Origin of the sequence: Mesorhizobium sp. WSM3626 (assembly GCF_000513935.1) — a bacterium.
Classification (GTDB): Bacteria; Pseudomonadota; Alphaproteobacteria; order Rhizobiales; family Rhizobiaceae; genus Mesorhizobium; species Mesorhizobium salmacidum.
The window spans coordinates 1-45,986 of sequence record NZ_AZUY01000050.1; the positions used below are offsets into that span (position 1 = coordinate 1).

Annotated in this window: 48 protein-coding genes, 1 tRNA gene and 1 pseudogene; 25 read left to right on the forward strand and 25 right to left on the reverse strand. The window is 64.4% G+C overall.

What is annotated here, in order from left to right:
• The first annotated feature begins 49 nt into the window (after nucleotides 1-49).
• Nucleotides 50-1,438, forward strand: a complete 1,389-nt coding sequence (gene lpdA / locus M653_RS0125900) for a dihydrolipoyl dehydrogenase (protein WP_027145937.1) — start codon at nucleotides 50-52, stop codon at nucleotides 1,436-1,438.
• A gap of 210 nt (nucleotides 1,439-1,648) precedes the next feature.
• Here the strand turns inward: lpdA and M653_RS0125905 are convergent, their stop codons facing one another.
• Nucleotides 1,649-2,758: a saccharopine dehydrogenase family protein gene (locus M653_RS0125905; RefSeq protein WP_348626253.1), complete on the reverse strand. Its 1,110-nt coding sequence runs from the start codon at nucleotides 2,756-2,758 to the stop codon at nucleotides 1,649-1,651.
• A gap of 114 nt (nucleotides 2,759-2,872) precedes the next feature.
• On the opposite strand from M653_RS0125905, the gene M653_RS0125910 reads away from it, so the two are divergent.
• Nucleotides 2,873-3,301, forward strand: coding sequence for an Lrp/AsnC family transcriptional regulator (locus M653_RS0125910; RefSeq protein ID WP_027145939.1), 429 nt, complete (start codon nucleotides 2,873-2,875; stop codon nucleotides 3,299-3,301).
• 72 nt (nucleotides 3,302-3,373) lie between these two features.
• On the opposite strand, the gene M653_RS0125915 is transcribed toward M653_RS0125910, so the two are convergent.
• The 3 genes from M653_RS0125915 to M653_RS01000000133535 form a co-directional block, all read right to left on the reverse strand.
• Nucleotides 3,374-4,744 carry an ATP-binding protein gene (locus M653_RS0125915; protein WP_027145940.1) on the reverse strand — a complete coding sequence of 457 codons (1,371 nt, stop codon included), beginning with the start codon at nucleotides 4,742-4,744 and terminating at the stop codon, nucleotides 3,374-3,376.
• A 47-nt stretch (nucleotides 4,745-4,791) separates the two neighbouring features.
• On the reverse strand, nucleotides 4,792-5,475 hold the full coding sequence (locus tag M653_RS0125920; RefSeq protein WP_027145941.1) for a winged helix-turn-helix domain-containing protein: 684 nt from the start codon (nucleotides 5,473-5,475) through the stop codon (nucleotides 4,792-4,794).
• Nucleotides 5,476-5,580: 105 nt separating this feature from the next.
• Nucleotides 5,581-6,375 (reverse strand): membrane protein, encoded by a 795-nt coding sequence (locus M653_RS01000000133535; RefSeq protein ID WP_032936131.1) that lies wholly within the window; start codon nucleotides 6,373-6,375, stop codon nucleotides 5,581-5,583.
• 235 nt (nucleotides 6,376-6,610) lie between these two features.
• Here M653_RS01000000133535 and M653_RS0125930 point away from each other — a divergent pair, with 235 nt between their 5' ends.
• Nucleotides 6,611-7,243: an isoprenylcysteine carboxylmethyltransferase family protein gene (locus tag M653_RS0125930; protein WP_027145942.1), complete on the forward strand. Its 633-nt coding sequence runs from the start codon at nucleotides 6,611-6,613 to the stop codon at nucleotides 7,241-7,243.
• Between the two features lie 38 nt (nucleotides 7,244-7,281).
• Here the strand turns inward: M653_RS0125930 and M653_RS0125935 are convergent, their stop codons facing one another.
• Nucleotides 7,282-7,767 (reverse strand): hypothetical protein, encoded by a 486-nt coding sequence (locus M653_RS0125935; RefSeq protein ID WP_027145943.1) that lies wholly within the window; start codon nucleotides 7,765-7,767, stop codon nucleotides 7,282-7,284.
• Between the two features lie 220 nt (nucleotides 7,768-7,987).
• On the opposite strand from M653_RS0125935, the gene M653_RS0125940 reads away from it, so the two are divergent.
• Together M653_RS0125940 and M653_RS0125945 are read left to right on the forward strand one after the other, a co-directional pair.
• A complete protein-coding gene (locus M653_RS0125940) occupies nucleotides 7,988-8,353 on the forward strand; it encodes a RidA family protein (protein WP_027145944.1) in 366 nt (121 codons plus the stop codon).
• Between the two features lie 30 nt (nucleotides 8,354-8,383).
• Entirely contained in the window at nucleotides 8,384-9,619 is a 1,236-nt protein-coding gene (locus M653_RS0125945) for an amidohydrolase/deacetylase family metallohydrolase (protein ID WP_027145945.1), read from the forward strand.
• Between the two features lie 203 nt (nucleotides 9,620-9,822).
• Here M653_RS0125945 and M653_RS0125950 read toward each other — a convergent pair whose 3' ends face one another.
• Both M653_RS0125950 and M653_RS0125955 read right to left on the reverse strand, forming a co-directional pair.
• Nucleotides 9,823-11,604 carry an NAD(P)/FAD-dependent oxidoreductase gene (locus M653_RS0125950; protein WP_027145946.1) on the reverse strand — a complete coding sequence of 594 codons (1,782 nt, stop codon included), beginning with the start codon at nucleotides 11,602-11,604 and terminating at the stop codon, nucleotides 9,823-9,825.
• 475 nt (nucleotides 11,605-12,079) lie between these two features.
• Nucleotides 12,080-13,333, reverse strand: coding sequence for a Xaa-Pro peptidase family protein (locus M653_RS0125955; RefSeq protein WP_027145947.1), 1,254 nt, complete (start codon nucleotides 13,331-13,333; stop codon nucleotides 12,080-12,082).
• A gap of 441 nt (nucleotides 13,334-13,774) precedes the next feature.
• Here M653_RS0125955 and M653_RS0125965 point away from each other — a divergent pair, with 441 nt between their 5' ends.
• Both M653_RS0125965 and M653_RS01000000133540 read left to right on the forward strand, forming a co-directional pair.
• Nucleotides 13,775-14,038 carry a SapC family protein gene (locus M653_RS0125965; RefSeq protein WP_032936134.1) on the forward strand — a complete coding sequence of 88 codons (264 nt, stop codon included), beginning with the start codon at nucleotides 13,775-13,777 and terminating at the stop codon, nucleotides 14,036-14,038.
• Nucleotides 14,039-14,165: 127 nt separating this feature from the next.
• Complete coding sequence (locus M653_RS01000000133540; protein ID WP_032936135.1) at nucleotides 14,166-14,366, forward strand: DUF2934 domain-containing protein; 201 nt, start codon at nucleotides 14,166-14,168, stop codon at nucleotides 14,364-14,366.
• A gap of 227 nt (nucleotides 14,367-14,593) precedes the next feature.
• Here the strand turns inward: M653_RS01000000133540 and M653_RS01000000133545 are convergent, their stop codons facing one another.
• Together M653_RS01000000133545 and M653_RS0125980 are read right to left on the reverse strand one after the other, a co-directional pair.
• The gene (locus M653_RS01000000133545; RefSeq protein ID WP_198028833.1) at nucleotides 14,594-15,415 is read right to left on the reverse strand and encodes a polysaccharide deacetylase family protein; all 822 of its coding nucleotides are present in this window, start codon (nucleotides 15,413-15,415) and stop codon (nucleotides 14,594-14,596) included.
• A 574-nt stretch (nucleotides 15,416-15,989) separates the two neighbouring features.
• A tRNA-Gly gene (locus M653_RS0125980) sits at nucleotides 15,990-16,064 on the reverse strand.
• Between the two features lie 210 nt (nucleotides 16,065-16,274).
• Between M653_RS0125980 and M653_RS0125985 the strand changes: the two genes are divergently transcribed.
• From M653_RS0125985 to M653_RS0126000, 4 genes are all read left to right on the forward strand, one after another.
• A complete protein-coding gene (locus M653_RS0125985) occupies nucleotides 16,275-16,772 on the forward strand; it encodes a prolyl-tRNA synthetase associated domain-containing protein (RefSeq protein WP_027145949.1) in 498 nt (165 codons plus the stop codon).
• Nucleotides 16,773-16,856: 84 nt separating this feature from the next.
• Nucleotides 16,857-17,864, forward strand: coding sequence for a thioredoxin (gene trxA / locus M653_RS0125990; protein ID WP_027145950.1), 1,008 nt, complete (start codon nucleotides 16,857-16,859; stop codon nucleotides 17,862-17,864).
• A gap of 109 nt (nucleotides 17,865-17,973) precedes the next feature.
• Entirely contained in the window at nucleotides 17,974-18,645 is a 672-nt protein-coding gene (locus M653_RS0125995; protein WP_027145951.1) for an LON peptidase substrate-binding domain-containing protein, read from the forward strand.
• Nucleotides 18,646-18,680: 35 nt separating this feature from the next.
• Complete coding sequence (locus tag M653_RS0126000) at nucleotides 18,681-18,932, forward strand: Trm112 family protein (RefSeq protein WP_027145952.1); 252 nt, start codon at nucleotides 18,681-18,683, stop codon at nucleotides 18,930-18,932.
• 77 nt (nucleotides 18,933-19,009) lie between these two features.
• On the opposite strand, the gene M653_RS0126005 is transcribed toward M653_RS0126000, so the two are convergent.
• The 3 genes from M653_RS0126005 to M653_RS1000000137840 are packed head-to-tail and all read right to left on the reverse strand — an operon-like array spanning nucleotide 19,010 to nucleotide 24,817.
• Nucleotides 19,010-22,357, reverse strand: a complete 3,348-nt coding sequence (locus M653_RS0126005) for an error-prone DNA polymerase (protein ID WP_027145953.1) — start codon at nucleotides 22,355-22,357, stop codon at nucleotides 19,010-19,012.
• The gene (locus M653_RS0126010; RefSeq protein ID WP_027145954.1) at nucleotides 22,354-23,832 is read right to left on the reverse strand and encodes a DUF6504 family protein; all 1,479 of its coding nucleotides are present in this window, start codon (nucleotides 23,830-23,832) and stop codon (nucleotides 22,354-22,356) included. Before M653_RS0126010 ends, M653_RS0126005 begins: the two co-directional genes overlap by 4 nt.
• Nucleotides 23,774-24,817 carry a hypothetical protein gene (locus tag M653_RS1000000137840; RefSeq protein ID WP_027145955.1) on the reverse strand — a complete coding sequence of 348 codons (1,044 nt, stop codon included), beginning with the start codon at nucleotides 24,815-24,817 and terminating at the stop codon, nucleotides 23,774-23,776. The genes M653_RS0126010 and M653_RS1000000137840 overlap by 59 nt, the downstream gene beginning before the upstream one ends.
• A 578-nt stretch (nucleotides 24,818-25,395) precedes the next feature.
• Here M653_RS1000000137840 and M653_RS0126020 point away from each other — a divergent pair.
• The 3 genes from M653_RS0126020 (at nucleotide 25,396) to M653_RS0126030 (ending at nucleotide 26,688) form a co-directional block, all read left to right on the forward strand.
• Nucleotides 25,396-25,818, forward strand: a complete 423-nt coding sequence (locus M653_RS0126020) for a metallopeptidase family protein (RefSeq protein WP_027145956.1) — start codon at nucleotides 25,396-25,398, stop codon at nucleotides 25,816-25,818.
• 254 nt (nucleotides 25,819-26,072) lie between these two features.
• Complete coding sequence (locus M653_RS0126025) at nucleotides 26,073-26,393, forward strand: type II toxin-antitoxin system RelE/ParE family toxin (protein WP_027145957.1); 321 nt, start codon at nucleotides 26,073-26,075, stop codon at nucleotides 26,391-26,393.
• Between the two features lie 13 nt (nucleotides 26,394-26,406).
• A complete protein-coding gene (locus M653_RS0126030) occupies nucleotides 26,407-26,688 on the forward strand; it encodes an XRE family transcriptional regulator (protein ID WP_027145958.1) in 282 nt (93 codons plus the stop codon).
• A 19-nt stretch (nucleotides 26,689-26,707) separates the two neighbouring features.
• On the opposite strand, the gene M653_RS0126035 is transcribed toward M653_RS0126030, so the two are convergent.
• Nucleotides 26,708-26,914, reverse strand: coding sequence for a DUF1737 domain-containing protein (locus M653_RS0126035; protein ID WP_027145959.1), 207 nt, complete (start codon nucleotides 26,912-26,914; stop codon nucleotides 26,708-26,710).
• Between the two features lie 37 nt (nucleotides 26,915-26,951).
• Nucleotides 26,952-27,842: a CoA ester lyase gene (locus M653_RS0126040; protein WP_027145960.1), complete on the reverse strand. Its 891-nt coding sequence runs from the start codon at nucleotides 27,840-27,842 to the stop codon at nucleotides 26,952-26,954.
• Nucleotides 27,843-28,282: 440 nt separating this feature from the next.
• Here M653_RS0126040 and M653_RS0126045 point away from each other — a divergent pair, with 440 nt between their 5' ends.
• Genes M653_RS0126045 through M653_RS0126060 form a run of 4 tightly spaced genes read left to right on the forward strand, consistent with a single transcriptional unit; the run spans nucleotide 28,283 to nucleotide 32,142 of the window.
• Nucleotides 28,283-28,675 carry a DUF4153 domain-containing protein gene (locus M653_RS0126045; protein ID WP_245262352.1) on the forward strand — a complete coding sequence of 131 codons (393 nt, stop codon included), beginning with the start codon at nucleotides 28,283-28,285 and terminating at the stop codon, nucleotides 28,673-28,675.
• A 3-nt stretch (nucleotides 28,676-28,678) separates the two neighbouring features.
• A complete protein-coding gene (locus M653_RS0126050) occupies nucleotides 28,679-29,371 on the forward strand; it encodes a response regulator transcription factor (RefSeq protein ID WP_027145962.1) in 693 nt (230 codons plus the stop codon).
• Nucleotides 29,362-30,951 (forward strand): ATP-binding protein, encoded by a 1,590-nt coding sequence (locus M653_RS0126055; protein ID WP_027145963.1) that lies wholly within the window; start codon nucleotides 29,362-29,364, stop codon nucleotides 30,949-30,951. Before M653_RS0126050 ends, M653_RS0126055 begins: the two co-directional genes overlap by 10 nt.
• A 24-nt stretch (nucleotides 30,952-30,975) precedes the next feature.
• Entirely contained in the window at nucleotides 30,976-32,142 is a 1,167-nt protein-coding gene (locus M653_RS0126060) for an FAD-binding oxidoreductase (protein WP_027145964.1), read from the forward strand.
• 176 nt (nucleotides 32,143-32,318) lie between these two features.
• Here M653_RS0126060 and M653_RS0126065 read toward each other — a convergent pair whose 3' ends face one another.
• From M653_RS0126065 to M653_RS0126085, 6 genes are all read right to left on the reverse strand, one after another.
• Nucleotides 32,319-33,044, reverse strand: coding sequence for a DUF72 domain-containing protein (locus tag M653_RS0126065; RefSeq protein WP_027145965.1), 726 nt, complete (start codon nucleotides 33,042-33,044; stop codon nucleotides 32,319-32,321).
• The gene (locus tag M653_RS1000000137845; protein ID WP_348626254.1) at nucleotides 33,020-33,457 is read right to left on the reverse strand and encodes an SRPBCC domain-containing protein; all 438 of its coding nucleotides are present in this window, start codon (nucleotides 33,455-33,457) and stop codon (nucleotides 33,020-33,022) included. Before M653_RS1000000137845 ends, M653_RS0126065 begins: the two co-directional genes overlap by 25 nt.
• Nucleotides 33,393-33,605, reverse strand: a complete 213-nt coding sequence (locus tag M653_RS1000000137850; RefSeq protein ID WP_245262357.1) for a hypothetical protein — start codon at nucleotides 33,603-33,605, stop codon at nucleotides 33,393-33,395. Before M653_RS1000000137850 ends, M653_RS1000000137845 begins: the two co-directional genes overlap by 65 nt.
• 40 nt (nucleotides 33,606-33,645) lie before the next feature.
• Nucleotides 33,646-34,092: an SRPBCC family protein gene (locus M653_RS0126075; protein ID WP_027145966.1), complete on the reverse strand. Its 447-nt coding sequence runs from the start codon at nucleotides 34,090-34,092 to the stop codon at nucleotides 33,646-33,648.
• The gene (locus M653_RS0126080) at nucleotides 34,092-34,409 is read right to left on the reverse strand and encodes a metalloregulator ArsR/SmtB family transcription factor (protein ID WP_084636878.1); all 318 of its coding nucleotides are present in this window, start codon (nucleotides 34,407-34,409) and stop codon (nucleotides 34,092-34,094) included. The genes M653_RS0126075 and M653_RS0126080 overlap by 1 nt, the downstream gene beginning before the upstream one ends.
• Before the next feature lie 75 nt (nucleotides 34,410-34,484).
• A complete protein-coding gene (locus M653_RS0126085; RefSeq protein WP_027145968.1) occupies nucleotides 34,485-34,940 on the reverse strand; it encodes a GNAT family N-acetyltransferase in 456 nt (151 codons plus the stop codon).
• A 155-nt stretch (nucleotides 34,941-35,095) separates the two neighbouring features.
• Between M653_RS0126085 and leuD the strand changes: the two genes are divergently transcribed.
• From leuD to leuB, 6 genes are all read left to right on the forward strand, one after another.
• Nucleotides 35,096-35,701, forward strand: a complete 606-nt coding sequence (gene leuD / locus M653_RS0126090) for a 3-isopropylmalate dehydratase small subunit (RefSeq protein ID WP_027145969.1) — start codon at nucleotides 35,096-35,098, stop codon at nucleotides 35,699-35,701.
• 54 nt (nucleotides 35,702-35,755) lie between these two features.
• On the forward strand, nucleotides 35,756-36,688 hold the full coding sequence (locus M653_RS0126095) for a hypothetical protein (RefSeq protein WP_027145970.1): 933 nt from the start codon (nucleotides 35,756-35,758) through the stop codon (nucleotides 36,686-36,688).
• Nucleotides 36,689-36,944: 256 nt separating this feature from the next.
• Nucleotides 36,945-37,949: a L,D-transpeptidase gene (locus M653_RS0126100; RefSeq protein ID WP_027145971.1), complete on the forward strand. Its 1,005-nt coding sequence runs from the start codon at nucleotides 36,945-36,947 to the stop codon at nucleotides 37,947-37,949.
• Between the two features lie 171 nt (nucleotides 37,950-38,120).
• The gene (locus tag M653_RS0126105; RefSeq protein WP_027145972.1) at nucleotides 38,121-38,504 is read left to right on the forward strand and encodes a RidA family protein; all 384 of its coding nucleotides are present in this window, start codon (nucleotides 38,121-38,123) and stop codon (nucleotides 38,502-38,504) included.
• Between the two features lie 13 nt (nucleotides 38,505-38,517).
• A complete protein-coding gene (locus M653_RS0126110; RefSeq protein ID WP_027145973.1) occupies nucleotides 38,518-38,868 on the forward strand; it encodes a VOC family protein in 351 nt (116 codons plus the stop codon).
• 310 nt (nucleotides 38,869-39,178) lie between these two features.
• Nucleotides 39,179-40,282 carry a 3-isopropylmalate dehydrogenase gene (leuB, locus tag M653_RS0126115; RefSeq protein WP_027145974.1) on the forward strand — a complete coding sequence of 368 codons (1,104 nt, stop codon included), beginning with the start codon at nucleotides 39,179-39,181 and terminating at the stop codon, nucleotides 40,280-40,282.
• Nucleotides 40,283-40,300: 18 nt separating this feature from the next.
• Here the strand turns inward: leuB and M653_RS0126120 are convergent, their stop codons facing one another.
• The 4 genes from M653_RS0126120 to M653_RS0126135 all read right to left on the reverse strand — a co-directional run bounded on the left by M653_RS0126120 (nucleotide 40,301) and on the right by M653_RS0126135 (nucleotide 44,041).
• Entirely contained in the window at nucleotides 40,301-40,750 is a 450-nt protein-coding gene (locus M653_RS0126120; RefSeq protein ID WP_027145975.1) for a MarR family winged helix-turn-helix transcriptional regulator, read from the reverse strand.
• Nucleotides 40,743-41,171: a polyketide cyclase gene (locus M653_RS0126125; protein WP_027145976.1), complete on the reverse strand. Its 429-nt coding sequence runs from the start codon at nucleotides 41,169-41,171 to the stop codon at nucleotides 40,743-40,745. Before M653_RS0126125 ends, M653_RS0126120 begins: the two co-directional genes overlap by 8 nt.
• Before the next feature lie 151 nt (nucleotides 41,172-41,322).
• Nucleotides 41,323-42,042, reverse strand: coding sequence for a DUF805 domain-containing protein (locus tag M653_RS0126130; RefSeq protein ID WP_027145977.1), 720 nt, complete (start codon nucleotides 42,040-42,042; stop codon nucleotides 41,323-41,325).
• Between the two features lie 130 nt (nucleotides 42,043-42,172).
• Nucleotides 42,173-44,041, reverse strand: coding sequence for a DEAD/DEAH box helicase (locus M653_RS0126135; RefSeq protein ID WP_027145978.1), 1,869 nt, complete (start codon nucleotides 44,039-44,041; stop codon nucleotides 42,173-42,175).
• A gap of 580 nt (nucleotides 44,042-44,621) precedes the next feature.
• On the opposite strand from M653_RS0126135, the gene M653_RS0126140 reads away from it, so the two are divergent.
• Nucleotides 44,622-45,656: an aspartate-semialdehyde dehydrogenase gene (locus tag M653_RS0126140; protein WP_027145979.1), complete on the forward strand. Its 1,035-nt coding sequence runs from the start codon at nucleotides 44,622-44,624 to the stop codon at nucleotides 45,654-45,656.
• Between the two features lie 165 nt (nucleotides 45,657-45,821).
• Here M653_RS0126140 and M653_RS1000000137855 read toward each other — a convergent pair.
• Nucleotides 45,822-45,986 (reverse strand): annotated as a pseudogene (locus M653_RS1000000137855) (IS110 family transposase); the annotation flags it as partial.

The following is a 45,986-nucleotide window of genomic DNA, read 5'->3' on the forward strand; positions in this document are numbered from 1 at the left end:
GGAGAAGGCAAAAGCGCGCGGCGGCCTTCGTCCAAGGGAAGCCGACGCCATGAAAGAAATCTCCTGCAAGCTGCTCGTCATCGGCGCCGGGCCCGCGGGGTATGTCTGCGCCATTCGTGCCGGGCAGCTCGGCGTCGATACGGTTATCGTCGAGGCGGGCAAGCCCGGCGGCACCTGCCTCAATGTCGGCTGCATCCCCTCAAAAGCGCTGATCCATGCGGCGGAGGAATTCGAGAAGGTGTCTGACATGGCCGGCGGCAAGAGCCCGCTCGGCATTTCGGTCACGGCACCGGTGCTCGATCTGGCCAGGACCATCGCCTGGAAGGACGGGATCGTCAGCCGGCTCAACAGCGGTGTCGCCGGCCTGCTCAAGAAGGCCGGGGTGAAGACGGTGCACGGCTGGGCGAGGTTTCGCGACGGCAAGACCGTCGAGGTCGAGACCGAGACCGGCAGCCAGGTGATCCGCGCGGAAACGATCGTGATCGCGACGGGCTCGGCGCCGGTCGAACTCCTGCCCTTCGGCGGACCGGTGATTTCGTCCACTGAAGCCCTGGCGCTGAGCGAAGTGCCGAAGAGGCTTGCGGTCGTCGGCGGCGGCTATATCGGCCTCGAGCTCGGCATGGCCTTCGCCAAGATGGGCGCCAAGGTGACCGTGGTCGAGGCCTTGCCGCGCGTGCTGGCGCAATATGATGCGGAGTTGACCCGGCCGGTGGTCAAGCGGCTCGCAGCACTTGGCGTCGAAGTGATGACAGGCGCCAAGGCCAAGGGACTGTCGACCAAAGGCGATGCGCTGCTGGTCGAGACATCCGACGGCAAGAGCGCCAAGGTCGCGGCGGACAAGATCCTGGTGACGGTCGGCCGCAAGCCGGTGACCGAGGGCTGGGGGCTCGAGCAGATCGATCTCGACAGGGCCGGAAAATTCATCAGGATCGACGACCAGTGCCGCACCTCGATGCGTGGCGTCTTCGCCATCGGCGACGTCACCGGTGAGCCGATGCTGGCGCACCGGGCAATGGCGCAAGGCGAGATGGTCGCCGAGATCGTCGCCGGCCACAAGCGCAGCTGGGACAAGCGCTCGATCCCCGCCGTTTGCTTCACCGATCCCGAGCTGGTGACGGCGGGTCTGTCGCCTGAAGAGGCCAAGGCGCTCGGCGAGATCAAGATCGGCCTGTTCCCCTTCGCCGCCAATGGCCGCGCCATGACCAAGCTCGGCGAGGATGGCTTCGTCCGCGTCGTGGCGCGTGCGGACAATCACCTGGTGCTCGGCATCCAGGCGGTCGGTCAGGGCGTGTCGGAGCTGTCGGCGGCTTTTGGGCTGGCGCTGGAGATGGGGGCAAGGCTGGAGGACATCGCAGGCACGATCCATGCGCATCCGACGCAAGGCGAAGGGTTCCAGGAAGCCGCGCTGAAGGCGCTGGGCCACGCGCTGCATATTTGAGCGCGGTGATCTTTCCTTCTCCCCTTGTGGGAGAAGGTGGCCTCGCGAAGCGAGGTCGGATGAGGGGTGCTCCAGCTTGGCGCGTCCTCATGCCAATCGGCTGCATCAAAACCAGCGTCTCACTCCGCTGGAACACCCCTCATCCGTCTCGGCGCTGCGCGCCGATCCACCTTCTCCCACAAGGGGAGAAGGAAGAAACGCTGGTGCTCCTCACCCCGCTAGCCGACTTACCATCTCATGTTGGGCATAGGCGCGGCCGAAGCGGTTGGCGAGGAAGGCTTCGAGCGCGATTTCCTCCTGCTTGACGAAGCCGGTCGCCGGCAGCGAGCCATCGGCCAGCATGTCGAGCACGGCGCAGATGCCGGAGGCGGTGGTGATCTGGATGGCGCTGCGCACGGTCTGGCCGACGCGCCTGGAATAGATCTTGTTGGCGTAGGTCTCCTGCAGCAGGCGGCCGTTCTTGCGACCGGAGACGGTGACGAAGACGATGACCACGTCCTGCAGCGTTGCCGGCAGGGCGCTTTCGAAAATGTCCTTCAGCACGTCGCGGCGGTGGCGCAGGCCAAGGTCGTTGAGCAGCGCCTTCATGATCGCGGCATGGCCGGGATAGCGGATGGTGCGGTAATTCAACGTGCGCACCTTGCCCTTCAGCGTCTCGGCCAAGGTGCCGAGCCCACCCGAGGTGTTGAAGGCCTCGTAGGTGACGCCGTCGAGCGAGAATTCCTCGCGCTCTTCCAGCGGCGGCACTTCGACCAGCTCGCCCTCGACGATCGCCTCGCAGGGCTCGCAATATTCGTTGATGACGCCGTCGGTGCTCCAGGTCAGATTGTAGTTCAGCGCGTTGGACGGGTATTGCGGCAGCGCGCCGACGCGCATGCGCACGCTTTCCAGCGTGTCGAAGCGGCTGGCGAGATCGTTGGCGACGATCGAGATGAAGCCCGGCGCCAGTCCGCATTGCGGGATGAAGGCGCTCTTGGCGGAACGTGCCAGCTCCTTGACGCGCCTGGTCGAGACGACATCCTCGGTGAGATCGAGATAATGCACGCCGGCGCTGGCCGCCGCTTCGGCGATGCGCGTGGTGAGATGGAAGGGGGCGGCGCTCAGCACCGCGAACTTGCCGGCGAGTGCGGCTTCAAGCGCACCGACCGCCGCGATGTCGAGTTCGAGCGTCTCGACGCCATCGGGCACTTCGGCGGCAGTGAGTTGCACGGCCGAGCGGTCGACGAGGGTGACATGGTAGTCACCCGTTGCGGCGAGCATTTCGGCGATGGTCGAGCCGATCTTGCCGGCCCCGACGATAACGATGTTGTTCATGGTCAAATGCCCCTGCCTCTGCGTTCGCCGGAATCATCGCAGCTTGCCTGTCGAAAGGAAGCGTGAGATCTTGCAAACCGCACCCTATCTTTAGTTAAATTGCCGAAGAGTTTCGTCGAAATGCTCAGTGATGCCGAACAGGCCCTGCTTTCCCTGCTGCGCGCCAACGCGCGCGCCTCGACGGCCGAACTGGCGCGGCAGCTCGGCGTCTCGCGCACCACAGTGCAAAGCCGGATCGAGCGGCTGGAGCAGCGCGGCATTATTAGAGGCTATGGCGTCAGGCTGGCGCCGGACTATGAGCAGGGGCTGGTCAGGGCGCATGTGCTGCTCACCGTCACGCCCAAGCTGGCCGATAGGGTGGTGCGCAGCCTGCAGGCATTACCGTCCGTGCGGACGCTGCATTCGGTCAGCGGCAATTTCGATATGATCGTCATCGTCGACGCGCCGTCGATCCGCGACCTCGACACGCTGCTCGACCAGATCGGCGCCATGGACGGGGTGGAGCGGACCGCGTCGTCGATCATCCTGTCGACACGGATCGACAGGTGAAGATCGATACAGCCGACCTCCCCCGCAAGGGGGGAGATTGGCCGTTACACCGCGTTTCGCCAACTTCCGAAGTTAATCCGTCGCCAAGGGAAAACTCACCACCACGGCCAGCCCAGGCCGGCAGTCCTCGAGCGTGATGGTCGCGCCGTGCAGGTCGGCGATGGCCCGGACGAGGCTGAGGCCGAGACCGCTGCCCGGCGTCGACCGGCTGTGGTCCAGCCGGTAGAGCCGCTGAAACACTTTTTCGCGCTCGCCGGCGGGAATGCCGGGGCCGTTGTCGGCGACGCTGGCAAGGACGCGGTCACCCTGGCGCGTCACCGACAGTTTGATCGAGGTGCCGGGCGGGCAATGGCGCAGCGCGTTCTCCACCAGATTGGCGACCATCTGCGTCAACAGTTCGCGATCGCCGTGGATCCGGCCCGTCGTCTCCTCCAGCCGCGGCGGCAACAGCGACTTGCCGTCGTCCTCGGCCACGTCGGTGTAGACCTCGGCGATGGTCCGCAGGATCTCGCCGGGATCGACATCGGTGAAGCGCGCCTTGCGCGCACCGGCCTCGATCTGCGCGATCCGCAGCAACGCGTCGAAGGTCTCGTTGATCTGATGGCCTTCCGTGCGGGCGTCGGCCAGATCGTCGGAGACGTCCTGGTGCCGCGCGGCCTTGTCGGCCGCACCCTCCAGGATCATCTGCAGGCGGTTGAGCGGCGTCTTGAGGTCGTGCGCGATGTCGGCGCTGACCTGCTTCATGCCTTCGACCAGTGCCGACAGGCGATCGAGCGCCGCGTTGACCTGGCTGGAGACGATGTCGATGTCGTCGCCCTTGCCGGTCAGCGGGATGCGGGTATCGAGCCTGCCATGCGAAACGTCGACCATCGTGGCGGCAATGCCGTCGAGACGGCGCTGGACGCGCGAGGCGAGCAGGGCGCCGCCGGTGACGGCCAGGCCGGTGATGATCAGGGTCGCCCAGCCGAAGCTCATCAGCATGATCGTCTCCAGCTCCTCCGTCTCGGAGAGGCTGAAGGCGATGGTCAAAGTGTTGGCGCCCAACGAACCGGAATAGGCGCGGTATTCGGTGCCCGGCGGCAGGTCAGGCATCTCGGCGCCGAACATCGAGAAACCGTCGGGAAGCCCAGCGGCGGTGAAGTTGCCGGCGATACGGTTGCCGGCCGCGTCGGTCAGCGAAAAGAGCTGTGCCTTCTTCAGGCTGCGCGCGGAGTGGCTTTCGACGGTCTCCACCAGCTCCTTGAGATCCTTGTCGGCATAGGTCGCGGCGATGACGGAATAGGTTTCCTTGATGGTGTCGTCGAGCTGCTCGGCAAGGTCGGCGCTCATCATCTGGTAGACGATGGCGCCCGCCAGCACAAAGGCCAGCACGAACAGGAAGGCGAACGTCAGGGCAAGTCGGAACGGCGTGCTGCGCAGCAGGCGGGTCCAGGTCGCCGTCATGAGAAAGTCGCGGTCATGGGAAAGTCGCGGTCATCGGGATGTCGCGATCACTGGGAGAGCGGCCGGTGCAGGCTGTAGCCGGTGTTGCGGATGGTGTGGATGAGCTGGGTATCGAACGGCTTGTCGACCTTGGCCCGCAGCCGGCTGATATGGGTCTCGACGACGCTGGTCTTGGGATCGAAATGAAAATCCCAGACGCGTTCCAGAAGCATCGTGCGGGTGATGACGCGGCCCTCGCCGCGCATCAGCACCTCCAGCAGGCTGAACTCCCTCGGCTGCAGGTCGATCGGCTGGCCGTGCCTGACAACGCGCCGCATGATCAGGTCCATCTCGAGATCGGCAACCCTGAGCACGGTCTTCTGCTCCTGAGCGGCCGGCCGCCGGCCAAGCGCGTTGATGCGGGCAAGCAGCTCGGAAAAGGCGAAGGGCTTGACCAGATAGTCGTCGCCGCCGGCCTCGAGCCCCTCGACGCGGTCGTCTATGCCGCCGACGGAGGTGAGGAAGATTGCCGGTGTGCGCACGCCCGCGGCGCGGACAGCCTTGACCATCGACAGGCCGTCGAGGCCCGGGATCATCCGGTCGGCGACGATCACGTCGTAGCCGCCGCTGGTCGCGGCGAAAAGTCCATCATGCCCGTTGCGCAGGAGGTCGCAGACATGGCCGGCCTCGGTCAATCCCCTGACGATGTAGTCCGCCGTCCTGTGGTCGTCCTCGACGAGAAGTAGCCGCATCGCTGTTCCGGTTGACTGCCGATATCGGGGACAGGTTATCACCGGCACGGGTCCGTTCCTAGGATGGTCGCAAGGCCGGCTGCGGCCGCAGCGCCCGCCGGCGGCTCAGTCCGATTCCAGCAGGATCTCGTCGGCATCGCCGGCGGTTTGCCTCAGTGTCATGGAGAGGACCAGGGCGATGATGCAGCCGAGGAAGATCAGGCTGGTGAAAATGGTGCCAAAACCCAAACCGCCATATTCGGCCGGCCGCGACAGCCAATCGCCGAAGGAGGCACCCAGCGGACGCGTCAGTATATAGGCGAGCCAAAAGGCCAGGACGGCGTTCAGGTGGACGAGATAATAGGCGAGCGCGATGAGCGCGATGACGCCGCCGAACAGCAGGCCAGTGCCGAGATAGCCCAAGTCGAAACTCTCGGCGACAAGATCGCCGGCGGCGGTGCCGAGCGAGAAGGTGGACAGGATCGCCAGCCAGTAGAAGATTTCGCGTCTGGTAGTGAAGATGGTGTGGATAGAGAGCGTCCGCTCGCTCGCGTACCAGACCGCGAACGTCGCCGCGAGCACCACCGAGAAGGCTATCGTGGTGGTCTGCAGGCGCACGCCGAAATTGTCGACGAGGTTATCGGTGACCAGCGTGCCGACGACGCTGATCAGCACCACCGCCAGCCAGTAGGCCCAGGGCACGTAGCGTTTCTGCGCGAACTGCAGCACGAGAGCGACGATCAGGACGCCGGCCATGATCAGCGAGGTGACGGTCAGCCCGAGACCGAGGTTGACGGCGAGATAGTCGGCCGCCGTTTCGCCCATTGTCACCGCCATCAGCTTGATCAGCCAGAAGTCGAGGGTGACGTCGGGAACCCGGTTGGGGCTTGGTACGGCGGGGGGTGTGTTGGGCGCGAGCATGGCTGGTGTCCCGATGTCGATGGTTGCGGCGGCGATCCGGCATCCGGACAATAGGCAAGCGACTTCACGCCAGCCTGTCTGGCGGCATACAAATTCGTAAGGATGGCTTTGCCTGGCGCAAAAGGCCTTTACGAATACTCGAGGTGCGCTGACAGAAGGCGACCGCCTTGTATCCGCCATCAATGGCGTGCCCCAGTGGCCGGGCTCGTATAGAGAGCACCCCAGGAAAACACCAATGACCTACGCCTCCCTCAAGCCGGTTTCGAAGGCTTTCGTCCAGCGCAAGCGGCTGATTTTCACCCGCGTCGCGGCAGTGCTGGCGGTGCTGCTGCTGTTCCTGACAAAGCCGGCGCTCAGCGAAGGCTCGCACGGCCACGAGACGCTTGAATTCCTCGGCTTCTGCCTGGTGCTCGCCTGCGTCGCCGGCCGGCTGTGGAGCATCCTCTATGTCGGCGGCAAGAAGAATGAGGAGCTGGTTTCGGCGGGTCCATTCTCGATGACCCAGAACCCGCTCTACTTCTTCTCGACGGTCGGAGCGGTCGGTATCGGTCTGCTCTATGGCTCGCTGGTGGCGGCCGCCGTCCTCGGCGTTGCCAGCTTCCTGATCTTCCGCGTCACGGCGCGCAAGGAAGCCGAATATCTCCTGGGCAAGTTCGGCCCGGCCTATTCAGCCTATATCAAGGCGACGCCCCGGTTCTGGCCGAACCCGCTGCTCTACCGCGACAGTGACGAGCTGCAGTTCTCGACGCGCGCGCTGAAGCGCACTTTTTTCGACGGGCTCTATTTCCTCGCCATCTTCCCGATCATCGAACTCGTCGAGTATCTCCGGGAAAGCGGACTGCTGCCGGCTATCATCACGCTGTACTGAGCGCCGAGCGCCAGCACGGCAATCAGCCCGCGCCTCGGCTAGCCGCCCAGTGGATACGGCATGTAGCCGACGAAGCCGGCTATCTTCCAGTTCGCCCCGACCTTCCGGCAGAAATACAGCGTCTGCCATTTCAGCCGGTCGACGCTGCCATCCGCCTTGGCGACGCTGCCGTCGAACTTCTTGTGCAGCACCGCGCGGTCGCCGTCGACATCGATGTCGCGCAGATTGGTGACGCGAAACAGCGCCTCGCGCAGCGGCTCGGCGAATTTGGTCGCCGCCGTCTCCTTGGCCTGGCGCAGCCACTCGTCGCGATAGATCTCCAGCCGCGGGAATTGTAGCCGCCAAGCATCGGCGTTGCTGAGGAAATGCGCGTGCATGCCGAAGAAGCTTTCGGCGACAAAGTCGTTCTCGACCATGGACCAGTCCTGGCCGATGAAGGCGTCGATGTCGCGCCGCACCAGCATCTCCCATAGCGCGTGGCGGTCGGCGTCGCCGGAAGGAAACGGGTTCTTGTCGAAGGTCATCGTCGGGGTCTCCGGTCTCGCAAGGGCGTCTCTCCGTCGTGGCGTCGAGCCCGGCCGGCAACGCGCACGATGCAAGCGCTTCTGTAATAAAGCAACACGGATTTCGAAGGATGTTGCTTTCCAACAAGGGCCCTATCGGGATCGCCCCGATCGCGGTAAATCTCGCCCCAAAGCGGGCGCCGCCTCGGTGCCTTGCCATGTCACCGGAGGAGGCCATCCCTTGCCCAAGCAGACTTTTGGAACATCCCACGTGCCGCTGTCGCCCGCCGTGCGGGCCGGCGACTTCGTCTTTGTCTCGGGCCAGGTTCCGGTCGGCGGCGACGGCATCGTGGTCAAGGGCGGCATTGCGGAACAGACCGAGCAGGTGCTCGTCAATGTGAAGGCCGCGCTGGCGCTGGCCGGCTGTACGATGGACGACGTGGTCAAGACCACCGTCTGGCTGGAGGACGCGCGCGACTTCGGCGGCTTCAACGCGGTCTATGCCAGGCACTCCCCGAAGAACCCGCCGGCGCGCACCACGGTCGAATCGCGGCTGATGATCGACATCAAGATCGAAGTCGAGGCCGTCGCGTACAGGCCGGTCTGAAAGGCAAAGTAACAAGGCGGAGGCATCTCCATGCAATTCGACCTCCTGCTGAAGGGCGGACGGCTGATCGATCCGGCGTCCGGCATCGACGCGCCCCGCGATGTCGCCATCGCCAATGGCCGTGTCGCCGCTGTCGACGCCGATATCCCCGTGACCAGCGCCGCGCAGGTGGTCGATGCGACCGGCTGCATCGTCGCGCCCGGTCTGGTCGACCTGCACAGCCACGTCTATTGGGGCGGCACCTCGCTCGGCGTCGATGCCGACAGGCTCGCCGCCAAGAGCGGAACCACCACCTTCATCGATGCCGGCAGCGCGGGTGCGGGCAATTTCCTCGGCTTCCGCCGTCATGTCATGGAGCGCTCCAAGGTGCGCATCCTGGCCTATGTCAACATTTCCTTTGCCGGCATTTTCGGCTTTTCGCAGACGGTGTCGGTCGGCGAATGCAGCGATCTCCGGCTTTGCGAACCGCGCGAGGTGGTGGCGGCCGCGCGCGAGCACGCCGACGTCGTCGTCGGCGTCAAGGTCCGCTCCGGCAAGCATGCCGGCGGCACCAGCGGCATCGCGCCGGTCGATCTGGCGCTGGAAGCCGCCGAAAAGGCCGGGCTGCCGCTGATGGCGCATATTGACGAGCCGCCGCCCGGCCGCTCCGAAGTGCTGCCGCGCCTGCGCCGGGGCGACATCCTCACCCATTGCTTCCGGCCGTTCCCCAATGCGCCGGTCTTCGCCTCCGGCATGGTGCGGCCCGACATGCGGCTGGCGCGCGAGCGCGGCGTCATCTTCGATCTCGGCCACGGCATGGGCTCGTTCGATTTCGACGTCGCCCGCGCCATGCTCGCCGAAGGTCTGGCGCCCGACGTCATTTCGAGCGATGTGCATCTCTACTGCGTCGACGGGCCGGCCTTCGACATATTGGTGTGCATGTCGAAGCTGATGGCGCTCGGCATGCCGCTGGTCGAGGTTTTGCGCGCCGCGACGCAAGCGCCGGCGCGGGCGATCGCGCGGCCGGACCTCGGCACGCTGGCGGTCGGCACGGCGGGGGATGTCGCCGTGCTGCGGCAGCGTCCGGGCCGCTTCTCCTTCGTCGACGCGGTCGGCGCCTCGCTGGTCGCCGACCAGCGGCTGATGTCGGAAGGCATCGTCATCGGCGGCACCTGGTGGCCGAACGAAGCGGCGAATGACCTTGGCGAGACCGAGCGTTTCGAAGCGCATGCCGCGCATATCCACGTCGAGGTGGCGGCCCGGCATTTCGGACATAGGCAAGAGTGAGGCTGTGCGGTCTTCCCTTCTTCCCCTGTGGGAGAAGGTGGCCTCGCGAAGCGAGCTCGGATGAGGGGTGCTCCAGGGAAAGCAAGCGTCTCACTCCGCTGGAACACCCCTCAACCGTCTCGGCGCTGCGCGCCGATCCACCGCCCTGGGCGAGTCACGGGCCTCGCCCGCCCTTCGGGCCCCACAAGGGGAGAAGGAAGAAGCTAGAGGCCCGGCGCCCCATACACCGGCGTCTCGATCCCTTCCATCCGCGCCTTGATCTGCAGCGCCACGTATTTCGAATAGAACCGCGACAGGGCCAGATTGCCGCCGTGGAACCATAATGCTTCCTGCGCCGTCGGCTTCCACATGTTGCGCAATTCGCCTTGCCAGGGGCCGGGGTCGCCCTTGACGCCGGAGCCGAGGCCCCAGCACGGGCCGACCTTGTCGGCGACCTCGCGCGAGACGAGAGCCGCCACGTTCTCGTTCATGGACTGGTAGCCGGTGCAGGCGATGATGGCATCGGCCTCGATCTCGCTGCCGTCCTCGAACAGGATGCCTTTGCCTGCCAGCGATTTTATCGCGACGCCGCTGCGGATGCCGACCTTGCCGTCGATGATCAGGTCGGACGCGCCGACATCGATGTAATAGCCCGAGCCGGTGCGGTAGGCCTTCATCAAAAGGCCGGTCTCGTCGTCGCCGAAATCCAGCGCGAAGCCGGACGCGGCGAGACGCTCGTAGAAAGCGGCGTCGCGCGCGCGGATGACGTCATAGAGCGCGCGCTGGCCCTTGGGCACCAGCGCGAACGGCGTCGAGGCTACGATCATGTCGGCCTTTTCCGTGGTGATGCCGCGCGCCAGCGCATCCTCGGAGAAGATCTCGAAGCCGACCTGCATCAGCGTGTCCGACTTGACCACGGTGGTCGGCGAACGCTGGACCATGGTGACGTCGGCGCCGCTTTCCCAGAGGTCGACGCAGACATCGTGCCCGGAACTGGCCGCGCCGATGACGGCGACCTTTTTGCTGCGGAATTTCTCGCCGCTGGCATACTGGCTGGAATGCAGCAACTCACCCTCGAACTGGTCCGCGCCGGGCAGCTCGATCTTGCGCGGCGGACCGTAGGCGCCGGTGGCGAAGACAAGGTGCTTCGGCTTCAGCGTGGTGCGCTGGCCGACGCGGTCTACCACCACGGTCCATTCTTTCTCCGCCTCGTCGTAACTGGCGCTGAGGCACCTGGTGGCGCCCCAGTAATTCAGCTCCATGACGCGCGTGTACATTTCCAGCCAGTCGCCCATCTTGTCCTTGGGCGTGAAGACGGGCCAATTATCGGGGAACGGAATGTAGGGCAGATGGTCGTACCAGACCGGATCGTGCAGCACGAGCGTGCGGTAGCGGTTGCGCCAGGAATCGCCGGGCCGTTCGTTCTTCTCGAGGACAATGGTGGGCACGCCGAGCTGACGCAGCCGTGCGCCGAGCATGATGCCGCCCTGGCCGCCGCCGATGACCAGGCAATAAGGTTGCTCGGAGGCGCCGAGCTCGCGCATCTCGCGCGTCCGCGCTTCCGACCAGGTTTCGCGTTCCGGGTCGGCTTTGTGGCGCACGCCGAGCGGCCGCGCCGCGCCCTTGCGCTCCTCGAACCCTTTCAATTCAGTCATCGCCGTGAACAGCGTGCGGCAGCGGCCATCGCGCAGGCGCATGATGCCTTGTCCCGTGGCCACTGCCGTTTCGAAGGTGAACCAAGCCTCGATCGTGCCTTCATCCGAGGTCGCCTCGCCGGACAGCTGCCATGCGGCGGGCCTGGTCGTCGCCAGCGTCGACTTCAGCATATCGGCGATGGCGTCGCGGCCTTCCATGGTGGTGATGTTCCAGGTGAAGGTCAGCAGGTCGCGCCAGTAGCAATCGTCGACGAACAGGTTGCTTGCGCCCGACACGTCGCCGGATTCAAGCGCCTGCGAAAAGGAATCAAGCCAAGCGGCCGCCTGTTTGGATGGTGACATTTCGAGCATCTGTCTTCTTCCCTCTTCCTTTCACAGTGCGCCGCCCGGTCTTCCCTTCTCCCCCTGTGGGAGAAGGTGGCCTCGCGAAGCGAGGTCGGATGAGGGGTGCTCCAGCTTGGCAACATCGCTTTCCGGCCACGATCGCACAGGGAACACCAGCGTCTCACTCCGCTGGAACACCCCTCATCCGTCTCGGCGCTGTCGCGCCGATCCACCTTCCCCCACAAGGGGGGAAGGACGCGCCGCGCCCGCCTCTCTGGCAGCTCCGGTCATGAAGTCGATCTTCCCTAGCCCGCTTTCGACCCGATTTCTTATCATGTCTGTACGCTGTCGTTCCATGCACCCGGCACCGTTGCAGCCGATGCGTGCTCAGGCATCACCGCCGAGTTCCGTGGCGCCCCCCCTCTGTCCTGCAGGGCAGAGGGGGGCGCCGTAGAGTGCTGCCTCGCAATGGGCAACGCAAGCGCGCCAACCCCCTGCCTCCCTATCCAATCACCTCCAGCCGCCTCGGCAGCCGGTTCATCACAACCGGTCCATCCGGCGTGATCAGGAACTGGTCCTCGAGATTGAAGCTGGCGAGGCCGTCGATGTAGAGCGGGATCTCGAAGGCCAGCACCATGCCGGCCTCGATCGCGATATCGCTGTCGGCGGCGATGAACGGCCATTGTTCGGAAAAGACCGACTGGCCGACGCCGTGGCCGAAATGGCCGCGACGGTAGGAGCGTAGCCCTTGCCGCGCCAGGCTTTCGGTGGCGACGCGGTGGACATGGGCGAGCGTGTTTCCGGGGACAAGCTCGGCCAGGCCATCCTCGAAGGCGCGCTCGGCAATGGCGTGCAGCTCCGCTTGATCCGCCTGGGGCGGGCCGAAGGTGAAGTTGCGCGACATGTCGGAGGCGTAGCCGCCGACCGTGCAGACCATGTCGCATTTCAGCGAATCGCCAGCCACGGCCCTGGCGTCGGCGCCTTTGGCCCGGGCACCGAGCGTCATATATTCGGCCGTGATGACCGGACGAGACAAGCCGGCCGCCGCCGTGGCGACGCCTTGCCGGTAGAGCGCGACGAGGTCGCCCTGGCGCATGCCGGCCATGGCATCGACCTGCAGCCGCTCCAGCCCGGCTTCGGACAAGATGATGCCTTGCCGCAGGAGGTCGATCTCGCGCGGCGACTTGACGGCGCGCAGCCGGTCCAGCACGGACGATCCGTCGACAACGGGGCAATCCGGCAGCAGCGCCTGGATGGCGGCAAAATCGGCGGCGGGAATGAAGTCGAGGTCGAGGCCGAGCGTGGCGCGCTCCAGCCCGAAATCGATGAGCATGGCTTGCAGCTGGCGCACCGAGCCGGCGAGGTCGAAGGTGGCGGGACGCGAAAAATCCGGCGCGCGGTCGAGCGAAGCCAGACCGGCCTCGATACGCTCCGCCAGGGCAAGTCCGGCAGGTCCGGCAGGTCCTGTCCCGACCGGCGCGGACTCGATCCAGATCGGGTGCGAACGCACGACCATCTCGGGCGCGGCGGTCCGCAGTTGCACGGCGTTGAAGTCCGCGACCACGACGCCGATCGGCAGGTCCTGTCTGGCCGGAATGACGACGAAGCCGGCGCCGGCGCGCCGGAACAGGCCGGCCGGGCCGATCGACGCGCCGGTCGCATAGTGGAAGGCCTCGGGCGCGCAGAGCACCAGCGCCGCCATGCCGGCGCGTTGCATCAAATGCGTAGCTCGCTGGCGGTCGACAAAACCCGTCATGAAACGTCTCCGTATGCCCCAATCGGCAACGGAGCACTGCGGGTGCGGACAATCAAGCTGGTTGCTTGATGATATTGATCCCTACATGCCTAGAAAACTGGCGGAGACGTCCATCGCTTCGTCATCCTGGGGCGAAGCGAGGAGCGCAGCGACGCGGCGCAGACCCCAGGATCCATGCCGCGACTTAAAAGCGCCGCAGCAGTCCAGAGTTCTGCTCCGCTGCATTCCCCGGGGGATGTCGCGGCATGGATCCCAGGGTCTTCGCGACGGAGCTTCGCTCCTGCTTCGCCCTAGGATGACGAACGTTGGATAGGCCTCGGCTAATCCCGAATGTCTGCGAATGCCCGCCCCTACCAGCTTGGTAAGCGCGGCGGTGAAGCCGGCCAGCGACACCGGGACGGTGACCGGCTTGCGGGTGACAGATTCCATGCCGATGTTCGGATGGTTGACAAGATCGACGGGCACGGCCTGTTTTCGCCGCGTCAGAGCAAAGTGACGCTGGAAGGCGGCGAAGTGTTCAACCTCACCGATTTCCAGGTGATCGACGAGGCAGCCTTCAACACATTGAGCGACGAGGCCTTCCTCGACCTCAGGAAGTCAGGCGCGCTCGGCCTGCTCTATTGCCACCTCGCCTCGACCAACAGCTGGACCTCGCCGGTGCATCAGGTGTCGGTGCGCAAGGCGGAGCGGGCGAAGAGCGCCTGAAGGCAAGAAGCGTATCGAATCGCGGTCCTGGATGCATTGTTCGACTTGGCCGAGGTTGACGACATCCGGTTGGAACATTTCAGGCGCTGTCCGGTTGCTTCCTCAGGAAATCCAGAGGAATGCGGCCATGGTGATCAGCCAAGAAGAACGTGTCGCGCATATCAGGAAGCGGGCCCACGAACTTTGGGAACGGGAAGGCCTGATGCCCGACCGTGAAAAGGCCTGCTGGGACAAGGCGGTCGAGGAGTTCGAGTCCGGTAAACTAACCGCCGGACGACAGCAGGCTGGTGCGGATGCCGCCGGCGACGCGTCGGGTGCCAAACACTGACACGCCGGTAGGCGTTAGAGCGGTTCAGCACCCGATTTAGATAGGCGACCGCTCTAACTCTTTGTTTATACGCAATTCCTGACGGAAAGTTGTTAAACACTTTTCCTGGAATTGCTCACTTTTCCTGGAATTGCTCTAGGCGGCCGCCCGCCTGTCATGCCGGCCTTCCCTGATTTCCGCCGCCTTGCAGGGGTGACAGTTTCTCAAGCGGACATCTATCGGGCGGTCTAAGCAACGATTCTCATGGTTTCGCGGAAGGCGCGCATTCCGACTAAGTCAATGCCAGCGGCATTGAGCAGTTCCTGCACTTGCCCGGATCGGAAGACTTCGTATTCGCCGAGACGAGTTGCGGCATCATCGGAATACAGGGCGATGTCACCGGGTGCAGTGAAGTGGAACCCGCCCCAATTGAGACCGGGGGCAGCCCGGCTAAAGATATCGGCATAGGTCGCGTGATCGGGCGCGAAGTTGCCAAACGGAGTGGTAAGGAAACGCTGGAAATCCGGGTTGCCACGAGCGGCTAGACGCTCAAAATAAAGCGTGTAGTCGAAATCTCGCGGTGCCATGTTGTTTACGTCGCGTGACAGAATGACTGGAAGCTGGAAGGCCTCGCCTAGGCGCAGATAAAGATCAACGAATGCGGGCTGCCATACGGTCCCCATATGCGCGTCGAGATGTGTGACGTCCACTCCCGCTGCCAAGGCCGTTTCGACCTGAGCGCGCAACTCTGTCTCCACCGCAGTGAGGTCCGCATGAACGGCCTCGGTAACGTTCGCCCACATGAAGCCGTCGCGATCGGTAAGGCCATTGGGGTGGACTCCTGTGAGTGGTCGCCAACGGAAGCGCGAAAATTCGGCGGTCAATGTCAGGTGTACACCCACATCAAGGTCCGACCGATCCCGGCAGATGGCCGCCATCTCGGGAAACCACGGGCAGGGAACCATGACCGAACCCGAGGTGACAACCCCTAAGTCGAATAGCTCGACGAATGCCTTGTTGCCACTATGACTGGCCCCCAGATCATCATGATGGACGACCAGATGTTTCACTGGAGCTGCGGCGTCCTTTGTTTGATTGTCAGGGGCGCCAATGCCACACGTCATTCTCGATTCCTCTATGCCGAGCGGCCGTACGGGCCATTTTGCCAATTTATCAGCCTAGGGGAACCCCTTAGCTGGGTGATTGGCATAACCTGCGGCCTTCACCGGAGGCTTGCAGAAAACGTCACGGCAATGCGCGGATGAGGATCGGAGTCCTGGGAACGGGTCAAAGACCAAACTACCGCATTTCCTATGAATCAGCTGATGGCGAGCAGATATATTCGACTCATTCCGGGGATAACCACGTTTTCTTCAGCATGAAGGGGCGCAACGAGTGGGTCACGAACTGGAGCCTTCCACGGCCGCGATTGGGGCCGGCAGCAACGCGACGAGTCTGACCAAGCTGCGCCATTGGCCCAGCCCTTTGCGGCCTACTTCATTGAAGGGCCATGGCCGCTTACTTAGCGGCCACATGGGAAATCGATCAACGCGCGTGTTGACCAGGTGTTGACCAACAGCAAAAACAGAAAGGGCCACCGTGCGGTGGCCCTTATCTAAACGCTTGATTTTCCTAAAGGAAAATTGGAGCGGGTGAAGCGATTCGAACGCTCGACCCCAACCTTGGCAAGGTTGTGCTCTACCCCTGAGCTACACCCGCTCACACGGCGTCTTGGCCGCAAGCCGGGCCTATATGGCTGAAGAGCGCGGCGATTGCAACAGGGAAATAGCAGGCTTTTTGCAACTCTCGAACGATGCCGGCAAACCGTCCGCGACGCGCCGATTTCATCGCTCCTTGCGCGACGGCCTTGTGTCGGCCGCCGCATTGGCCGTAAACGGCAGGGCCAGGAAACGGACGAGAAGACGACCAATGCCGAAGACAGAAGCTGAACTGATGGCCTTTCTTGCCGAACTCGGCATCGCCGTTTCGACGATACGCCATCCGCCGCTCTACACGGTGGCCGATTCGCAGGCGCTGCGTGGCGAAATCGCCGGCGGGCACACCAAGAACCTGTTCCTGAAGGACAAGAAGGACAATTTCTTCCTGGTCACCGTCGGCGAGGACGCGGTCGTCGATCTCAAGCAGATCCACCAGTCGATCGGCGCCGCCAGCCGGGTTTCCTTCGGCAAGCCGGAGATGCTGATGGAGCTTTTGGGCGTCACGCCGGGCGCGGTCACCGTCTTCGGTGTCATCAACGACAGGGAAAACAGGGTCAAGCTGGTACTCGACAAGGATTTGATGGACCATGCCGTGATCAACGCGCATCCACTGACCAACGAGGCGACGACATCGATCGCGGCGGCCGACCTCATCAGATTCGTCGAGGCAACCGGGCACGATGCTGCTATCTTGAAAGTCTCGGCATGATCGCCACATGGATGGCGAAGCCGATTTCCAATTGAGACGTGGCGCCGAGCCGCTGGCCGGGGGCGCGACCGAAAGGGTAACGAGATGAGCGACAACAATCCGTTTGGTGAATCATTCGGAAACACTGGCGGCCAGTATGCCACCACGGTCCAGTATGGCGGAACGGCGCCGGCGCCGGCGAAGGCCGCGCTTGGCGATGCGCCCGTGGGCCCTGCCGGCGGCGATGTCATCAAGGACACGACGACCGCCGCCTTCGCCGCCGACGTCATCCAGGAATCGCGCCGTCAACCGGTGCTGGTCGATTTCTGGGCGCCATGGTGCGGACCTTGCAAGCAGCTCACCCCGCAGCTGGAAAAGGCGGTCAAGGCCGCCGGCGGCCGGGTCAAGCTGGTCAAGATGAACATCGACGATCATCCCTCGATCGCTGGCCAGCTCGGCATCCAGTCGATTCCGGCTGTGATCGCCTTCAAGGACGGCCAGCCGGTCGACGGCTTCATGGGCGCCATTCCCGAGAGCCAGATCAGCGAATTCATCACCAAGGTCGGCGGCAAGGGCAATGGCGCGCCGCCGGTGGCCGAGGCCCTGGCCGCGGCAACCGAGGCCCGCGATGCCGGCGACATGCAGGCCGCCGCCGATATCTATGACGCCATCCTGGCGCAGGCGCCGGAGACGGTCGAGGCGATTGGTGGGCTGGGCGACCTTTTGTTCGAGACCGGCGACACAGAGGGTGCCGAGGTGCTCCTGGCAACGGCGCCGGAAGCCAAGAAGGATGCACCGCCGCTGGCTGCCCTGCGTGCCAAGATCGCGCTGGCCGCGCAGGCGGCGGCGTTGGGCAATCCGGCCGAATTCGAACGGCGCTTGGCCGAAAACCCCAAGGACCATCAGGCGCGTTTCGATCTGGCAATGATCCAGAACGCCAAGGGCGATCGCACGGCAGCCGCCGACAACCTGCTGGCCATCATCAAGGCCGACCGGAGCTGGAACGAGGATGGCGCCAGGACGCAGTTGCTGCAGCTGTTCGAGGCCTGGGGCATGACCGACGAGTCGACGCTTGCCGCGCGCCGCAAATTGTCGGCGTTGCTGTTTTCCTGAGCCGGTTATCGGTTGTTTTGTCGCACGGGCTTGTGGCGTCGGGCCTGTGCGCCAGATAGGACAGGGCAGGTTGACGCTTCGCAAAAAGGAAGCGATCGGGAGGAACGAGGTGCAAGCGGGAAACGCGCATTACCGGCTCGCCAAGGATTTGCCGCCGACGATCCCGCTTTTTCCGCTCGAGGGCGCGCTCCTGCTGCCGGGCGGCCGCATGCCGCTCAACATCTTCGAGCCGCGCTACCTGCAGATGGTGGACGAGGCGGTCGCCGGCTCGCGCGTCATCGGCATCATCCAGCCCGGCCTCAATGGCGCCTTGCGCGAGGATGGCGAGCCGGAACTTTGCAATGTCGGCTGCATCGGCCGCATCATCGCTTTTTCGGAGACCGGCGACGGCCGCTACCTGATCTCGCTGCAAGGCGTGTGCCGGTTCCGCATCGCCCACGAGCTGACGGTCAAGACGCCGTTCCGCCAGTGCAAACCGGCGCCCTTCCTCGCCGATCTCGACGAGGAGCAGGCGGCTGATGAAATCGACCGGCCGGCGCTGCTGCGGGCCTTTCGCGCCTATCTGCAGGCCAATGATCTGGAAGCCGACTGGGAAAGCGTCAGCCGCGCCGAAAACGCCATGCTGGTCAACGCGCTGTCGATGATGGCGCCCTACGGACCAGCCGAGAAGCAGGCGTTGCTCGAGGCGGCGGACCTGAAAACCAGGGCCGAGACGCTGATCGCCATCACCGAGATGACGCTGGCGCGCGAGAATGAGGATTTTGGCTCGAGCCTGCAGTGAGGTGAACGCAGGCCTGAAGCTGGAAAGGGGACGCAATGGCGGATGGGCGTGATGGAAAGAAAACCAATGTCGACCCGAAGCTGCTGGAACTCCTGGCCTGCCCGCTGACCAAGGGGCCGCTGGCCTGGGATCCCGATCGTGGCGAGCTGATCTCGCGGGTCGCCAAGCTCGCTTATCCCGTGCGCGACGGCATCCCGATCATGCTTCCCTCGGAAGCGCGGACCATCTCGGCCGAAGATGTGCTGTCGCCGCCAAAGCTGGGCGGGCCGGGCAGTTCAGCGTCATAGAGTGTGGCCGGACATTGAGGTTGGCGTTCTACGGCGCTGGCCCGCCAGCGTTTGATGATGAGGGGCCCGGCCCGCGCCTACTGAAAATTGCGCCCCTTGGGCATGACCCTTTCCGCCTCTTCCGACAGCATAGCGAGGTCCTGTCCGACTTTCGGTGTTGCGGGTTGGCTGGAGCGATCCGGGTCATTGGCGGTGCGGTCCGAAGGATCGGCGGCTGGCGGTGCGGCCGCACTGACCTTTTCCAAGAGCACGGTCAGCCAGGGCGTCAGGTCCTCGATCTTCTCGGCGACGATGTGGACGACACCTGATTCCGACTGAAGTTTTCCGCTGACCTTGACGAAGCGCGCGCCCATGACGATGGGCCGGAAGCGGGTAAAAGTTCTTTCCCAGAAGATGACATTGGCGACGGCCTTGTCGTCTTCCAGCGTGAGAAAGATCGCGTTGCCCTTGCCGGGGCGCTGGCGCACCAGCACCAGACCGGCAACGGAGACCCGCCTGCCGTCGCGCACGGACGGCAGGCTGGCATTGGGGGTGACGCCGGCGCGGTCGAGCCGTTCGCGCAGGAAGGCGACCGGATGCGCCTTCAGCGACAGGCCGAGCGAGCGGTAATCGTGGATGACATGCTCGCCGAGCGGCATTTTCGGCAGCTTCGTCCGCGGCTCCAGCTCGCGCAGGCCGAGCGCCGGCTGGTCGAACAGCGGCAGCTTCTCGGCGGCACTCTTGCCGTCGAGCGCGCGGACCTCCCAAAGTGCCGCGCGGCGGTCGAGGCCGATGGACCGAAAGGCGTCGGCCTGCGCCAATTTCTCGATCTCGTCGACATTGAGGCCGGAGCGCAGCCAGACATCCCGGACGGTCGAGTAGCCGGCGCCGCGCCGCTCGACGAAAGCCTCCATGCGTTCCTTGGAAAGTCCCTTGACCTGCCTGAAGCCGAGCCGCAGCGCATGGCTTGTCTCGATGACACCGCGCATGTCGGCATGGCGCGGCAGGATGCGGGCCGGATCGAAAGACGCCTTTTCCAAAGTGCAGTCCCAGATCGAGAAATTGACGTCGACCTCGCGGATGTCGACGCCATGGTCGCGGGCGTCGCGCACCAGCTGCGCCGGCTGATAGAAGCCCATCGGCTGCGAGTTCAGGATCGCGGCGCAGAACACGTCGGGATAGAAGGTCTTGAACCAGCAGGAGGCGTAGACGAGCAGCGCGAAGGAGGCGGCATGGCTTTCGGGAAAACCGTATTCGCCAAAACCCTCGATCTGCTTGAAGCAGCGCTCGGCGAAGTCCTTCGTGTAGCCCTTGCCGACCATGCCGTCGATCATGCGCTGGCGGTAATTGCCGATGGTGCCGGTACGCTTGAAGGTGGCCATGGCGCGGCGCAATTCGTCGGCCTCGCCCGGTTTGAAACCGCCGGCAACGATCGCGATATTCATCGCCTGTTCCTGAAACAGGGGCACGCCAAGCGTCTTGCCGAGGATCGCTTCCAGCTCCGGTTTTTGATACTCGGCCGCTTCCTTGCCTTGCCGGCGACGCAGATAAGGGTGGACCATGTCGCCTTGGATAGGGCCGGGGCGTACGATCGCCACCTCGATGACGAGGTCGTAGAATTCGCGTGGCTTGAGACGCGGCAGCATCGACATCTGCGCGCGCGATTCGATCTGGAAGACGCCGAGCGTATCGGCACGGCAGATCATGTCATAGACACGTTGGTTCTCCGCCGGGAGAGTGGCCAGCACATAGGGCCGGCCAAATTCGTCTCGCGCCTTCGGATAATGGTCCGTGAGCAGGGTGAAGGCGCGTTGCAGGCAGGTCAGCATACCGAGCGCCAGCACATCCACTTTCAGGATCTTCACCGAGTCCAGATCGTCCTTGTCCCATTCGACCATCTTGCGCTCGTCCATCGCCGTCTTGACGATGGGCACGATCTCGTCGAGCCGGTCCCTGGTGATGACGAAGCCGCCGACATGCTGGGAGAGATGGCGGGGAAAACCCATGATCTCGTTGGCGCGCTCCATCACATGCCGCGATATGGGGTCGCTGCGGTCGAGGCCGCCGGCCCTCGCCTCCTTCTCGCCGAGTTCCGAGGTCGACCAGCCCCAGATCGAGCCGGAAAGCGATGCCCGGACATCCTCCGACAGGCCCATCGCCTTCGACACTTCGCGCAGCGCCGAACGGCCGCGATAGCTGATGACGGCGGCGGCAAGGGCGGTGCGCTTGGAGCTGTATTTCTCGTAAATGTACTGGATGACGGTTTCGCGCTTTTCGTGCTCGAAATCGACGTCGATATCAGGCGGTTCGTTCCTTTCCTCGGAAATGAAGCGTTCGAAAAGCGAATTGATCTTTTCCGGCCCCACTTCGGTGATGCCGATGCAGAAACAGACGACCGAGTTGGCGGCCGACCCACGCCCCTGGCAAAGAATATCCTTGCTGCGCGCGAACTTGACGATGTCGTAGACGGTCAGGAAGTAACGGGCATAGTTGAGGCGCTCGATCAGAGCGAGCTCTTCCTCGATGCGCTTGGTCACGGATTCAGGCACACCTGCCGGGTAGCGGTTGACCGCTCCCTCCCTTGCCAACCTTTCCAGCTCCGCCTGCGGGCCGAGGCCCGATTCCGTCGGCTCGTCGGGATAATTGTACTGGAGGTCGCTGAGCGAGAAGGTCAGCTCTTCCCCGAAACGCAGCGTCTCCGCCAGCGCTTGAGGATGCCGGCGGAACAGGCGCGCCATTTCCAGCGGCGGCTTCAAATGGCGTTCGGCATTGGCGGTCAGTTTCAGCCCCACCTCGGCGACCGGAACATTGAGGCGGATCGCGGTCAGCACGTCCTGCAGCGGGCGGCGTTCGGCCGTGTGATAGAGCACATCGTTGGTCGCCATCAGCGGGATGCCGGCACTCTCGGCAAACGCCGCCGCCTGCTCGATCCGGAAGCGATCATGGCCGGCATAACAGGGTGAGACGCCGAGCCGCAGGGCCCTGCCGAAGCGGTCCTGGAGTTGGCGGAGCAAAGCCAGGCTGTCCTGCGCGCCGGCCGCCAGATCGGGCAGGACCGCCAGCGACATCCGGTCGCCCCATTCGAGCAGGTCGTCGCGCCGGAGCAGGGTGGCGCCCTTTTCGGTCTCGTCGCGCAGATTGGCCTGGGTGAGCATGCGGCACAGATGCCCCCAGCCCTTGCGGTCCCTTGGATAGGCGAGAATGTCCGGCGTGCCGTCACCAAAAACCAGCCGGCAGCCGGGGTGATAGGCAAGCTTTTCGACCTTGGCCTCCTGCCAGGCGCGCACCACACCGGCCACGCTGTTGCGGTCGGCGAGCCCGATCGCGGAGAAGCCCATGAGCTTGGCCGCGACCACCAGTTCCTCGGGTTTGGAGGCGCCGCGCAGGAAGGAGAAGTTCGACTGGATGCCGAACTCGGCATAGGGGATGACGGTCAGCGCGTTCATGCGAAGACCCCGTGCATGAACCAGCGCGGCGGGATCTGCGAGACGCCGCCGTACAGGCCTTGCCGGTAGAGCCAGTAGCGGCGGCCATCGGCATCCTCAATGCGGAAATAGTCGCGTGTCGATGCCGCCGGATCGCCTGGCGCCTCGCGCCACCATTCGGCGGCGATGCGCTCCGGACCTTCGGCACGCGTAACGCGGTAAAGCGCGCGGCGCCAACGAAAATGCAGCGGCGGTCCCTCCGGCATTTCGGTGGCCGGCACATCGATGGGCTCGGGCGCGCGGAACAGCCGGATCGGCCGTTCCGGCGGGAAGATGGTCATCGGCGCCTGCATCCTGTCCGGCTTCTTCGGCGGCGTGGTCCGGCGCGGCGCCTCGCTGAAGGGGACGATGGCGACGGCGCGTTCGGGCAGATGGCTTTCCACGGGAACCGGCTGCAGAACAGCGCCCTCGCCGAGGCGGGCGCGGATACGGTCGGCGAACAGGGCGATGTCGGCGCCATCATCCACCGCTTCACCGGTCAGATCGGTCTGCTGCGTGTCGAAAGCGGCGACGGCCAGCACCGAGAGGCGCACAAGGTCGAAGCCATAGCCGGCATCGATATGCTGCTCGAGCGCGGCCAGCCGCTCATGGAACAATTTCCGGATCAGCAAGGGTTCGCGCATCGGCCGCGAGGTGCCGAGCGCGATGCGGCTGACGGCGCCGTCGACGCGAAAGAGCAGCAGCGCCAGCGTCCGGGCGCCTTCGCCGCGGCGTTCGAGGTCGGTCTTCAAGGTCGTCGCCAGCATGCCCACCAGCCGTTCTATCTCCTCCGTCAGCGTGATGGGCTCGGCGAGATGGCGTTCGACCGAAAGCGGCGCGACGGGAAGGCGCGGCGAGATCGCTTCGTCGAGACGGCCGAACGCCTGGTCGAGGCGCTGGAGCAGCAAAGCGCCGAAGCGGCGGGCGAGCGGCGCGCGCGGCGCGGCCATGACGGCGCCCGCCGTTCGCAGCCCCACACTTTCCAGGCTGGTCCGGGTTTCCGGCGCTATGCGGAGGGCGGCCAGCGGCAAGGGGGCAAGCAAGGCTTCCTCCTCGCCCGATACAACGATGCGGTCGCCGCAAAAGCGTGCCGCCGCCCAGGCCGCCCCGGGCGTACCGGCAAGCCCGGCGCGGACGTCGAACCCCTGGTGGAAGAAGCGCGACAGTATTTCGTCCAGCATGGCGCGTTCACCGCCGAACAGATGGGTGCAGCCGGTGACGTCGAGGAACAGGCCGTCGATGCTGTCCAGCGCGACCAGAGGCGTGTAGCGGTCGCACCAGTCGGCAAGGCCCTCGAGCAGGCGCCGGTCGGCCTCCGGATCGGCTTCGACGATGTCGATCGACGGATGCATGGCGCGCGCATCGGCAATCCCCATGTCGCGCTTCAGGTGCAGCGCCTCAGCCCGCTCGTCGAGGGCCGAAATGCGCTGCGCGTTGCCCTGGCGTTGGCTGATCACGAGCGGTGGGTGAGATGGCCGCGGATGATCCGACGGCCGGGAACGCCAGGATTTCCCCAGACGCTGCCGCAGGATCCTTTCGGTCGCCAGATAGGGAAACCACAGGGACAGGATTCTCTGCCCATTCGCTTCCTCCACCGCGTCTTTCCTCGCCCCTTCTTTCCTCGAATCTGCGTTCATCGGGGTTCCACTCCAGTGTGAATTGTCCAGGCAGGGCCGTGCGGCTCTTGCCGATGCTGATGGTGAAGGCGGGGTGGCCGATCGAGCCGGCGAGCGGCCCGGCGACCGTGGCGCGCGGCACGGCCGGCGCCGAGGCGGCGATCAGACGGACAGGCGCCGCCGTCGGCTCCGGCTCGGCCGCCTGCCGCAGCAGGAACACCGGCCGGCCGGCAGCTTGCGCCCTTGCATGCAGCCGGCGTGTCGCGGTCAGGTCGAGCCGCTGCGGATTGCCACGGATTTCCAGGATAACGGCGGCAAGCGCGGTCATCCTGGCGGCTTCCTCGGCGACCCACAGCGCATCGACAAGCCTGGGCGCCTCGGAAAACAGCAATTGCCNGGGCTCGATGCCGAAGCAGGCATGCAGCCCCCTGGCGTAGGGAAAGCCGGCCTCGTGGAAAATTTCCGATGTCCCGACCCATAAGACGGGCAGCCCCTGCGCCCGATTGAGGATCAGGCTGACGAGCGACAGAGCGAAGCCGGCGACGGCTCCCGCATCGCGGGTTTCCAGGCCATGGATTTCGGTCAAGGCGGCTTTCGGCAGGCCGCCGCTGAGCGCGGCATCGAGCCGCTCGATGCCGATGGGCAGGAAAGCATCCGGCAAGGCCGCGGCAAGGCCGCGACGGACGATCGTCAGGTCGCTGCCGGGGCCGGCATCAAGGGTTGCCGCCGCCGGCGCCTGCAGGCGCTCGGGCAGCGTTCCCTCTATTTTCGCGATCTGGCGGCGCAGGGAAAAAACAGTCTCCCGCGCCACGGCGGTCATCGCCATGACGGTCAGCTTCCACTCACAATTGTTCCTGTTATGTTCTCTAGGATTCCAGAGGCGATCCGAAGAGTCAAGCAGAGTCATGAGGAATTTATTCCTGCACGTATCGGCACATGAGTCCGACATTCATATGTCCGCACGTCACCATGAGGTCGTCATGCCTGGGCGAAGCAGCCGCGCAGCGGCGCCGCGGAGACCCTGGGATCCAGGCCGCGACCTTGGCCGTGAAGTGCAGCGGAGCAAAATTCTGCACCGTGGCAGCGCACCGGAGTCCCGGCATGGATTCCGGGTCTGCGCCGCGTCGCTGCGCTCCTTGCTCCGCCCCAGAATGACGAAGTGACGGGCGTTTCCTCGCCAATCGCCAACGTATTCGTCAACGAGGCTTCCTAGCCGCGAGATTAACGCGGCCACCAAATGAGACGCCCTGGCCGGCGCTGCGCGATGGTGGAAGGTCCGGCATGAGTTCTCCTGATACATGGCCGGACGCGATTCCCCGGCAGCGGCAAAGCGCCGGCAGAAATTGCCGCGCCATTTGCCTGGACCGGCACGAAAGCCTATATGCCGGGATCAAAGGACAAAGCATGGCCCGCATCTACAAGACCCGCACCTGGCATGGCGAACTTGCGCCCTCGATGGAGGAACTGGAGTTCCTGGCCCTGGAGGCCTACGCCCATCTGCCGGAGGAATTTCGCAAGCTGACCGGCGAGATCGTCATCCAGATCGCCGAATTCCCGACCGACGAGATCATGGACGATTTGTCGCTGGAGACGCCGTTCGACCTGCTCGGCCTGTTCGAGGGGCGCGGCATCGCTGAACGCTGGAACCCGCAAACCGGCGAAGGCCCGAACCGCATCACCCTCTATCGCCGCGCCATGCTCGACTACTGGGCCGAAAACGAGGAATCGCTGGGCGACATCGTCACCCACGTGCTGATCCACGAGATCGGCCACCATTTCGGCCTGTCGGACGATGATATGGAAAAGATCGAAGAGGCTGCTGACTAGGCCGTACCTTCGTCACCCTAGGGGTCTGCGCGGCCTCGCTTTGCTCCTTGTTTTACCCTAGCAGGACTAAGGGAGGGAGGGCCTTTCCCTATCCACTCGCTGAGCTGGGTGTCCGGCCCGTATTCCTGAACGTCGATATCCCCGACCATGGCCTGGTCGCAGCATGGGTCGGTGAGCCGCCGCTATAGTCATCAATCGGCCGCTGGCGGGTCACTGTCTTGCGCAATTATACAAGTTTTGATATACGTCTGCCAATGCCAGTGACGAAGCGCTTAGAGTTTCTCGGAGATTCTCTTGCCCAACTCCGGGATTTTCCAGAGGCGGCGCGCAAGGAAACAGGCGTCCAGCTGCATAAGGTGCAACTCGGACTTGAACCAAGCGACTGGAAGCCGATGACGACGGTCGGCCTGGGTGTGCGGGAAATCCGCGTCCGCGACGACGCCGGCGCGTTCCGAGTGCTTTACGTTGCGAGCATAGGCGATGCCGTCTATGTGCTGCACGCCTTCCAGAAGAAGACGCAACAGACGCCGAAACGAGACTTGGATCTTGCCGCATCGCGGCTCAAGCAAATCTAGTGGAGATCCGACGATGGAACGTCAGAGTTTTGAAAACGTGTGGGACGCACTGGAAGGCACTCCGGCCGAATCCGCCAACATGACTATGCGCTCCAACTTGCTGATCGCGATCGAACAGCGGGTGCGGAGCTGGGACGTTACCCAGGCCGAAGCAGCCAACCGGCTCGGGATTACCCAGCCACGCCTTAGCGACCTCCTGCGGGGCAGGATCACGAATTTCAGTCTGGACACGTTGATCAATCTTGCCGCACTGGCCGGACTTACCGTGCGTCTTGATATTGTCGAGGCCGCCTGATGCTCTCCTTGCCTTCCCCCTACCAGTCGCTGAGCTTGGTATCCGGCCCGTATTCCTGGCCGTCGACATCCTTCACCACGGCCTGGCCGCAGCGCATGGTCTTGGCTTTCTTGTCATAGGCGTAGGTCGGCGAGCCGAACAGATGCCAGCCCTTGTTCAGCGCCGCCGTCACCTTATGGCAGAAGCTGGCGTCGTCCGGGGCGGTGAGAAAGCGGTAGAGTTTCATCGTCCAATTCCTGTCATGTATCCCAAGCCGGCGAATATCATGCGCCGATGGCGGCGGCCTTCGCCAGCAGTTTTTCGGCCTGCGCCAGGTGCAGCCGCTCGACCATCCTGCCATTCAGCGCGATGACGCCCTTGCCGCTGTTTTGCGTCAGCGCGAAGGCATCCTTCACCGCGCGCGCCTCGGCCAGCGCCTGCGCCGACGGGGCGAAGGCACGGTTGGCGGCCTCGATCTGCGATGGATGGATCAGCGTCTTGCCGTCAAAGCCCATGGCGGCGGCCTGAGCGCACTCGCGCGCAAACGCATCCGGATCGCGAAAGTCGTTGAACACCCCGTCGAGCATGTCGAGGCCGCCGGCGCGCGCCGCCAGCAGCATCTGCATCAGCCATGGCAGGAGATAGGCGCGGTCCAGCGTCGCCAGCACGCCGGTATCCTTGATCAGGTCATTCGTTCCGGCAATGAAACAATCCAGCCGCGAGGCGGGGTCACGGCCGAGTTCGGCGATGGCGCCGATGTTGAGCATGGCCTTGGGCGTCTCGATCATCGCCCATAGTTTCACGGTGTCGGGAGCAAAATTGTCGTCCAGCACATCGCCGACCTCGAGCACGTCGCGCGGTGTGTCGACCTTTGGCAGCAGGATGCCGTCCGGTTCCGCCTTGGCGACGGCCGCAAGATCGTCGGCGCCCCATTCGCTGGACAGCGCATTGACGCGCACCACCATCTCGCAGCGCCGGCCATTGTGGTCGGCATCAGGGCGGTTGGCGAAAATGCCGGCCAGTTTTTCGCGCGCGGCGATCTTGTCGGCGGGGGCGACGGCGTCCTCCAGATCGATGATGACGGCGTCGCAGGCAAGCTGGGCGATCTTGGCCAGCGCCTTCTCGTTGGAGGCCGGGACATAGAGCACGGAGCGGCGCGGGCGGTAGGGTTCCATGTCCGATCTATGCCGCGTGTGGTTGGTCGAGGCAAGCGTCCGCCCGGTACCTGACACGCGCCAACCGCGAAAGCTTGCGCTGCCCCTTGCCTGTCCGTCCTCTGCAGCAGTTGCGGAAGGGAACCCTTCCTCTCCCCCGTCGATCGCCTAGTCCGGAGGGAGAGGAAAGGAGCCTGGCTGGGGCGGCGCCAACGTCCGGAACCGATGGCGGGCAGCGCACCAGCGCTGCACGAAAACTGCACTCGCCTGCGGAAAACCTCCTCCGATCCGCCGCATCGCTTCCCTACCAGCCTGCGAGACAGGCGGCATGCACAAGCGAGCAAAACCCCGTCTGCCCTATCGGCTGCGCAGCGAAGGCTGGTGGCTGGTCGACCCGCCACGCGCCAAGCCCGCCGCAATTGTCATCCCCTTTGTCCGCCCGCATCGCGCTCGGAAAATCCATGGCCGCGGTCCGCCAATCTTCCGACGTTATCCCTAGCGCTTATGCCTGCTGTTTCATCAACGTCGCCGTGCTGATCGCCAACTACAATGTCGACCATTCCGTTGAAATGACCGGCCAGGGCATTCCCCTCGACGCCTGGTATCTGCGCTCGCTCGGTCCGGGCGCGTTTCCGGCACTCGATCGCTTCTTCGATCATCAGAACAAGACCCCGGACGCGGGCGCTGTCCGCGAACTTGAAGGATTGCGGGCCAGCGACGAAGACTGGTATCGCAGCGTCCAGCGGAACTGGCGTGGCTGGCGCTTTCGTGACTGGCGCCTGCTTCGATATCTCGACAGCAAGGGGTCGCTCGTGCTTCCTCAGCCTTCGCAACCTTCCTTGCCGGACCGCTGACCGATGCCGCATCACATTCTTGTCGCCGACGATGACCCGCATATCCGCGAAGTGATCTGTTTCGCGCTGGAAAAGGCCGGCATGAAGACGGCTGCCGTGTCGGATGGCGCCGCCGCCCTGCAGGCGATCGAACGGCACACGCCCGACCTTGTCGTGCTCGACATCGGCATGCCGGAGATGGACGGGCTGGAGGTCTGCCGGCGGCTGCGCCAGCGATCAGACGTGCCGGTGCTGTTCCTGTCCGCGCGCGACGAAGAGATCGACCGCATCCTCGGGCTCGAAATGGGCGGCGACGACTATGTGACAAAGCCGTTCAGCCCGCGCGAGCTGGTCGCCCGCGTCAACGTCATCCTGCGGCGCGCCCGCCCGGCAGGGCCCGAACCGGTTGACGACAGGCAATTTACCCATGGCAAGCTCACGCTAGTGCCGGCCAGCCATAGCGCCGGCTTCGACGGCCGGCCGCTTACCCTGACCGGAATAGAATTCTCGATCCTGAAAGGGTTTCTGGCGCGGCCCACCCATGTGCTCGATCGCGACGCGGTGATGGCCAGTGCCTATGCCGGCAAGATCCATGTCGCCGACCGCACCGTCGACAGCCATATCCGCAACATCCGCGCCAAGCTGGCGGCGGTCGGATGCCTGGATGCCATCGAGACGGTGCACGGCGTCGGCTTCCGGCTCGGCCGATGCGGCTGACGACCTCAAGCAAGTGGAGCGGCCGCAAATGGCGGCCGCGCCTCGCCACGGTCGTCGTCGCCATCCTGATCCTGGTGATGGCCCTGCCGCTGGTCGGCCTGTTCTTCTTCCGCCTCTACGAAAACCAGCTGATCCGCCAGACCGAGGCGGAGCTGATCGCGCAGGGTGCGGCCATCGCGGCCATCTATGCGCAGGAGGTGCGCGACGCCGGCATTTCACCGGAGAAGCTCGGCGTGCCGATGCCTGAGGGCAGCGCGAGCCGAGGCGCCGATTCGCCTTATCGGCCGATCGAGCCGCAGCTCGATCTCGCCTCGGATTACGTGCTTGCGACCCGGCCGGCGGGGACGCCCGCCACGGCCGATCCAGCCTTCGCCGCGATCGGCGCGCGGCTGACCGGCATTCTCGACGCGACGCAGAAAACCACGCTGGCCGGCTTCCGGCTGCTTGATCCCACAGGTGTCGTCATTGCCGGGCGCGACGAGATCGGGCAGTCGCTTGCCGAGGTCGAGGAGGTGCGTGAGGCGCTCGCCGGGCACTATGCCAGCGCGCTCAGGCTGCGCATCCCCAACCAGCCGCCGCCGCCGCTCTATTCGGTCAGCCGCGGCACCAGGGTGCGCGTCTTCGTCGCGCTGCCGGTTGCCGTCGACGGCAAGGTCGCCGGCGTGGTCTATGTCTCGCGGACGCCCAACAACATCATAAAACATCTCTATGGCGAACGCGGCAAGGTGACAGCGGCGGCGATCGCCATCCTCGGCGGCACGCTGCTCATCGGCCTCGTCTTCCTGCGCACCGTCAGCCGGCCGATCTATGCGCTGATCGACCGCACCCAGCGCATTGCCGCCGGCGAGCGCGGCGCGATCCGGCCGCTCGACCATCATGGCACGCGCGAAATGGCCGAATTGTCCGCCGCCTTCCTCGACATGGCCGAAAAACTGCAGGCGCGCTCGGACTCAATCCAGACCTTCGCCACCCATGTCTCTCATGAACTAAAGTCGCCGCTGACGGCGATCCAGGGCGCTGCCGAACTGCTGCGCGATTCCGGCTCGGCGATGGACGATGACGAGCGGCGGCGCTTCTCCAACAATATCGTCACCGATGCCGGGCGGCTCAATTTGCTGGTGCGGCGGCTGCTTGACCTGGCACGGGCCGAAAACCTTGCACCGAGCGGCGAAAGCACCTCCGTCGGTGCGGCGCTGGCGCTGCTTCCCGTCGACACCAGGCTCGCGGTTCGCGTCGAGGCAGGCGGCGATCTGGCCTTGCGCATATCGGCCGAGAACGGAGCAATCGTATTTGGCAATCTCATCGACAATTCGGCCCGGCACGGCGCGACGCAAGTTTCGATCACTGCCGCAAGCGCCGGCGGCAAGGCGACGCTGCTGGTCAGCGACGATGGCGCCGGCATTTCGCCAAGCAACCAAGCGCGCATTTTCGAGCCGTTCTTCACCACGCGCCGCTCTACCGGCGGCACCGGCATGGGGCTGGGCATCGTGCTGGCCCTCCTGAAAGCGCATGATGGTACGATCCGGCTGGTTGACACCGAGCGCGGCACGCGCTTCGAGATCACTTTGCCGGTCGCGTAAGACGGACGGCGGATCGGAGAAAAAGTGCGCTACGACATCGTCATCATCGGCGGAGCCATCGTCGGGTCCTCGGTCGCCTACTATCTGCGCGAGGAAGGGTTTTCCGGCTCGATCGCGCTGATCGAGCGCGATCCGCAATTCGCCCATGCGGCGACGACGCTGTCCATGGCGTCGATCCGCCAGCAATTCTCCATTCCGGAAAATATCCGCCTGTCGCAATTCACGCTGAAACTGTTCCGGCGGCTGAAGGAAGAATTCGGCGCCGAAGCCGATATAGGTTTTCGCGAGGGTGGCTATCTCATCCTTGCCGGCGAGGCCGGGCTGCCGATCCTGAGGGCCAACCACGCGGCGCAGGTCGCCGAGGGCGCAGACATCCTGCTCGAGGACGCCGACCAGCTGACGCGCCGCTTCCCCTGGCTGTCGGCCGAAGGCATCACCGCCGGCGCCTACGGCCGAAGCGGCGAAGGCTGGTTCGACGCCCATGCGATGCTGATGCTGTTCCGCAAGGCGTTGCGGCAGAAGAAGATCGACTTCATCAGCGCTTCGGTCTCCGGCATCGAGCGGCAGGGCGACCGCGTCACCGGCGTCAGCCTCGACAATGGCGAGCGGCTGGAGGCCGGCACCGTCATCAATGCCGCCGGGCCGAACGCCGGCAAGGTCGCCGCCCTTGCAGGGCTGGCGCTGCCGGTCGAGCCACGCAAGCGCAACGTCTTCGTCTTCGAGGCGCGCGAGAAATATGCCGACATGCCGCTGCTGGTCGATCCCTCCGGCATCTATGTCAGGCCGGAGGGATCCGTCTACCTCACCGGCGGCGCCGAGCCGGAAGAGGGCGACGGCCCGGCCAATGCCGGGGATTTCGAGGTCGACTGGCCGCTGTTCGAGGAGGTGATCTGGCCGGTGCTGGCGACCCGCATCCCGGCCTTCGAGGCCATCAAGCCGACGCGCGCCTGGGCCGGGCATTATGACTACAACACGCTCGACCAGAACGCGGTGATCGGCCCGCATCCCGCGGTGACGAATTTCCTCTTCGCCAACGGATTCTCCGGCCACGGCCTGCAGCAGGCGCCGGCGGTCGGCAAGGCGCTGGCCGAGTTGATCGTACATGGCGGCTATCGGACGATCGACTGCTCGGCGTTTGGCTACGCGCGTATCGCTGAGGGAAGAGCGTTCCGGGAATTGAATGTGATTTGAGGCGGGGCGGGCATGCCTCTCCCTTCTCCCCTTGTGGGAGAAGGTGGCCTCGCGAAGCGAGGTCGGATGAGGGGTGTTCCAGCTTGGCAAGGACGGCGATCCGTCACGCACCCCTCAACCGTCTCGGCGCTGCGCGCCGATCCACCTTCTCCCACAAGGGGAGAAGGAAGAAGCGTCTACGCCATCATCGCCTCAACCCTAAGCGCATTGCCCAGCGCATTGCCTCCGGCCGTGTTGTCGAAGATGCCCCAGACCTCGGCACCAGAAGCGGCCGCTGCCTGCATCTGCCGGCTAAACAGGTCGAGGCTTTCGGCATCGTAATCGGAGTAATAGACGCGCGGCGCGCCGTGCCAGCGGAAGTAGGCGAGGCCAGGCCAGCCGCCCGGCACCGCGGCAGATGGCACCGGAGCGGGGTCGGCGGCGACACGCGCAATCCGGCGATCGGCCAGAAGCGCTTCAGCGTCCGGTTCGAACCAGCCGGGATGCCGCGGCTCGCAGACCAGCCTGACCTTTGTTCGCCTGCTGTCGAAGAAACGGCGCGCGACAACCGGCTCGAAGGGCAGGCTCGGCGGCAGCTGCACCAGAAGCACGCTCAGCTTTGCGCCGAGACCTTCGACCTGCTGGAGAAAGCTTTCCAAAAGCTCGTCGCAGTCGACGAGACGGCGCTCATGGGTGATCGCCTTCGGCAGCTTGACGGCGAAGTGAAAGTGCTCCGGCACGGCGCGCGCCCAGCGCTCGTAGGTCTCGCGGCGATGCGGCTTGTAGAAGGACGTGTCGATCTCGACGATCGGAAAATGCCGGCCGTAGCGTTCGAGATGCGATCCGGGTTGCGGAAAATCTTGCTGGTATCGTGTCGGAATGCCCCAGCCGGCCGTGCCTATGAAGCATGCCTGTTTTGCCATGCATTGGATGTGGACCGGACGAGGTCCGGGTCAAGGCGGACAAAGGGTATGCAAAGCAGCGACCCGCGGCTCACGCAGCAACCCGCCTTCCGGCCTCGACGTGCGCTTGAGCCAGGCCAGCACCCGCGCCCACCCCTTTGCATGTTCGGCCGCCGCCTCATGCAGCCCGGCAAAGCCGCCATGCAAATGGTGAGGCGCGTGCCCCTTGAAATCGGCTCCAGCAGCCAGGCGACCGTGGTTGGCCGCCGGCCAAGCGTAGGATGGTCCCACTGATAGGCCCGCGTCTGCACGATCCGGCGCGGCGCCTCGATTTCGAGGAATTCGCCGCTGGCCGGCAGGTCCATGCTGTCAGCGGTGCGGACAATAACGGTCCAACGGCCGCCGACGCGCGGGTCGGCCGACCAGTCGACCATCCGGTAGGTCTCGGCTGACCCCCCACCATTGCTCTACCTCCTTGCCGATCAGCGCCTCGAAGATGCGTTCCGGAGGTGCTTCCATCTCGGCGGATGCCATGACGGTCTCGCCATTGGTCATGCTCCGTACCCTGAGAGCGTGCATCATGGATGTCTCCACGGATTTGTTTCGCTAGCGAAACGAGCCTTCACCCTTTCGATAGCGGGCGCTCGAACCCCTTGCCGGTCTCGAGCAAGCTCTTGAGGCTGGCCAGCACCAGCGGCCAGCCCTTGGCAACGTTGCCGATCAGCTTGTGCGGCCCGTCCGCTTCATGGGTGACGGCAAGCTTCATCAGCTCGCCTTCCTGTTCGATGCTGAAGGTGCAGCGCGTGTAGCCGTCTTCCCTGATCTCGGGCATCCATTCGTTACGCCATTTTATGACCAGGCGTCGCGGCGGGTCGATCTCGAGGATCTCGCCGCTGTCGGCGACTCGCCCGTCCGGGAAGATCAGCTTCCAGCTGGAGCCCACTTTCCAATCGCTCTCCTGATAGGAGCAGAGGAAAAACTGCCGGTTGAACTCCGGGTCGGTCAACGCTTCCCAGAGCTTTTCGGGCGTGGTTCGGATATAAGTCACATAAACGAAGCTGTTGCTCATCAGTCTTCCCTTTCGAGGCGTTTCTTCAGCTCGCTGAGGGCTGTCAGCCGCCCCCGCTCGAATTTGCCGATCCAGCGTTCGGCGATCTCATTGATCGGAACCGGATTGAGGTAGTGCTCCTTCTCCCGGCCCCGGCGGATGGTGGTGACGAGGTTTGCTTCCTCCAGGATCGCCAGGTGCTTGGTCACCGCCTGGCGGGTCATGGCCATCTCAGCGCACAGCGCATTCAGCGTCTGCCCATTCCTGGCATGGAGGCTGTCCAGCAATTGCCGGCGTGTCGGGTCCGCCAGGGCGCGAAAGGCTGCATCCATGCTCATGGCTTTAATATGCAACCAAATGGTTGCATGTCAAGCGGCAAGATGCCCGTTGTTGGCCGTAGGCGGGAGAAGAAATCAGCGCTTGCGGGAGATCCAGAAGGCGTCGGGCATACGTTTCATGCCGATGCGTTCGTAGAAGCCGACAGCGTCGGGCATCGAGATCAGGCTGATGGCGACCGACGGTCCGAGCTGCCGGGCAACCTCGTCCATCAGCCCCTTGCCGATGCCCAGGCCTTGCGCCTTGGCCGAGACGGCGAGATCGGAGATGTAGCAGACCCAGGAAAAGTCGGTCAGGCAGCGGGCAACGCCAATCAGCGGCTTGGCTTCCATGTCGAGAGGGGCCATGTCGAGAGGGGCCATGTCGAGACGGGCGGTCACGATCAGGTTGGCGCCTTCCATCATCGCCTTCAGCCTTGCCTCGTCATCGACGGGCCTGACTTCGCCGAGACCGGATTCCACCAGCACGCGGCGGAATTCGGGAATGCCGAGCGTCGGTTCGCGCGCGTAGAGGACGTGGGCGTTTTCTGCCATGGGACCAGACTGCACCATCGGGCGGCGATTTCGAAGCCGTTTTTGTGCGGCACCCTCTTGCCGGCACCCACAAACAGTTGCCTTTTATTTGCGCGCGGCTTTGTGTAAACCGGGCCCCAGCAAATCCCCCGCAACGAAAAACACGGGCCAAAGCCATGGAAAAATTCACCAAGCTCACCGGCGTCGCCGCTCCCATGCCGATCGTCAATGTCGACACCGACATGATCATCCCGAAGGATTATCTCAAGACGATCAAGCGCACCGGGCTTGGCACCGGCCTGTTCGCCGAGATGCGCTACAATGACGACGGTTCGGAAAATCCGGATTTCGTGCTCAACAAGCCGGCCTACCGCAAGGCGCAGATCCTGGTCGCCGGCGACAATTTCGGCTGCGGCTCGAGCCGGGAACACGCGCCATGGGCGCTGCTCGATTTCGGCATACGCTGCGTCATCTCGACCTCGTTCGCCGACATCTTCTACAACAACTGCTTCAAGAACGGCGTGCTGCCGATCACCGTCAGCCCCGAGGACCTGGAGAAGCTGATGGACGACGCCTCGCGCGGCTCCAACGCCACTCTGTCGGTCGATCTCGAAGCCAAGGAAATCCGTGGTCCGGACGGCGGCGTGGTCACCTTCGACCTCGACGATTTCAAGCGGCACTGCCTGCTCAACGGGCTCGACGATATCGGCCTGACCATGGAAAAGGCCGGCGCCATCGCCTCGTTCGAGAAGAAGAACGCCGAACTGCGCCCCTGGGCCTGAGCGGCGAATAGACCGGTCCTTTCGGGCCGAGCGGCGACCGAGGGAGGGACAGTCATGACACGTTTGCTTCTGGCCGGCGTTTGCGCTTCGGCGGTGATGTTTCTGACGATCGCGGGCGCGCATGCACAGACCGGCACTGTGCTCGTGCCGGCCGGCGATGCGTCCGGCGCCGCCGACCAGGGCGCGTCAAGCACGGGCAACGTGGCGCTGGCCGAGGATGACAAGCAGGCGCCGATCCCGTTCGAGGGCGGTCAGCTGACCATCACGCAGCCGGAGCAGGACGGCGAAAAGGTGCTGGCCTATGACGGCAAGCAACTGGCCAGCAACTACGATGTCTTCTTCGACAAGATCGTGGAGGTCGGCGGCATCAAGGTGGCGCTGTTCAATGTCGGCGATGGCGGCAATCAATGCGGCCCGGCGACGGTGATCGTCTGGAAGCCAGAAGGCGGCGAGATCCAGGGCACCACGGTCGAGCAGGACGAGTGCGGCGCGCCGCCCTCCGCGGTGTCCGACAACGCCATTTATTTCGTGCCGTATCTCCTGCCGGGGGACCAGAAGCCGGCGCTGCAGTGGTCGCCGACGGATGGGCTGACGATTTCGGGCAATCTCACCTACATGCCGGAACCCGGCACCGACTGGAAAGACATTGATCCGGAAAAGTACCAGAACATCATCGACGCCTTCCACAATGAGGCCGTCTACAAGGAAGCCGAAAAACTGCTCGGCAAGGACATGCCCGACATGGCGACCAGCCTGCTGGTCGGCGGCGGCACGGAAAAGACCGCGTCCGGCGCCGTCTACGCCAGCGGCTGCGTGCCGCATGATTGCGGCGGCAATGACGGCTTCATGGCGGTCGACCCGGCCAAGCACCAACTCTATTTCGCCCGCCGCGGCGACAACGGCCAACCGAACGCCTGGCCGGCGGTGGCGACATGGCCGGCCGACGTGAAGGAGGCGCTGGACAAGGCGCTGGGGTCGGCGAATTAGCTAAAGCATTTCCGGCGAAAACAGGGCGAGGCGAATTTCCTCCGGCTTACGCGCGACAACCGTCCATTGTTGCCGACGCGCGCAGGACTGCGGTTTATACGCCGTTCTTCCTTTGAGTGCCGCCGATCGCCGGCGCGGAGATCGAGGATGGTCTTCGCCCAACCCGCGTCAACGGCGATATTCGTGGGGCAAATGGAACCAGATCGGCCGCGCGGCGTCATAGAAGCAGCTTCGCAGCAGTGCCTGGAGTAAATTGATGGTCAGGCTCGTTCTTCTGGCGTTTGTTTTGTTGGCCTTCGCATCTGGCGCCACGGAGGCGGCAAAGCTGGACGCAGCCGCCATCAACAATGCTCAATTCGGCGAAGCCGCAACGAAGGGCGTCGATGCGACCGTGCTGAAGGCACAGATCCTTTTGGACCGCGCGCGGTTCTCGCCTGGCCTGATTGATGGCCGCCAGGCGGAGAACTTCACCAAGGCGGTGCGGGCATTTCAGGCGGCCAACGCGCTGCCCGCCGATGGCAAGCTCAACCGGGAGACCTGGGACAAGCTGGCCGCAGCCTCACCAGGCCCGGTTCTTGTGAATTACGAGCTGACGCGCAAGGATGTCCGTGGACCGTTTACCAAGCGCATTCCGGCCGGTATGGAAAGAATGGCTCGCCTGCGCAGGCTCGGCTATCGCAGTTCGCTGGAACGGACCGCAGAGCACTTCCACATCAGCGAACAATTGCTGCGAAGGCTCAACCCGGGCATCAGCTTCAGGAGGGCGGGCGCAAAGCTGCTGGTGCCGGCTATCGCCCGAGGCGATCCGCCCTCAGCCGTTGCGAATGTCGAAGTCGACAAGGCCGCGCGCCAAGTTCGCGTTCTCGACAATTCCGGCAAAGTGGTTTCGGTCTACCCCGCCTCGATTGGAAGCGAAGAGAAGCCGGCGCCGAGCGGCGAGGCACAAGTCACACGCGTGGTCCACAATCCCACCTATCACTATGATCCCAACTTCGCGTTCAAGGGGGTCAAAACCAAAAGGCCCTTCACCATCGCCGCCGGGCCTAACAATCCTGTCGGATCGGTCTGGATCGACCTGTCCATTGAAAGTTACGGGATTCACGGCACGCCCGAACCAGCCAAGATCGGGAAGACCTTTTCGCATGGTTGCATCAGACTGACCAATTGGGATGCCGAAGACCTGGCCCTCGAGGTGCACAAAGGCACAAGGGTTGTCTTCACCGGAGAAACGGCTGAATCGGCCAACGACCAACCGGGCTGACGCATGACGGGCAATTGAGATCCCTGAGCCGCACGGAGAGCACCTCACGGTAGCCGGCGCACGAGCTGGCATATCGACGTCACAGGTCCTGCACCGTCGATCCATTCGTCTTGGCCCTTGGCGGGATCGGCGTTTTCCCCACAGAGTAGCTGCAACCATGCGAGGTCCTTCATGCGCAAGCTCATCTCCACCGGTTCGCCGTTCGAAAAGACCGCCGGCTATTCGCGTGCGGTAGTGCAGGGCGACTGGTGTTTCGTGTCCGGCACCACCGGCTATGACTATGCGACCATGACGATGCCGGAGACGGTCGAGGCGCAGACACGCAACTGCCTGGCGACGATCGGCAAGGCGCTGAAGGACGGCGGCTTTGACATGGCCGATGTGGTGCGGGCGCATTACTACGTCACCGACCAGGCTTTCGTGGACGTGGTCTTCCCGATCCTCGGCGAGACGTTCGGCGACATCAGGCCGGCGGCGACTATGATCGTCTGCCAGCTCAACAAGCCGGAAATGAAGATCGAGATCGAGGTGACGGCGCTGCGGCGTACGGCCTGAGGAGACCTACGCCATGAAGGTCAGGCGCATCGTGGCCAATATCGAGACACCGAACGCGGCGGCGGCGAACCGTTTCTACCATGGCGTGCTTGGCCTCGACATCCTGATGGATCAGGGCTGGATCGTCACCTACGGTTCCGAGGAAACGATGCAGGTGCAGGTCAGCTTCATGGCGCAAGGCGGGTCCGGTACGCCGGTGCCGGACCTGTCGATCGAGGTCGATGACGTCGACGCGACGCTCGAGGCCATGAAGGCCGCCGGTTTCGCCATCGAATATGGGCCGGCCGACGAACCCTGGGGCGTCCGGCGCTTCTATGTGCGAGATCCCCTTGGCCGGCTGGTCAACATTCTCTCGCATCGGTGAGGGCATGCCGGCGGGACAGCGCGCGTGAAGACCCTGAGATGCCGGCGGGACAGCGCCCCCCTCTGGCCTGCCGGCCATCTCCCCCTCAAGTGGGGAGATTGACGTCACCTCGGCTTTCGCCAATCTCCAACAACGAACGAGGAGGCGAGGCGGCGAAGCTGCCAATCTCCCCATTAGAGGGGGAGATGCCCGGCAGGGCAGAGGGGGGCGCGAAGGATCGCGGCGATAGGTCGTTCGTCCTCCCCTTGCGCTGCAACCGCTTGGCGTTTAGCAAGGCCGCGGTTCAAATTCTTTTCTGGGACGGCTCTCCATGGCAACGAAGCATCTTTTCCTGCTCCCNGGCGACGGCATCGGCCCCGAGGCCATGGCCGAGGTCAAGAAGCTGATCGCGGCCATGAACGCAAAGCTCGGCAGCGGCTTCGTCACCGATGAGGGCCTGGTCGGCGGCTGTGCCTACGATGCGCATGGCGCGGCGATTTCCGATGCCGACATGGAAAAGGCGATGGCCGCGGACGCTGTGCTGTTCGGTGCCGTCGGCGGGCCGAAGTGGGACGCCGTGCCTTACGAGGTGCGGCCCGAGGCCGGCTTGCTGCGCCTTCGCAAGGACATGGAGCTGTTCGCCAATCTGCGCCCGGCAATCTGCTACCCGGCGCTGGCCGCCTCGTCCTCGCTCAAGCAGGAAGTGGTCGAAGGCCTCGACATCCTCATCGTGCGCGAGCTGACCGGTGGCGTCTATTTCGGCGAGCCCAAGCAGATCATCGATCTCGGCAACGGCCAGAAGCGCGGCATCGACACGCAGGTCTACGACACGTTCGAGATCGAGCGCATTTCGGGCGTCGCTTTCGAGCTCGCGCGGACCCGCATGAACCACGTCACCTCGATGGAAAAGCGCAACGTCATGAAGTCTGGCGTACTGTGGAACGAGGTCGTCACCCAGACCCACAAGGCGCGCTATTCCGACGTCAAGCTCGACCACATGCTGGCCGACGCCGGCGGCATGCAGCTGGTGCGCTGGCCAAAACAGTTCGACGTCATCGTCACCGACAATCTGTTCGGCGACATGCTGTCCGACATCGCCGCCATGCTGACCGGCTCGATCGGCATGCTGCCGTCGGCCTCGCTCGGCGCGCCCGACGTGAAGACCAAGAAGCGCAAGGCGCTCTACGAGCCGGTACACGGCTCGGCCCCCGACATTGCCGGCAAGGGCATCGCCAACCCGATCGCCATGATCGCCTCCTTTGCCATGTGCCTGCGCTATTCCTTCGGCATGGTCGATGAAGCCGACAAGCTCGAAGCTTCAATCGCCGCCGTGCTCGACCAGGGCTGGCGCACCAAGGATATTTTCTCCCCCGGCATGACCGAGGTTGGCACCGTCGAGATGGGCGACGCGATCATCGCAAAATTCCTGGCCTAGCCGCAGGGCGGCTCGGCCTCAGCGGATCTCGCCGGCAAGTTGCCGCAGCAGGCCGACGAGTTGCGCCTCGTCCACAGGCTCGAAAAACGCGGCGTCGGCGGTCTCGACGGCGACGATCGCTTGCTGTGCGGCGGCCACCCCGGCGGCGGTGACGCGGATCACCTTGGCCCGGGAATCCCGTGGGTCGGCCTCGCGTGCAATCAATCCCTTGACTTCCAGCCGGGCGACGACGTCCGAGGTCATCTTCACCTCGGTGCCGGCCTGGGCGGCGAGCTGCACCTGGTTGGGCGGCTCGCCATCGCGGCCGAGCCACATCGCCGAGGCGAGCAGCACGAACTGGACATGTGTCAGGTCGAGCGGCGCCAGCGCCGCCGTCATGACACGCTGCCAGCGCATCGTGGTCCGCCAGAGCAGCAATCCGGGGCTCTCCGATGGTCCGCCCTTGAAGCGCGTGTCCAGTTCAGCCACGGTTCGCCAACGCCTCCGCCTGCTCGAACAGCCTGGCCATCGAGACGTCGAAATCGCCACTGATCTGCGGCCCGAGTTCCGGGCCGACCTCGGCGGCCGAAGGGCCCGAGATATCAAGCCGGTGCGTCACCTGCGTGCCGCCTTCGACGGGCACCAGCGTGTGCCGGAACAGCAGCGTGGTGTCACCGAACGAAGTTTCATCGGCATAGGTCAAATTGTCGACGAGATCGACGATGGTCGATTCGAACGTGTCCTGTCCGACCGGTGTCACCGAGACGCGGGTGCCCTTGGCGAACGGGCCGTGCAGCACGAAAGTGTCGGACCCCTCATAGGTCAGGCGGCCTTCATGCAAGGCCTTCAGCGCGTTCCAGATGGCTCGCGCCGGAAGCGGGGAAGTCGCGGTGTATTCATTGGTCCACATCGTCTTGGCTCCGTCTTGTCCGATCGACCATTCGATCCGTGCACAGACTATCTGTGCGCGGATTAAATTACAAGCGGAATTTGCGGCCGCAACGTTCGATGAGCGGATACTATCCAGCAGGGTTGTTCATGACCGCAATATGCACGCGACGCTATATGCCGACACCAGCCGGCACCGGTCCCCACTGGTTTTCACGCGCCTGGGTCGGGATCAGCGCGAAGACCAGGATGATCAGGCTGCCGATGCTGGGGATGAGGATCACCAGATAGAGCCAGCCCGACAGGCCGATATCGTGCAGCCGGCGCACGGTCATGCCGAGGCCGGGCAGGAGCGTCGCCAGGAGAAAGGTGCCGCAGAGGCCGACCGTCACCACAGCGGAGACATCGGTGTCGAAATTGCCCATTTCGATATCGGTGAAGATGCCGATGCCGCCGATGATGAGCAGGCAGACCATCCAGAACAGGCAGTAGCCCCAATATTCCTTGCGGCGGGCGCGGCCGGCGAAGTTGAAGTAGTTCCGCGTCAGGCCACGCCAGAAATAGCCCCAGAGATCACTGGGTTCGGCGGTTGCGCTCTCGCTGGATCGGCCGAAATGCTGCGCCTGCGGTGCGCGGGCCGTGGGTGCGGTGCCGGCTGGAGCCGGAGCGGCGTTCATGCCGGCGGCCACGGTCGAGCTCGCGGTGGTTTGGCCGGCGATCGAAAAGACGTCACGCGCCTGGCCGCCGCCCGTCTGGAACTCGACCACCGTCCCATTGGGCATCGCGGTTTGCCGGCGCAGGTTCTCGCGGGTGAAGGTGTAGCGGTTGCCGTCGGCGCCGGTGATGAAGCCGAAGCCCTGGTCCTCGTCATAGTGAAGCACTTCGCCGCGCATCGCCCACCCCCTTGTCGCCACGTCCCTGCCAAGATGTGGCACAGGGCCGAGCCGATGGGCAAGCCGCCCATAAGCTACCGTCTTCGCGGCAAATGACGCAAAAATCAGCGGCGAGGCTTTCGTCTCGGTCTTACGACGGCCGCTTCTTCGTCTTCTTGTGCTTAGGCGCGCCGGTGTTTTCGAATTTCGGCTTGCCCGGCTTTTTCGCCCACGGCTTTGCCTCATGCGCGGCTGCCGGGCGCTGGTCGGCGGAAGCCGGTGCACGCTTCTCGAACCTGCGCTTCGGCGCGTTCGGGTCGAACGGCGCCTTGCCGCGATGCGGTTTCTTGTCCGGGCTGGGCGGCTGGTAGCCGGCCCGCGACAAGTCAGGCGTGCCGTCCAGCCGCTTCACCACGATGTTGCCCTGCAATTTGCGGTCGGGACCGATCGCGGCGAGAAAACGCTCGGCCCAGTCGGCGGCGATCTGCACGAACGTCTCTTCCGGCTGCATCTTGATCGCGCCGATCTCACGCTTGCTGATGCTGCCGGCACGGCACAGCATCGGGATCAGCCAGCGCGGCTCGGCATTCTGCCGGCGTCCGACCGACAGCGAGAACCAGACGCTGGCGCCGAAATCGTCGCGGCGGCTGGGCGCCTCGTCGCGGTGCGCAAACTTCTCGCCCGCCGGTCTTTCGCGCGAAGGGGTGAAAGGCGCGACGTCCATCAGATCCTCGGGCGCGGAGCGGCTGGCGCGGCACTGGCGCACAAAGGCGGCCGCCACCTGTTCGGCACCATGTCTGGCGAGAAGCGCGTCGATGAATGCACGCTCGTCGTCCTTCACCGGTTCGTCGAAAGCCGGATCGGCAAGGATGCGCTCGTCGTCGCGCCGCATCACGTCGTCGGCCGAGGGCGGGCTCGCCCATGTCGCCGTCAGCTTGGCGCTTTGCAGCAGCCGCTCGGTGCGCCTGCGGGCGCTGTTGGGCACGATCAGCGCACTGACGCCCTTGCGTCCGGCACGTCCGGTGCGGCCGCTGCGGTGCAGCAGCGTTTCCGGATTGGTCGGCAGGTCGGCGTGGATCACCAGCTCGAGGTTGGGCAGGTCGATGCCGCGCGCTGCCACGTCGGTGGCGATGCAGACTTTCGCGCGGCCGTCGCGCATCGCCTGCAGCGCATGGCTGCGCTCGTTCTGGCTGAGTTCGCCCGAGAGCGCGACGACGGAAAAGTTGCGGTTGTTGAAGCGGGCCGTGAGATGATTGACGGCGGCACGCGTGTTGCAGAACACCAGCGCGTTCTTGGCCTCATAGAAACGCAGCACGTTGATGATGGCGTTCTCGCGGTCGGCCTGGGCGACATTCAGCGCCCTGTACTCGATGTCGAGATGCTGCTTTTCCTCGCCGGCGGCCGAGATGCGCACGGCGTCGCGCTGATAGCCCTGGGCGAGCGTGGCGATGGAGCGCGGCACGGTGGCGGAGAACATCAGCGTGCGACGGTCGGCCGGTGCGGCATCGAGGATGAATTCGAGGTCCTCGCGAAAGCCGAGATCGAGCATCTCGTCGGCCTCGTCCAGCACCACGGCCTTGAGCGTCGACATGTCGAGCGAATTACGGGTGATGTGGTCGCGCAGCCGGCCGGGCGTGCCGACGACGATATGGGCGCCGCGCTCCAGCGCGCGCCGTTCGGTGCGCATGTCCATGCCGCCGACGCAGGATGCCACCGTGGCGCCAGTCGGCTCATAGAGCCATTCGAGCTCGCGGGTCACCTGCAGCGCCAGTTCACGCGTCGGCGCCACCGCCAATGCCAGCGGCGCCGCTGCCGGGCCGAAACGTTCCGCGCCATCGAGCAGCGTCGGCGCCATGGCAAGGCCGAAGGCGACGGTTTTGCCCGAGCCGGTCTGTGCCGATACCAGGGCGTCGGCCTGCCCGAGCTCCAGCACCGCCTTCTGCACCGGTGTCAGGTCGGAATAACCGCGTTTTTCCAGCGCTTGCGCCAGCGCGGGAACAATACCATCGAAGTTGGACATCTCGTTCTTTCGGAATTCAGGGGATTGCTCTTACGAAGCACATCCGGGACCGGCACGCGTGCCGGTCAGACAATCTTTGGGTGTTCGTACTTCTTGCGGTGGCCATTGTACAGTGCAGCCCGCCGCGCTTCTTCCCTTCTCCCCTTGTGGGAGAAGGTGGCCTCGCGAAGCGAGGTCGGATGAGGGGTGCTCCAGCTTGGCACCGACGGCACTCTGTCACCCACCCCTCAACCGTCTCGGCGCTGCGCGCCGATCCACCTTCTCCCACAAGGGGAGAAGGAAAAGAGCCGCCGATTGACTCCTGCGGCAAACCGCGTAAAAGCCGGCATCGAACGGGATCAATCTCGATGCGCGGCCTTTTGATGGCTCTTCTTGCCTTCGACGTCCCCGGCCACATCAGTGGGGCCGGACGCGTTGGTGCATCTTACCGTTCGACCAAAACTATGGCCAAAACCACCACCAAAACGGTGTGATTCCCTTGGCCTAACCACCCTCTCCCGGGTCCGGCCCGGGGGACGGAACCCGCACTTGGCCGGCGGGTTTTCTCCAAAAACCAAGCGGAGAGGGACAGGAGATTTCTATGAGTTTCAAGATTGCAGTCGTCGGCGCCACGGGCAATGTGGGCCGGGAAATGCTCAACATTCTGGAAGAGCGCGGCTTTCCGGTCAGCGAAGTCGTGGCGCTCGCCTCGCGGCGCAGCATGGGCACGGAAGTGTCGTTCGGCGACCGCACGTTGAAGGTCAGGCCGCTCGACCAGTATGATTTTTCCGACACCGACATCTGCATCATGTCGGCCGGCGGCAACGTCTCCAAGGAGTGGTCGCCGAAGATCGGCAAGCAGGGCTGCGTCGTCATCGATAATTCATCGGCCTTCCGCTACGACCAGGACGTGCCGCTGATCGTGCCCGAGGTGAACCCGGACGCGATCTCGCTGTTCACGCGCAAGAACATCATCGCCAACCCGAATTGCTCGACGGCGCAGCTCGTCGTGGCGTTGAAGCCGCTGCATGATGCCGCCACCATCAAGCGCGTCGTCGTCGCCACCTACCAGTCTGTATCCGGCGCCGGCAAGGAAGGCATGGACGAGCTCTTTACCCAGACCCGCGCGGTGTTCGTCGCCGACCAGGTCGACGTCAAGAAGTTCACCAAACGCATCGCCTTCAACGTCATCCCGCATATCGATGTCTTCCTCGACGACGGCTTCACCAAGGAAGAGTGGAAGATGGTCGCCGAGACCAAGAAGATGCTCGATCCCAAGATCAAGCTGACGGCGACCTGTGTGCGCGTGCCGGTGTTCATCGGCCATTCGGAAGCGGTCAACATCGAGTTCGAGAAGCCGATCACCGCCGACGAGGCGCGCGACATCCTGCGTGAAGCGCCTGGCTGCCAGGTCTTGGACAAGCGCGAGGATGGCGGCTACATCACGCCGCTGGAATCGGCCGGCGAGGACGCCACCTTCATCTCGCGCATCCGCGAGGATTCGACCGTCGACAACGGCCTGTCGATGTGGATCGTCTCCGACAACCTGCGCAAGGGCGCGGCGTTGAACGCGGTGCAGATCGCCGAACTGCTGGTCGAGCGCGGGTTGATCCAGCCGAAGAAGAAGGCGGCTTAGTTTTCGCTCACGGGCCGTATCGCCGCTGCCGCGGCGGGCCCTCCGCGAGGGCGCCGGACGACCGGCGGCCCGCCGTCGCGGGCTCGGCCTTCGGCCGTTAGCTCCCTTCTCCCCGTCATTACGGGGAGAAGGTGGCGGCAGGCGGATGAGCGACTATCTGAGGTGTCAAGTTGCATTTGCGAACTCGCTTCGCGCATCGCGTGCTTTTGCATTGAGAATGACGAGCAGCTTTCTGGCGAGAGCGATGCGGATGACCATCTTTTCCTTTCCGGCGGCCTGCAACCTTTGCTGGAAAGCGGCCAGATGCGGATCATATTTGGCAACGATGCT

Bases quoted from the DNA above. Each gene is read 5' to 3' on its own strand.
- lpdA (WP_027145937.1), top strand. From the start codon at position 50: ATGAAAGAAATCTCCTGCAAGCTGCTCGTCATCGGCGCCGGGCCCGCG.
- M653_RS0125910 (WP_027145939.1), top strand. From the start codon at position 2,873: ATGCTCAGTGATGCCGAACAGGCCCTGCTTTCCCTGCTGCGCGCCAAC.
- M653_RS0125915 (WP_027145940.1), bottom strand. From the start codon at position 4,744: ATGACGGCGACCTGGACCCGCCTGCTGCGCAGCACGCCGTTCCGACTT.
- M653_RS0125920 (WP_027145941.1), bottom strand. From the start codon at position 5,475: ATGCGGCTACTTCTCGTCGAGGACGACCACAGGACGGCGGACTACATC.
- M653_RS01000000133535 (WP_032936131.1), bottom strand. From the start codon at position 6,375: ATGCTCGCGCCCAACACACCCCCCGCCGTACCAAGCCCCAACCGGGTT.
- M653_RS0125930 (WP_027145942.1), top strand. From the start codon at position 6,611: ATGACCTACGCCTCCCTCAAGCCGGTTTCGAAGGCTTTCGTCCAGCGC.
- M653_RS0125935 (WP_027145943.1), bottom strand. From the start codon at position 7,767: ATGACCTTCGACAAGAACCCGTTTCCTTCCGGCGACGCCGACCGCCAC.
- M653_RS0125945 (WP_027145945.1), top strand. From the start codon at position 8,384: ATGCAATTCGACCTCCTGCTGAAGGGCGGACGGCTGATCGATCCGGCG.
- M653_RS0125950 (WP_027145946.1), bottom strand. From the start codon at position 11,604: ATGCTCGAAATGTCACCATCCAAACAGGCGGCCGCTTGGCTTGATTCC.
- M653_RS0125955 (WP_027145947.1), bottom strand. From the start codon at position 13,333: ATGACGGGTTTTGTCGACCGCCAGCGAGCTACGCATTTGATGCAACGC.
- M653_RS0125965 (WP_032936134.1), top strand. From the start codon at position 13,775: ATGGTTGACAAGATCGACGGGCACGGCCTGTTTTCGCCGCGTCAGAGC.
- M653_RS01000000133540 (WP_032936135.1), top strand. From the start codon at position 14,166: ATGGTGATCAGCCAAGAAGAACGTGTCGCGCATATCAGGAAGCGGGCC.
- M653_RS0125985 (WP_027145949.1), top strand. From the start codon at position 16,275: ATGCCGAAGACAGAAGCTGAACTGATGGCCTTTCTTGCCGAACTCGGC.
- trxA (WP_027145950.1), top strand. From the start codon at position 16,857: ATGAGCGACAACAATCCGTTTGGTGAATCATTCGGAAACACTGGCGGC.
- M653_RS0126000 (WP_027145952.1), top strand. From the start codon at position 18,681: ATGGCGGATGGGCGTGATGGAAAGAAAACCAATGTCGACCCGAAGCTG.
- M653_RS0126005 (WP_027145953.1), bottom strand. From the start codon at position 22,357: ATGAACGCGCTGACCGTCATCCCCTATGCCGAGTTCGGCATCCAGTCG.
- M653_RS0126020 (WP_027145956.1), top strand. From the start codon at position 25,396: ATGGCCCGCATCTACAAGACCCGCACCTGGCATGGCGAACTTGCGCCC.
- M653_RS0126025 (WP_027145957.1), top strand. From the start codon at position 26,073: ATGCCAGTGACGAAGCGCTTAGAGTTTCTCGGAGATTCTCTTGCCCAA.
- M653_RS0126030 (WP_027145958.1), top strand. From the start codon at position 26,407: ATGGAACGTCAGAGTTTTGAAAACGTGTGGGACGCACTGGAAGGCACT.
- M653_RS0126035 (WP_027145959.1), bottom strand. From the start codon at position 26,914: ATGAAACTCTACCGCTTTCTCACCGCCCCGGACGACGCCAGCTTCTGC.
- M653_RS0126040 (WP_027145960.1), bottom strand. From the start codon at position 27,842: ATGGAACCCTACCGCCCGCGCCGCTCCGTGCTCTATGTCCCGGCCTCC.
- M653_RS0126045 (WP_245262352.1), top strand. From the start codon at position 28,283: ATGGCCGCGGTCCGCCAATCTTCCGACGTTATCCCTAGCGCTTATGCC.
- M653_RS0126050 (WP_027145962.1), top strand. From the start codon at position 28,679: ATGCCGCATCACATTCTTGTCGCCGACGATGACCCGCATATCCGCGAA.
- M653_RS0126055 (WP_027145963.1), top strand. From the start codon at position 29,362: ATGCGGCTGACGACCTCAAGCAAGTGGAGCGGCCGCAAATGGCGGCCG.
- M653_RS0126065 (WP_027145965.1), bottom strand. From the start codon at position 33,044: ATGGCAAAACAGGCATGCTTCATAGGCACGGCCGGCTGGGGCATTCCG.
- M653_RS1000000137845 (WP_348626254.1), bottom strand. From the start codon at position 33,457: ATGGTCGACTGGTCGGCCGACCCGCGCGTCGGCGGCCGTTGGACCGTT.
- M653_RS1000000137850 (WP_245262357.1), bottom strand. From the start codon at position 33,605: ATGATGCACGCTCTCAGGGTACGGAGCATGACCAATGGCGAGACCGTC.
- M653_RS0126075 (WP_027145966.1), bottom strand. From the start codon at position 34,092: ATGAGCAACAGCTTCGTTTATGTGACTTATATCCGAACCACGCCCGAA.
- M653_RS0126080 (WP_084636878.1), bottom strand. From the start codon at position 34,409: ATGAGCATGGATGCAGCCTTTCGCGCCCTGGCGGACCCGACACGCCGG.
- M653_RS0126085 (WP_027145968.1), bottom strand. From the start codon at position 34,940: ATGGCAGAAAACGCCCACGTCCTCTACGCGCGCGAACCGACGCTCGGC.
- leuD (WP_027145969.1), top strand. From the start codon at position 35,096: ATGGAAAAATTCACCAAGCTCACCGGCGTCGCCGCTCCCATGCCGATC.
- M653_RS0126095 (WP_027145970.1), top strand. From the start codon at position 35,756: ATGACACGTTTGCTTCTGGCCGGCGTTTGCGCTTCGGCGGTGATGTTT.
- M653_RS0126100 (WP_027145971.1), top strand. From the start codon at position 36,945: ATGGTCAGGCTCGTTCTTCTGGCGTTTGTTTTGTTGGCCTTCGCATCT.
- M653_RS0126105 (WP_027145972.1), top strand. From the start codon at position 38,121: ATGCGCAAGCTCATCTCCACCGGTTCGCCGTTCGAAAAGACCGCCGGC.
- M653_RS0126110 (WP_027145973.1), top strand. From the start codon at position 38,518: ATGAAGGTCAGGCGCATCGTGGCCAATATCGAGACACCGAACGCGGCG.
- M653_RS0126125 (WP_027145976.1), bottom strand. From the start codon at position 41,171: ATGTGGACCAATGAATACACCGCGACTTCCCCGCTTCCGGCGCGAGCC.
- M653_RS0126130 (WP_027145977.1), bottom strand. From the start codon at position 42,042: ATGCGCGGCGAAGTGCTTCACTATGACGAGGACCAGGGCTTCGGCTTC.
- M653_RS0126135 (WP_027145978.1), bottom strand. From the start codon at position 44,041: ATGTCCAACTTCGATGGTATTGTTCCCGCGCTGGCGCAAGCGCTGGAA.
- M653_RS0126140 (WP_027145979.1), top strand. From the start codon at position 44,622: ATGAGTTTCAAGATTGCAGTCGTCGGCGCCACGGGCAATGTGGGCCGG.